The sequence below is a fragment of the Nitrospirales bacterium genome (assembly GCA_031315865.1).
In the GTDB taxonomy this organism is placed as follows: domain Bacteria; phylum Nitrospirota; class Nitrospiria; order Nitrospirales; family UBA8639; genus JAGQKC01.
The window spans coordinates 1-57,671 of sequence record JALDRJ010000002.1; the positions used below are offsets into that span (position 1 = coordinate 1).

The 57,671-nt window shown below is 49.6% G+C and carries 56 protein-coding genes and 2 tRNA genes (1 of these 58 running past the window's edge); 23 read left to right on the forward strand and 35 right to left on the reverse strand.

The window, feature by feature from the left end; all coding sequences use genetic code 11:
• The 3 genes from MRJ96_00015 to MRJ96_00025 all read left to right on the forward strand — a co-directional run.
• Positions 1–607: CDP-alcohol phosphatidyltransferase family protein (locus MRJ96_00015; GenBank protein ID MDR4499825.1), on the forward strand; the 607-nt coding region annotated here is incomplete at its 5' end.
• 65 nt (positions 608–672) lie between these two features.
• On the forward strand, positions 673–1,650 hold the full coding sequence (locus MRJ96_00020; protein MDR4499826.1) for an acylglycerol kinase family protein: 978 nt from the start codon (positions 673–675) through the stop codon (positions 1,648–1,650).
• Positions 1,651–1,661: 11 nt separating this feature from the next.
• Positions 1,662–2,615: a hypothetical protein gene (locus MRJ96_00025; protein MDR4499827.1), complete on the forward strand. Its 954-nt coding sequence runs from the start codon at positions 1,662–1,664 to the stop codon at positions 2,613–2,615.
• Between the two features lie 92 nt (positions 2,616–2,707).
• Here the strand turns inward: MRJ96_00025 and glnA are convergent, their stop codons facing one another.
• The 5 genes from glnA to MRJ96_00050 form a co-directional block, all read right to left on the reverse strand.
• Complete coding sequence (gene glnA / locus MRJ96_00030) at positions 2,708–4,117, reverse strand: type I glutamate--ammonia ligase (GenBank protein ID MDR4499828.1); 1,410 nt, start codon at positions 4,115–4,117, stop codon at positions 2,708–2,710.
• A gap of 155 nt (positions 4,118–4,272) precedes the next feature.
• Entirely contained in the window at positions 4,273–5,577 is a 1,305-nt protein-coding gene (locus MRJ96_00035) for an ammonium transporter (GenBank protein ID MDR4499829.1), read from the reverse strand.
• 60 nt (positions 5,578–5,637) lie between these two features.
• On the reverse strand, positions 5,638–5,976 hold the full coding sequence (locus MRJ96_00040; GenBank protein ID MDR4499830.1) for a P-II family nitrogen regulator: 339 nt from the start codon (positions 5,974–5,976) through the stop codon (positions 5,638–5,640).
• A gap of 32 nt (positions 5,977–6,008) precedes the next feature.
• Positions 6,009–7,208: an ammonium transporter gene (locus MRJ96_00045; GenBank protein MDR4499831.1), complete on the reverse strand. Its 1,200-nt coding sequence runs from the start codon at positions 7,206–7,208 to the stop codon at positions 6,009–6,011.
• 133 nt (positions 7,209–7,341) lie between these two features.
• Complete coding sequence (locus MRJ96_00050; GenBank protein ID MDR4499832.1) at positions 7,342–8,592, reverse strand: porin; 1,251 nt, start codon at positions 8,590–8,592, stop codon at positions 7,342–7,344.
• 629 nt (positions 8,593–9,221) lie between these two features.
• Between MRJ96_00050 and MRJ96_00055 the strand changes: the two genes are divergently transcribed.
• On the forward strand, positions 9,222–10,091 hold the full coding sequence (locus MRJ96_00055) for a right-handed parallel beta-helix repeat-containing protein (GenBank protein ID MDR4499833.1): 870 nt from the start codon (positions 9,222–9,224) through the stop codon (positions 10,089–10,091).
• Between the two features lie 26 nt (positions 10,092–10,117).
• Here the strand turns inward: MRJ96_00055 and MRJ96_00060 are convergent, their stop codons facing one another.
• The 4 genes from MRJ96_00060 to MRJ96_00075 all read right to left on the reverse strand — a co-directional run bounded on the left by MRJ96_00060 (position 10,118) and on the right by MRJ96_00075 (position 13,254).
• Positions 10,118–10,498, reverse strand: coding sequence for a DUF423 domain-containing protein (locus MRJ96_00060; GenBank protein ID MDR4499834.1), 381 nt, complete (start codon positions 10,496–10,498; stop codon positions 10,118–10,120).
• Positions 10,499–10,525: 27 nt separating this feature from the next.
• Entirely contained in the window at positions 10,526–10,753 is a 228-nt protein-coding gene (locus tag MRJ96_00065) for a DUF2061 domain-containing protein (protein ID MDR4499835.1), read from the reverse strand.
• A 12-nt stretch (positions 10,754–10,765) separates the two neighbouring features.
• Entirely contained in the window at positions 10,766–11,269 is a 504-nt protein-coding gene (locus MRJ96_00070) for an Rrf2 family transcriptional regulator (protein ID MDR4499836.1), read from the reverse strand.
• A gap of 116 nt (positions 11,270–11,385) precedes the next feature.
• Positions 11,386–13,254, reverse strand: coding sequence for a sigma 54-interacting transcriptional regulator (locus MRJ96_00075; protein MDR4499837.1), 1,869 nt, complete (start codon positions 13,252–13,254; stop codon positions 11,386–11,388).
• A gap of 371 nt (positions 13,255–13,625) precedes the next feature.
• On the opposite strand from MRJ96_00075, the gene MRJ96_00080 reads away from it, so the two are divergent.
• Together MRJ96_00080 and MRJ96_00085 are read left to right on the forward strand one after the other, a co-directional pair.
• Complete coding sequence (locus tag MRJ96_00080) at positions 13,626–14,609, forward strand: multicopper oxidase domain-containing protein (protein MDR4499838.1); 984 nt, start codon at positions 13,626–13,628, stop codon at positions 14,607–14,609.
• A gap of 368 nt (positions 14,610–14,977) precedes the next feature.
• Positions 14,978–15,235: a hypothetical protein gene (locus tag MRJ96_00085; GenBank protein ID MDR4499839.1), complete on the forward strand. Its 258-nt coding sequence runs from the start codon at positions 14,978–14,980 to the stop codon at positions 15,233–15,235.
• 69 nt (positions 15,236–15,304) lie between these two features.
• On the opposite strand, the gene MRJ96_00090 is transcribed toward MRJ96_00085, so the two are convergent.
• The 5 genes from MRJ96_00090 to MRJ96_00110 form a co-directional block, all read right to left on the reverse strand.
• Positions 15,305–16,744 carry a response regulator gene (locus tag MRJ96_00090; GenBank protein ID MDR4499840.1) on the reverse strand — a complete coding sequence of 480 codons (1,440 nt, stop codon included), beginning with the start codon at positions 16,742–16,744 and terminating at the stop codon, positions 15,305–15,307.
• Positions 16,741–17,622, reverse strand: a complete 882-nt coding sequence (locus MRJ96_00095) for an ATP-binding protein (GenBank protein ID MDR4499841.1) — start codon at positions 17,620–17,622, stop codon at positions 16,741–16,743. The genes MRJ96_00090 and MRJ96_00095 overlap by 4 nt, the downstream gene beginning before the upstream one ends.
• The gene (locus tag MRJ96_00100) at positions 17,622–19,472 is read right to left on the reverse strand and encodes an AAA family ATPase (protein MDR4499842.1); all 1,851 of its coding nucleotides are present in this window, start codon (positions 19,470–19,472) and stop codon (positions 17,622–17,624) included. Before MRJ96_00100 ends, MRJ96_00095 begins: the two co-directional genes overlap by 1 nt.
• Positions 19,473–19,858: 386 nt before the next feature.
• The gene (locus MRJ96_00105; protein ID MDR4499843.1) at positions 19,859–20,110 is read right to left on the reverse strand and encodes a hypothetical protein; all 252 of its coding nucleotides are present in this window, start codon (positions 20,108–20,110) and stop codon (positions 19,859–19,861) included.
• The gene (locus MRJ96_00110; GenBank protein MDR4499844.1) at positions 20,076–20,396 is read right to left on the reverse strand and encodes a BrnT family toxin; all 321 of its coding nucleotides are present in this window, start codon (positions 20,394–20,396) and stop codon (positions 20,076–20,078) included. Before MRJ96_00110 ends, MRJ96_00105 begins: the two co-directional genes overlap by 35 nt.
• 919 nt (positions 20,397–21,315) lie before the next feature.
• On the opposite strand from MRJ96_00110, the gene MRJ96_00115 reads away from it, so the two are divergent.
• Positions 21,316–22,020 (forward strand): hypothetical protein, encoded by a 705-nt coding sequence (locus tag MRJ96_00115; GenBank protein MDR4499845.1) that lies wholly within the window; start codon positions 21,316–21,318, stop codon positions 22,018–22,020.
• Positions 22,021–22,179: 159 nt separating this feature from the next.
• On the opposite strand, the gene MRJ96_00120 is transcribed toward MRJ96_00115, so the two are convergent.
• Positions 22,180–22,902, reverse strand: a complete 723-nt coding sequence (locus MRJ96_00120; protein MDR4499846.1) for an IS3 family transposase — start codon at positions 22,900–22,902, stop codon at positions 22,180–22,182.
• A 603-nt stretch (positions 22,903–23,505) separates the two neighbouring features.
• On the opposite strand from MRJ96_00120, the gene MRJ96_00125 reads away from it, so the two are divergent.
• A complete protein-coding gene (locus MRJ96_00125) occupies positions 23,506–23,709 on the forward strand; it encodes a type II toxin-antitoxin system VapB family antitoxin (GenBank protein ID MDR4499847.1) in 204 nt (67 codons plus the stop codon).
• Positions 23,706–24,104, forward strand: a complete 399-nt coding sequence (locus MRJ96_00130; GenBank protein ID MDR4499848.1) for a PIN domain-containing protein — start codon at positions 23,706–23,708, stop codon at positions 24,102–24,104. The genes MRJ96_00125 and MRJ96_00130 overlap by 4 nt, the downstream gene beginning before the upstream one ends.
• A gap of 475 nt (positions 24,105–24,579) precedes the next feature.
• Here MRJ96_00130 and MRJ96_00135 read toward each other — a convergent pair whose 3' ends face one another.
• The 8 genes from MRJ96_00135 to MRJ96_00170 all read right to left on the reverse strand — a co-directional run bounded on the left by MRJ96_00135 (position 24,580) and on the right by MRJ96_00170 (position 32,963).
• Positions 24,580–25,026 carry a hypothetical protein gene (locus MRJ96_00135; GenBank protein ID MDR4499849.1) on the reverse strand — a complete coding sequence of 149 codons (447 nt, stop codon included), beginning with the start codon at positions 25,024–25,026 and terminating at the stop codon, positions 24,580–24,582.
• A gap of 163 nt (positions 25,027–25,189) precedes the next feature.
• Positions 25,190–25,265: transfer RNA gene (locus MRJ96_00140), tRNA-Ala, on the reverse strand.
• 93 nt (positions 25,266–25,358) lie between these two features.
• Positions 25,359–26,000 carry a phosphoribosylglycinamide formyltransferase gene (purN, locus tag MRJ96_00145; GenBank protein ID MDR4499850.1) on the reverse strand — a complete coding sequence of 214 codons (642 nt, stop codon included), beginning with the start codon at positions 25,998–26,000 and terminating at the stop codon, positions 25,359–25,361.
• An 11-nt stretch (positions 26,001–26,011) separates the two neighbouring features.
• Positions 26,012–27,049: a phosphoribosylformylglycinamidine cyclo-ligase gene (gene purM, locus MRJ96_00150; protein MDR4499851.1), complete on the reverse strand. Its 1,038-nt coding sequence runs from the start codon at positions 27,047–27,049 to the stop codon at positions 26,012–26,014.
• 89 nt (positions 27,050–27,138) lie between these two features.
• The gene (rlmD, locus tag MRJ96_00155; protein ID MDR4499852.1) at positions 27,139–28,476 is read right to left on the reverse strand and encodes a 23S rRNA (uracil(1939)-C(5))-methyltransferase RlmD; all 1,338 of its coding nucleotides are present in this window, start codon (positions 28,474–28,476) and stop codon (positions 27,139–27,141) included.
• A gap of 31 nt (positions 28,477–28,507) precedes the next feature.
• Positions 28,508–29,884 carry a sigma-54 dependent transcriptional regulator gene (locus MRJ96_00160; GenBank protein MDR4499853.1) on the reverse strand — a complete coding sequence of 459 codons (1,377 nt, stop codon included), beginning with the start codon at positions 29,882–29,884 and terminating at the stop codon, positions 28,508–28,510.
• A gap of 89 nt (positions 29,885–29,973) precedes the next feature.
• A complete protein-coding gene (locus MRJ96_00165; GenBank protein ID MDR4499854.1) occupies positions 29,974–32,286 on the reverse strand; it encodes an ATP-binding protein in 2,313 nt (770 codons plus the stop codon).
• A gap of 254 nt (positions 32,287–32,540) precedes the next feature.
• Positions 32,541–32,963, reverse strand: coding sequence for a DUF1844 domain-containing protein (locus MRJ96_00170; protein MDR4499855.1), 423 nt, complete (start codon positions 32,961–32,963; stop codon positions 32,541–32,543).
• 244 nt (positions 32,964–33,207) lie between these two features.
• On the opposite strand from MRJ96_00170, the gene mazG reads away from it, so the two are divergent.
• Positions 33,208–34,056, forward strand: coding sequence for a nucleoside triphosphate pyrophosphohydrolase (gene mazG / locus MRJ96_00175; GenBank protein MDR4499856.1), 849 nt, complete (start codon positions 33,208–33,210; stop codon positions 34,054–34,056).
• A 61-nt stretch (positions 34,057–34,117) separates the two neighbouring features.
• A complete protein-coding gene (locus MRJ96_00180; GenBank protein MDR4499857.1) occupies positions 34,118–34,753 on the forward strand; it encodes a hypothetical protein in 636 nt (211 codons plus the stop codon).
• A gap of 113 nt (positions 34,754–34,866) precedes the next feature.
• On the opposite strand, the gene MRJ96_00185 is transcribed toward MRJ96_00180, so the two are convergent.
• The 4 genes from MRJ96_00185 to ald form a co-directional block, all read right to left on the reverse strand.
• Positions 34,867–36,105 (reverse strand): formylglycine-generating enzyme family protein, encoded by a 1,239-nt coding sequence (locus MRJ96_00185; GenBank protein MDR4499858.1) that lies wholly within the window; start codon positions 36,103–36,105, stop codon positions 34,867–34,869.
• A 200-nt stretch (positions 36,106–36,305) separates the two neighbouring features.
• Positions 36,306–36,728: a hypothetical protein gene (locus MRJ96_00190; protein MDR4499859.1), complete on the reverse strand. Its 423-nt coding sequence runs from the start codon at positions 36,726–36,728 to the stop codon at positions 36,306–36,308.
• A 131-nt stretch (positions 36,729–36,859) separates the two neighbouring features.
• Positions 36,860–36,936, reverse strand: a tRNA-Pro gene (locus tag MRJ96_00195).
• 24 nt (positions 36,937–36,960) lie between these two features.
• On the reverse strand, positions 36,961–38,070 hold the full coding sequence (gene ald / locus MRJ96_00200) for an alanine dehydrogenase (protein MDR4499860.1): 1,110 nt from the start codon (positions 38,068–38,070) through the stop codon (positions 36,961–36,963).
• A gap of 130 nt (positions 38,071–38,200) precedes the next feature.
• Here ald and MRJ96_00205 point away from each other — a divergent pair, with 130 nt between their 5' ends.
• From MRJ96_00205 to MRJ96_00215, 3 genes are all read left to right on the forward strand, one after another.
• The gene (locus MRJ96_00205; protein MDR4499861.1) at positions 38,201–38,545 is read left to right on the forward strand and encodes a (2Fe-2S) ferredoxin domain-containing protein; all 345 of its coding nucleotides are present in this window, start codon (positions 38,201–38,203) and stop codon (positions 38,543–38,545) included.
• A gap of 79 nt (positions 38,546–38,624) precedes the next feature.
• Positions 38,625–39,041 (forward strand): hypothetical protein, encoded by a 417-nt coding sequence (locus MRJ96_00210; protein MDR4499862.1) that lies wholly within the window; start codon positions 38,625–38,627, stop codon positions 39,039–39,041.
• A gap of 62 nt (positions 39,042–39,103) precedes the next feature.
• Positions 39,104–39,331, forward strand: coding sequence for a hypothetical protein (locus MRJ96_00215; GenBank protein ID MDR4499863.1), 228 nt, complete (start codon positions 39,104–39,106; stop codon positions 39,329–39,331).
• 95 nt (positions 39,332–39,426) lie between these two features.
• On the opposite strand, the gene MRJ96_00220 is transcribed toward MRJ96_00215, so the two are convergent.
• Together MRJ96_00220 and MRJ96_00225 are read right to left on the reverse strand one after the other, a co-directional pair.
• Entirely contained in the window at positions 39,427–40,467 is a 1,041-nt protein-coding gene (locus MRJ96_00220) for a squalene/phytoene synthase family protein (GenBank protein MDR4499864.1), read from the reverse strand.
• A gap of 11 nt (positions 40,468–40,478) precedes the next feature.
• The gene (locus tag MRJ96_00225) at positions 40,479–40,904 is read right to left on the reverse strand and encodes a cupredoxin domain-containing protein (protein ID MDR4499865.1); all 426 of its coding nucleotides are present in this window, start codon (positions 40,902–40,904) and stop codon (positions 40,479–40,481) included.
• 248 nt (positions 40,905–41,152) lie between these two features.
• On the opposite strand from MRJ96_00225, the gene htpX reads away from it, so the two are divergent.
• Together htpX and MRJ96_00235 are read left to right on the forward strand one after the other, a co-directional pair.
• The gene (htpX, locus tag MRJ96_00230; GenBank protein ID MDR4499866.1) at positions 41,153–42,037 is read left to right on the forward strand and encodes a protease HtpX; all 885 of its coding nucleotides are present in this window, start codon (positions 41,153–41,155) and stop codon (positions 42,035–42,037) included.
• Between the two features lie 122 nt (positions 42,038–42,159).
• Positions 42,160–42,849, forward strand: a complete 690-nt coding sequence (locus MRJ96_00235) for a methyltransferase domain-containing protein (protein MDR4499867.1) — start codon at positions 42,160–42,162, stop codon at positions 42,847–42,849.
• Positions 42,850–42,969: 120 nt separating this feature from the next.
• Here the strand turns inward: MRJ96_00235 and pal are convergent, their stop codons facing one another.
• Positions 42,970–43,599, reverse strand: a complete 630-nt coding sequence (gene pal, locus MRJ96_00240) for a peptidoglycan-associated lipoprotein Pal (protein ID MDR4499868.1) — start codon at positions 43,597–43,599, stop codon at positions 42,970–42,972.
• Positions 43,600–44,026: 427 nt separating this feature from the next.
• Here pal and MRJ96_00245 point away from each other — a divergent pair, with 427 nt between their 5' ends.
• The 5 genes from MRJ96_00245 to MRJ96_00265 all read left to right on the forward strand — a co-directional run bounded on the left by MRJ96_00245 (position 44,027) and on the right by MRJ96_00265 (position 49,595).
• A complete protein-coding gene (locus tag MRJ96_00245) occupies positions 44,027–44,974 on the forward strand; it encodes an ATP-binding cassette domain-containing protein (protein MDR4499869.1) in 948 nt (315 codons plus the stop codon).
• Positions 44,971–45,750 carry an ABC transporter permease gene (locus MRJ96_00250; GenBank protein ID MDR4499870.1) on the forward strand — a complete coding sequence of 260 codons (780 nt, stop codon included), beginning with the start codon at positions 44,971–44,973 and terminating at the stop codon, positions 45,748–45,750. The genes MRJ96_00245 and MRJ96_00250 overlap by 4 nt, the downstream gene beginning before the upstream one ends.
• Positions 45,741–47,267 carry a GldG family protein gene (locus MRJ96_00255; GenBank protein MDR4499871.1) on the forward strand — a complete coding sequence of 509 codons (1,527 nt, stop codon included), beginning with the start codon at positions 45,741–45,743 and terminating at the stop codon, positions 47,265–47,267. The genes MRJ96_00250 and MRJ96_00255 overlap by 10 nt, the downstream gene beginning before the upstream one ends.
• A 5-nt stretch (positions 47,268–47,272) precedes the next feature.
• A complete protein-coding gene (locus MRJ96_00260) occupies positions 47,273–48,637 on the forward strand; it encodes a DUF4340 domain-containing protein (protein ID MDR4499872.1) in 1,365 nt (454 codons plus the stop codon).
• 115 nt (positions 48,638–48,752) lie between these two features.
• Positions 48,753–49,595: a YihY/virulence factor BrkB family protein gene (locus tag MRJ96_00265; GenBank protein MDR4499873.1), complete on the forward strand. Its 843-nt coding sequence runs from the start codon at positions 48,753–48,755 to the stop codon at positions 49,593–49,595.
• A 2,071-nt stretch (positions 49,596–51,666) separates the two neighbouring features.
• Here the strand turns inward: MRJ96_00265 and MRJ96_00270 are convergent.
• From MRJ96_00270 to MRJ96_00280, 3 genes are all read right to left on the reverse strand, one after another.
• The gene (locus MRJ96_00270) at positions 51,667–52,707 is read right to left on the reverse strand and encodes a hypothetical protein (protein MDR4499874.1); all 1,041 of its coding nucleotides are present in this window, start codon (positions 52,705–52,707) and stop codon (positions 51,667–51,669) included.
• 262 nt (positions 52,708–52,969) lie between these two features.
• Positions 52,970–53,413: an IS200/IS605 family transposase gene (gene tnpA / locus MRJ96_00275; GenBank protein ID MDR4499875.1), complete on the reverse strand. Its 444-nt coding sequence runs from the start codon at positions 53,411–53,413 to the stop codon at positions 52,970–52,972.
• Positions 53,414–53,525: 112 nt separating this feature from the next.
• Positions 53,526–53,927, reverse strand: a complete 402-nt coding sequence (locus MRJ96_00280) for a Uma2 family endonuclease (GenBank protein MDR4499876.1) — start codon at positions 53,925–53,927, stop codon at positions 53,526–53,528.
• Positions 53,928–54,387: 460 nt separating this feature from the next.
• Here MRJ96_00280 and MRJ96_00285 point away from each other — a divergent pair, with 460 nt between their 5' ends.
• The gene (locus MRJ96_00285; protein MDR4499877.1) at positions 54,388–54,774 is read left to right on the forward strand and encodes a DUF433 domain-containing protein; all 387 of its coding nucleotides are present in this window, start codon (positions 54,388–54,390) and stop codon (positions 54,772–54,774) included.
• Between the two features lie 521 nt (positions 54,775–55,295).
• Here the strand turns inward: MRJ96_00285 and metF are convergent.
• Complete coding sequence (gene metF / locus MRJ96_00290; GenBank protein ID MDR4499878.1) at positions 55,296–56,201, reverse strand: methylenetetrahydrofolate reductase [NAD(P)H]; 906 nt, start codon at positions 56,199–56,201, stop codon at positions 55,296–55,298.
• Between the two features lie 64 nt (positions 56,202–56,265).
• Positions 56,266–57,339, reverse strand: a complete 1,074-nt coding sequence (locus tag MRJ96_00295; protein MDR4499879.1) for a hypothetical protein — start codon at positions 57,337–57,339, stop codon at positions 56,266–56,268.
• Positions 57,340–57,517: 178 nt separating this feature from the next.
• Between MRJ96_00295 and MRJ96_00300 the strand changes: the two genes are divergently transcribed.
• On the forward strand, positions 57,518–57,671 hold the beginning of the coding sequence (locus MRJ96_00300; GenBank protein MDR4499880.1) for a Na+:solute symporter. Its footprint extends 1,781 nt past the window's final position; the window shows 154 of its 1,935 coding nt (coding positions 1–154); its start codon is at positions 57,518–57,520; the stop codon falls past the right edge of the window.

The following is a 57,671-nucleotide window of genomic DNA, read 5'->3' on the forward strand; positions in this document are numbered from 1 at the left end:
GGCGTTCGGGAGCGGGCTGGTGGCGGGCTGGATCATGACCTTTCTCGACACCGTGGACGGGAAGTTGGCACGGGTCACGGTCACGTCGAGTAAAATCGGCCATATCCTCGATCATGGACTCGACATCATTCATCCGCCACTCTGGTATATTGCCTGGGGCATGGGACTCGCTGCGTTTACGCCGCCAACCCCCTGGCTCTCCCTCGATACTCTGTTCGGAATCATTCTGGCTGGCTACATCGCAGGGAGACTCTGTGAAGGTCTGTTTCAACTCTGCCTGGGACAATTCGGTTTGTTTTGCTGGCGTCCCATCGATTCGTTTAACCGGTTGATTACGGCGCGCCGTAATCCGAACTTGATTCTGTTGACAGGTTCTCTGTGCATAGGCCGTCCTGATCTGGGATTTCTCGCCGTCGCCGCTTGGACGGTCGCCTCAACGATCATTTTACTCATTCGACTCGGACTCGCCTTTGGAGTTCGAATGTTCTCGGGTACGCCACTTCGTCCCTGGTTAGCCGATATCGGAATCGCGATAGACCATGATTCCCTCGCCGCGAAAACATTCACCCGCCCCCCGCTCACCAAAACCATTCAATCCACCGATTGACTCTGTTATCATTTGGCAACATCAGACGGTTCCTCGATCTATTCCGTTTAATCTGAGAGACACTGTTGTCACAAACTGACGCGAAACATCGCCTGGGAATTTTCTCCAACCCCTTAAGCGGGCGCAACAAAAAAAACGTTACACTCATCAACGACATTCGCAAGACGCATCCCGCCATTCTCCAACACGAGGGCCACACGCTCAAGGATATTCAAACGGCGATGGCCGAGTTCGCACGGCGCCGGGTCACAGTCATCGTCATAAATGGCGGTGATGGGACCGTTCAAGCTGTGCTCTCGACGCTCTTTCATCATAGACCTTTCGAGAGCCTTCCGTTGTTAGCCATACTTCCTTCAGGCACATCGAACCTGAATGCAGGCGATGTCGGGCTTAAGGGCAACCGGTCTGTGGCATTACACACATTGCTTCGCTGGGCGAACGGACATGACGTTAAACCCACTATCCTCACTCGACATATCTTACGGGTCCATCGCGTACCGCAGGAAGATCCGATCTACGGCATGTTCTTTGGGACAGGAGCGATCTATCAGGGGGCACAAGTCGGATGGCGGACCAAACATTCCGTCGGTCGTCTTGGCGAAGTGGGCGCGACGTTGATCATGGCCCGATTCTTTCTCTCTCTCCTGTCCGGACGGAATAGTCCGGTCAAAGCCATTGACGTCAAACTCTTCCTTGACGAACAACCTCCAATAGTCGATACATTCCTCACTATTCTTGTGACCACCTTAGATCGACTGTTTCTCGGATTGCGGCCCTATTGGGGGACGGAACAGCGTCCGCTCCATTACACCGCCGTTAAAACCAACCCTCGCCATTTGCCTCGCACATTGCCATCCTTATTGTTTGGCAGGCCTCATCGCCATGGGACCCAGGAGCATGGCTATTTCAGCCAAAATATCGAGAAACTTGAACTGCATATGCATGATGGCTTTACCGTTGATGGAGAAGGATACCTTCCCGACCCTCAACAGGGCCCCGTTCAACTCGCTGACGGAGGCATCGCCTCGTTTATCCGGTTTTAGCGATCACGACCGTGATTATTCCATCGGACTTACGCACACTTGTTCACGGGCTAGATGCCGTCGACGTTCCAGATGAGGTTCACGCTGTCTGCGAGGAACTCCTCAAGCGTTCTTCTCAACGCATTCAAGCCATCCTCTTCTACGGCTCTTGCCTACGATCAGGGTATAACGACGAGGGAATCCTCGACCTCTATCTCATCGTAGATCACTACCGACCATTCTTTCACCGTCCATTACTCGCCTTAGCGAATCAGGTGCTTCCACCGAATGTCTTCTACATCGAAGTGGCGTTTAGAGACCGGATCGTGCGGGCAAAATACGCCATCCTTTCACTGCAACAGTTTCAACGCAGCACGTCGACGCAGTGGTTTCATTCGTATTTTTGGGCACGCTTTGCTCAACCCACAAAAGTTCTCTATACCGCAAACCCCGATATCGCCGCACACGTGTATGATGCCCTTGCCCGGTCCATCATGACATTTTTCACGAGGGTTGTCCCTCAATTACCAGAAAGATTCAACGCATTCGACCTTTGGGAGCAAGGACTGTCTCTAACCTATCAGTGTGAGCTTCGCACCGAACGGTCTGGACGCGTGGCACACATCCTGGAGGCTGACCGTGAGTATTATCAACAAACCGCACACGTTGCACTGGGTCACTTGCCGTTTCCCATAGCGACCGCCAAGACAGCGCAACCCGCGCTGTATCAAACTGAACTGCCCCCATTCCAGCGCATGATGAATTCATCTTCCTGGGCGTTGAGACGTTATCAGGGCAAGCTCTTATCCATACTCCGATTGATCAAAGGACTGTTTACGTTCCAGGGAGGAGTCGACTACATTCTCTGGAAAATCGAACGTCATTCGGGCGTCAGCATCGAACTCACACCAAGACAACGCCAACATCCCCTCCTGTCGAGCCCGGGAGTCTTTTGGAAACTGTACCGCAAAGGCGCGTTTCGATAGATGTGCGAGGAAAAAGAAAGGAGCGCCTACCTCCACTGAAGATAAGCGCTCCTTGAACGAGGGAAAAAACTTTGACGTGAAAGCCCTATGAGCTACACATCGTAGTACATGAAGAATTCATAGGGATGCGGCCGAATACGCACCGGAGCGATCTCATGATCTCGTTTGTACCCAACCCAGGCTTCGATCAGGTCTTCACTAAAGACACCGCCCTTGAGCAAGAACTGATGGTCCTCTTCAAGGCTATTGATCGCTTCTTCCAGGCTCACCGGAAGCGTGGGAATATTGCTGGCTTCTTCCGGTTCCAAATCGTAGAGATTTTTATCCATCGGCTCACCGGGGTGGATCTTATTTTGGATCCCATCAAGTCCCGCCATGAGCATGGCGCTGAAGGCCAGGTACATATTACTGGAAGGATCAGGGAATCGAACTTCAATACGTTTGGCCTTGGGATTCGGCGAATACATTGGAATTCGTATGCCGGCCGACCGATTCCGACTGGAATAGGCCAATAATGTCGGCGCCTCGAACCCAGGAGTCAATCGCTTATACGAATTCGTCGAAGGATTCGTGAATGCGGCAAGCGCCTTAGCGTGCTTCAAGATCCCACCAATATAGTACAAACATTGTTGCGACACTCCAGCATAATCTTTCCCCGCGAAAGTCGGCTTCTTATCCTTCCAAATACTTTGATGGGTATGCATCCCCGTCCCGTTATCACCAAACAGGGGCTTGGGCATGAACGTTGCCGTCTTTCCATGCCGCCGCGCCACGTTTTTCACGATGTACTTATACATCATCATTTTGTCGGCCATGCTCACGAGGGTGTCAAAGCGAAGGTCGATTTCCCCCTGTCCTCCGGTGGCCACTTCGTGATGGTGTTTTTCGACGTGGATGCCAGCTTTCTCCATCTCCCGAACCATTTCCGATCGGATATCCTGTTGCGAATCAGTCGGCGAGACCGGAAAATAGCCTTCTTTGTGACGAGGTCGTGACCCCAGATTATTCCCTTCATCGCCAGAATTCCACACCCCTTCGTCCGAATCGATGAAATAGAAACCGGAATGCGCATTTTGATCGTAACTGACATGATCAAAAATAAAAAATTCCGCCTCGGGGCCCCAATACGAGGTATCGCCAATCTTCGTGCTTTGGAGGTATTTTTCAGCTTTTTGAGCGATAAACCTTGGATCACGCTCATACCCCTGCCGTGTGATCGGATCTTCCACATTCCCGATCATGGAGAGAGTTGGAATTTCAGTAAATGGATCCAAGCTGGCGGTTGATGGGTCCGGGACCAACAACATATCGCTATTTTGAATCGCCCTCCATCCCCTTATGGAGGATCCGTCAAACCCCGATCCTTCTTTAAACAGATCCAGAGAAAGTTCGGATGTCGGGATGGAAAAATGCTGCCAGGTACCCATTAAGTCTACGAACTTCAAATCTACCATCTCGACCTTGTTCTTCTTGGCAAAATCCAGTACCTCACGCGGGGTCATGTGCTACCTCCTTCAGGGGAATTGTTTATAAAAACTTGAAAAGACTTGCGCCCACTGACGAACAGAAACATCCTCCTTCCCTCCACGTCAAAATCTGAAAGAGAGAGGAAAGATCGACACGAACATACGTACAAAAAACGAACGGTATCTACTCTTTAGGAATAGGCCCGTTCACTATGTTGACTCAGGTCCAGCCCCATTTCTTCGTCGTGCGACGATACTCGGAGACCGATGGTCAGATCAAGAATTTTCAAAATTATGTAGGTTCCCACCAGGGCAAAAACGGCGGTAACGAATGCTAGAAGAAGTTGAATTCCGAATTGTCCGGCATTGCCAAAAAAGAGACCCTGCGCGCCAATGGAAGCAAAGAGGCCGGTTGCCAGGATACCCGTCAAGCCACCCACTCCATGGATCCCGACCACGTCAAGAGAGTCATCGTACCCCAGTTTCATCTTCCAGACAACCGCGAGATAGCAGAGTGTTCCCGCGACAAGCCCGATACACAGAGCCGACAACGGCCCAATAAACCCAGCTCCTGGCGTGATCGTCGCTAACCCGGCGATAATTCCACTCGCCACCCCAAGGACCGTAGGTTTTCCCCGATGTACCCATTCAGCCACCATCCAACTGATTCCACCCGCAGCGGCAGCGGTATGCGTCGCAATAAAGGCGGCAATCGCGACTTCATTGGCCCCGAGTGCACTACCCGCATTGAAGCCGAACCAGCCAAACCATAACAAGCCGGTCCCCAAAACCGTCATGGGTAAATTATGAGGTGGCATCGGTTCTGTCCCAAATCCTTTGCGCGGTCCCAGCATGAAGGCGAATACCAACGCGGCCACACCTGAACTGATGTGCACGACCGCCCCACCGGCAAAATCCAACGCTCCCATCTGGCCCAGCCAACCGCCCCCCCACACCCAATGGGCCAGCGGGGAATAGACAAACAAGGACCATAAGACCGCGAACCAGAGTAAAGCGGTGAATTTCATTCGCTCAGCAATACTCCCCGTAATCAAGGCGACCGTGATGGCCGCAAACATCAGTTGAAACACCATGAATAATTGATGCGGAATCGTGGAAGCATAGACAGGACTCGGCTCAAGTCCGACACCATGAAGCCCCACCCAATCCAGCCCTCCGATCAGCCCTCCGAGATCGGGGCCAAACGCCAGACTATATCCGCAAAGAATCCATACGAGGGTAATCATGCAAAGGATGATCGCGGTATGCATGATCGTGGCGAGCACATTTCGACTACGGACCAATCCACCATAGAACAAGGCAAGTCCCGGCAACGTCATACACAAAACCAGGGCCGAGGAAACTAAGATCCATGCCGTGTCTCCCGTATCGATCGTGAGCGAAGCCGTTTCTCCGGCCCACGCCACGGAGCCGTGCAAACAGCCCCATACGAGCACTCCCAGGATACCGATGCCTGTGGTTCGCCGATTCTTCACAACCCCACCTCACCATCAATAGTTGATACGTGTGATTTCACGTTCCAGTGCATATCCCCGCTATACGGCAGACTCATCAGCCTCTCCCGTCCTGATCCGAATAACACGCTCCAAATCCGAGATGAAGATTTTCCCATCGCCGATGCTCCCGGTCTTCGCCGCTCGCCCGATCGTTTCGATTACTTGCGGAACCATCTCATCAGCCACGGCAATCTCCAACTTAATCTTGGGGACAAACTCAATCTGGTATTCCGTCCCTCGATAGGTTTCTTTGTGACCTTTTTGGCGACCAAAACCTTTGACCTCTATCACCGTCATCCCTTGCACACCGATCTCGATCAACGCATCCTTCACTTCATCCAACTTAAATGGCTTGATGATCGCCTCAACGAGTTTCATCTCATACACCCTCCTGTGGCTCTAGACGGTTATTACGCATACGCTCGTTCTCGATGTTGACTGAGATCCAACCCTAACACTTCTTCTTCCCGGGACACGCGTAACCCCACGGTCGCATCGATCAGTTTTAAAATCACAAAAGTCCCGGCAAACGCAAACACCCAAGTGGCGATCACGCCGACGGCTTGAATCGCGACCTGTTCAGGGTTACCAAAAAAGAGCCCGGTGCCTCCACCGACGCTGGCGAACAACCCTGTCGCCATCGCCCCCCAGGTTCCTCCAATACCGTGAATCCCAAGAACGTCGAGCGCATCATCATAACCTAATTTATTCTTCAAAAAGACCCCCAGGTAGCAGACAATCCCACCGCCTAGTCCCACAATGATGGCTGAAACAGGCCCCACATAGCCAGCAGCCGGCGTTATAGCGACAAGCCCGGCCACGGCTCCGCTTGCCGCCCCTAGCACAGTCGGTTTCCCCCGATAGGCCCACTCTACCGTGAGCCAGGCAAGCGCACCAGAGGCTGTCGCTACATGCGTCGCCACAAACGCACTCGCTGCAATCCCATTTGCAGCAAGCGCGCTACCAGCGTTAAAGCCAAACCACCCGACCCACAACATGCTGGCTCCCACTACCGTGAGAGGAAGATTGTGGGGAGCCATGTTTTCTTGGCCATAGCCATGTCGCTTTCCAAGCACCAGCGCACAGGCCAAGGCCGCCACTCCTGAACTGATATGTACGACCGTTCCACCGGCAAAGTCCAACTCGCCGAAACCGGCCAGCCAGCCTCCACCCCACACCCAATGGGCCAATGGCGCGTAGATGAAGGTCACCCACACGATGGAAAACAGGATAAAGGCGCTGAACTTCATCCGTTCGGCGACGGCTCCACTGATCAACGCAACCGTGATCCCGGCAAACATGAGCTGAAAGATCATGAACGCCAGGTGTGGAATTGTCGCGCCATCAAGTGGCTGAGGGCCCACCCCATCCAGGCCCGCCCATTGCAGATTTCCGATCAATCCGTAGACGTCTGGAGCAAACGCCAGACTATATCCCCACAAGACCCACACCACACTGACCGTACAGACCGCGATGAAACTATGCATCATCGTGCTCAGGATATTTTTGCTTCTGACCATCCCTCCATAGAATAACGCCAAGCCTGGAATCGTCATGGCCAAGACCAACGCAGAGGAAACCAACACCCATCCAGTATCTCCAGAATTGATCGCGGGTTCGCCTTCGGCGAGCGCGAAAGTCGTTGATAACAAAAACATTCCGACAACACTGAGCAGTGATACACCAATCTTATTTCGTGTCTGACTCAACATGATTTTCTCCTTATTCCGTCCCTCTTCTCAACTAGAAGAGATAGGCGACTTCCGCAGCAAGCGTTTCCTGATGGTTTGCCGCACGACTCCCGAATTGAAACGTGTTTCGATTCGATTTGTCATAGCGAAACTCGACTCGTGTCAACAGTGAAGGAACGGGTTTGTATTGAAGGGTCACGGTTCCTTCCCATAAGGTTTGGGAAGCCGGAGCTATGCCGTCAAAACAGGTATTGGCATTTCCAGCACTCCCGACTGTCCCGCCACAACCCAAAAACCCATCGGCATCCTCAAAGAGTTCACCTCGAATACGAATCCCCCATTCATCGGTGAAATTATGGATGACGTACCCCGCCACACCATTCCACCGCGCATTGGTTCCAGGCGTTGCATTCGCTTGATTGGCATAGTAGGCCTCGATAACGAACTCCGTCTGATCGGTTGCTTGTATGTCGATAATCGCTCCGCCCAAGACTCGATCAGAATTATCCGTACCTAATGCCCCTTCAGGTCCCCAAAATCCGAACAATGAAACGCTCAACCAATCGGTCGGCGTCACGCCGAGCAAAGCCTCCACGGACTTACTCCGGTTGAGGTCTGCCTGAGTTCCGGTAAACGAGTTGATGCCACCGATGGAAAACGTAACGCTTTCACTCACTTGATAGGTGCCTCGTATCCCTGTCGTCGTGAAGGGTTCACCCAACCCAAATAACCAAGAGCGAGAAAAGTTGGGGTTCAATGGACTTTCGATGACTTCATACCCAATCAAAGTGTTCATTCGACCGATTCGAAGGTCGAGACCGTTTCCTATGGGTGCGACATACTGGGCGTAGGCTTCCTGAAAATCAACCTCATCGGCTCCGGTATTGCCGCCCGTAAATTTCGCATCTTCACCAAAATCCAACTTCACGCGAAACCCCGCACGCTCTTTCATCGAACCACCGGATTGACCTACTTTCTCGACCACCAATTGCGCCATGTTGGGTCGAAACGAATTCGCGTCACCATCAAAAATCCTCAGCGCATTAGCCTGAGAATTCGGGTTGTTAAAATTCTGGGTATACGAAGCGGATACATACCCGTAGAAGGATATCCCGAGCTTCTGCGCCAGCGAATTTTCGCCTGCCGTTTGCTCGATCTTTTCTAATCGTTCCAAAATGTCAGCAGAGGTATCATCAGCCAATCCTGGGCTGGTGCTTCCAATCACCATCAAGAACGCACTAAATGTGGCGAAGAAACACACCTTGTTCCTTAGCCCACCGATAAAGTGAAATATTCCGTCCATTACGTCTCCTTCAATCAAGGGTTTAATGAGCATGCTTGTCTTCTCTTGTGACAGAGTGCAGTGACAAGGCCGTTCGGCGCGGGCACAAGATAAAGCTTCATTACTCATTCGGCATACACGCTCATAAACACAACTGAATGTACTGACTTTAGTAGTCAGCAGGCACTGAATAAGCAAAAAAAAAGCCCTCAGCCCCTTCATTGGGGTGAGGACTCCATCGTCCCAACCTTATTCAGTTGTCTTTCGCGCACATCTTGAAGAGACAACGTTGTCTCTCAAGTTAGCTAAGTATGTAGCACTCTCCTCTCAACCTGTCAAGTCAAAGATTGTCATGGACAAAAATGTGAGCAACGTTTCATCACCGATAAAAAAGGACGCACAATGTACAGCAAAACGGCCTATTGGGAAAACATGATCTGAAAAGACTACAAACATTCATGCATGTCTATTATTTCGAAAATTTCTAGAATTAGAATGTTCAAGATAAAACCGACCAGTCAATCACCAGGCGTTCAGAACGCGTCTTCACATAAGACATAAGGACATAAGGACATAAGATCATAATGCGACTTTCCGGACAAACTAAACCTTGACACGATAGAACTTTCCTCAAATAATAGTCCACGCTCATGAACTCTCTCCCCCATCAAGACGATGATGCCACGCCTCAAGACCCTTGCCCATCACATGCACCCTCCATTCCTGAGGTACAGGAAGCACGGAACCAGGAAACGTGCCAGGGCGGCCGCACGCTCATTGTCGACGCCAAGGATGTCCGCTGTTACGCCAAACCCAGCGCTGCGCTGAAGGAGGCGGGGCCAGAGGATCAAGTCTTCGTCCGGACAGGGATTTATGAAGATCGAGTCTTTGTCGCCGATCGAAGGATTCGGCTCATTGGTGAAGACCGAGATCGAGTACAGATTTTCAGTCGCCGAAGCAGTCCGTTGTATTTGCAACGAGTCCCAGGCGGACGGATCGAGGGAATCACGTTTCGGTACGTGGGCAGTGATCAACACTCGGCCATGAACATCCTTGACTCGACCTGCACGATTACCAGGTGTCGCGCGACGGAAGGCATTCTTTCCGGGGTCGTCCTGTATGGACCAGCCTGTCGCCCAACCTTGTCGGAGAATGAAGTGTGCTATAACCGCGAATCAGGGATCTTTTCATTCGCCGGCGCTCATCCCTACATTAGTCACAATGCCTGTTTCGGCAATCATCACTTCGGACTCGCCGTGCGGGATGATGGCACGTCTCCGGACATCGTCCACAATACCTGTCGGGACAATATGCTAAGCGGCATCCTGCTTTTTCATTCGGCCAAAGCTCTTCTCCTGAACAACCATTGCCATCAGAATCAACATTGGGGCATGGTCATGACTCCGGATTGTCAAACCTCACCAGAACACGACCAATTAATCCAAGCCAATCGATTCAACGAGAACCCACGCGGAAATCTCATCGTCACCCATGAACCCCTTGCAGAAATCGGTCGATGAGAACAGGGCAGTCTCGTTGGCTTTCATCAAGACCGCTTGGCCATCCGCCAAAATCCGATCGTTAAGTATAACCATCCGGCAAGAAAACAGAGTCCTCCAAGTGGGGTAATCGCCCCCAGCCACCGTACACCGCTCAACGACAGGATATAGAGACTTCCGGAGAACAAGACGATGCCGGCGAGAAACGCCCATGTGGCCCATCGAAAGAGTGGAAGCTGATAATGGGTGAACGCGCCGCCTGCAATGATAAGCCCGAACGCATGGTACATCTGGTATCGTATGCCAGTATGAAAAACCTCCAGCATATGTTCGGACAGAATCGAACGTAACCCATGCGCGCCGAAGGCTCCCCCGGCGACTCCCAATAGCGCGATCAATGCTCCCGCGGCCATCCATCGAAATCCCATTTTACATCCTTCCCTATTGACGACGATTCAAGGCGAAGCGGTCGGCGGCGGCGGCATTCTCCCCCACTGAATATGCTGCCATCCACGTTCATGCGCCCAATACAGGCCAATTTTGGCGAGTGAGTCGCTGGCGCCGGCAAATAGGGCCATGCCGACTTCTCCCGAAATCAACCAGACCACGAGCGTCGTCACGAGAGTCGCGATCACGCGCCAGCTAATGCCTTTCACCAGACTCCGTATATGCGTTTCCATCATCGCAGCTCCCGTCTATTTCGAAGGTAATAATCGTTTCTTGGCTGGATTTTTCTTGGCGTGGGATGCTTTCGCCTGTGTTCGCGGGACATCAACATGCTTCACAAAATCCTCAAGCGTATAATGATCGAGAACCGAGGAAATCGCATTTCTCACTTCCAACATAATGCTTTGAATCGCACAGGCTGACTTCTCGGCATACGGACAATCCTCACACTTCTGGTACGCGGTCTGGCTCACGCATCCGATCGGAGCGAGTGGGCCATCAAGCGTCCGGATGACCTGACCAAGCGTGATTTCAGAAGGAGACGATCGAAGCCGATAGCCGCCATCCACTCCCCGCCGACTGGATAAGATTCCCGCATTTTTGAGCGTCAGAAGAATGCCTTCCAAGAACCCCAATGGAATTCTTTGCTCTCGAGCTAACTGCGTCCGCTGCACAGGCACGGCCTGCTCATAATTCGCCGTGAGCTCGATCAATGCTCGTAACGCATACTCGCTTTTCTTCGAAAATTTCATATTCTGATAAATGTTAGCTAAATTTATTAAGAATTGTAAAACTTTTTCAATTTGCCATGGAGCACAGCGTCAGACAGAGCACCATGGGAAGACCTCGCCTACGGCTCACGGAGAGTTCAGGAGCCGTTGTCCTGAGGTTCGGACCCGGACTGATGACTCGGAAGCACATGCTGCTTATCCAGCTGCATTTTTTTCATACGCGCGACCAAGGTAGTCGGCTTGATCCCAAGAAGTTCGGCGGCCCCTCCCGACCCGTAGACCTTCCAACGCGTCTGCTTTAACGCGGTCAGGGTGTTACGCCGAATGAGCCGTTGCAGCTCTTTCTCCGACAGAATCTCAACCGTTTCAGGACGGGGATAGCCTTGGGTAGAACCACGCCGCTTCGATTTGATCGGTAATTCAAAATACAGCTCTCCAGATCGGGAGGTAATCAGCGCTCGCTCGATGATATTTTGCAGTTCTCTCACGTTGCCCGGCCAGTGGTATCCTTGCAAGATACTCACATGTTGAGGAGTGAGCAGGGGCCTCGCACAATGTAATTTTTTCGACTCGATGTCCAGAAAATGATCGGCCAGCAGAGGAATATCTTCCTGTCGATATCGCAATGGCGTGATTTCGATGGGGAAGACATTCAAGCGGTAGTAGAGGTCCTGTCGAAATCGGCCAATGTCCACTTCTTTTTTGAGGTCACGATTGGTAGCGGCGATCACTCGAACATCGACCGTCCGCGTCCGTTCATCCCCGACCCGTTCATATTGCTGCTCTTGCAGAACCCTGAGGAATTTACTTTGAACATCAAGCGGAATTTCTCCCACTTCGTCAAGGAACAGCGTCCCGCCGTCTGCGGCTTCGAACCGACCGGCACGCCCTTTGACCGCCCCGGTAAAGGCCCCTTTGACATGCCCGAAAAACTCACTCTCATACAATTCTTTGGGAATGGACGCGCAATTCACGCGGATGAGTGGACGCGCATGCCGACGGCTCCGTTTGTGGATTTCTCGAGCCACCAGCTCCTTTCCAGTTCCAGACTCACCCAGAATCAGGACCGTTGCATCAGTCCGCGCCACCAGATCCACCTGGCGAATGACGTTTTCCAACGCAGGACTGTGGCCGATCAGATCGCCAAACGCACAGGCTTCGATGACCTCTTCCTGCAAGTATAAATTCTCCGCTTCCAGGCGGTTTTTAGTTTCCAGTAATTCTTCAGCCTGTTTGCGGGCACTGATATCAACAGCCGATCCCTCGTACCACTGCGTGACACCCTGAGCATCGCGAACCACTCGAGCATTCTCAGAGATCCAGATCACTGTGCCATCACGCCGGTAGACCTGTGACTCAAATTCGGTCACGATATCCATCTGTTCTACGAGTTGGCAAAATTGCTGTCGACGTTCAGGATGAACGTAGAGCTGCACGCCAATCCGTGAAACCGATTTGATGAGATCGGAGGATGAGCCGTACCCCAACAAATGACTCAAGGCCGGGTTCGCGTTTAAAAAGATTCCGTCAAGGCTCGTTTGATAAATACCTTCGATGGCTTGATTGAAGATCGCCCGATACTTTTCCTCGGATTGCCGAAGGGCGTCTTCCGCGGCCCTTCGCTTTGAGATGTCACGGATGATCCCACTGAAGAATTGCTGATGATGCTCCTTCCAGCTCGATAGTGTCAGTTCCAGCGGAAATTCCTCGCCGCTTTTCCTGAGGCCATAGAGCTCAGACGTCGTTCCAATCAGATGCATCTTGCCCGTTTGACAATATCTGGCGATCCCTTGCTGATGTGAAAGACGATACCGCTCCGGCATGAGCATCGTGAGCGACTGGCCCACCACTTCATCGCTCTGGTAGCCGAACACTCTCTCTGCGCCACTGTTCCAATACAGAATGGTCCCACGGCCATCTCCTATAATGATGGCATCACTGGATGATTGCGCCACGGCCCGAAACCGTAATTCTGCATCGTATAAAGAGCTGCTATCATTTAACATCGCGGCTCGTCACTCCTTCTCAAACAGGTAAAAACAGGGCGAAAAAGGTCAAAACAGGTCAAAACAAGATCGATAAACATTTCAGGTAAGTTCTCTCTGGTCATTCAGTATGGGGAATAACGCTTCTCTCTCACCTTGTTGCTACTCACTGCACATCACTGCTACACATCGACTGCATGAACAAAATAGTAACAAGATGGCAGCATTTTTTCATTTTTCAACGAAATTTTGTTTTCCTCAATATTGAAATATAAAATTTTTAATAATAAAATCAATAGCTTGGACAAGTTTTCTCTTGGCATGTTTACTGCTATAGATACTACAGTACAGACAACTAACTCATACACCAATCATAATCAGGAGGAAGAAGAATGAATGAGGCGTCGCATTACTCAACCCTGCCCTTTGGCCTACCCTTTGGATGGTATTTTTGGGGCCTAACCATCGCCGTACTCCTCACGGTTAGCCCGGCTGCCGCCAAAACGGTCAACGTCGAAATGACCGCCGTGGAAACAGAAGTGGTCGTTGACGGTAAGGGAACGAAATACAAAGCCTGGACCTTTAACGGACAATTTCCCGGCCCTGTCGTTCGAGTCACCGAGGGCGATACCGTACACTTCACACTCAAAAACTTGCCGACGAATAGCCGTCCGCATTCCATGGACTTTCACTCCGCAGAGACTAACTTTCTCGAAAATTATTCAGAAATCAATCCGGGTGAGACCAAGAAATTTACTTGGGTCGCCAAACGGCCAGGGATTTTTGCCTATCATTGCGGAGCTTTTCCGATGATTCAACACGTGGCCCGAGGCATGTTCGGAGCCGTGATCGTCGACCCCAAAGACCCTTCGGTAATGCCGAAAGCCGATAGAGAGTACGTCTTAATCCAATCCGAACTCTACAACGACCCGGATGATGTGCAGGGCATGTTCGCGGAAAAATACGATCACGTCGTCTTTAATGGCGGAATCTTCAAGTATGATCCTGTCCATGCTACGCAAGGCGGAGATTTTTTGCAGGCCAAACCCGGAGAGCGCGTACGGTTCTACTTCGTCAACATCGGGCCAAACCGATTTTCCGCCCTTCATCCCATCGCCGAAATTTGGGACGACGTTTGGCCCACCGGAACTCCGGCGAACCGCATGCAAAGCATTCAAACCCAAGTGGTGGGTCCAGCCGATGGCGCGATCATGGATTTGGTCGTTGAGACGGAAAACATCATTCCGATCGTAACGCACTCTCTCACTGACGCGCTTCGAGGAGCGATTGCTCTCCTGGAAGTCAAGAAAGATGCCGAAGATTTGCCACTCATGCCCTACGTGGCTCCTTCCGACAGCGCACCTTCTTCAAAATAGACACAAACTATCGAAGTCTGCAGAATCACTCCTTCCGAGCAGATATGCACTCCCGGAATGTCGGCAACGCCGTCTTCCGGGAGTCTCTTTCCGGCAATTTCGGCTTCCACTGCTTATGCCAGTAACTGTCTGGCATCGTCCCTGAGTATCGCTGTAATTGGATTCTCTACCATTCGTTCTTCTGTCTTCGTTTGCCAAGCTGTTGCCTCGTGACGTCTCCCTTCCTGGCCAAGTAGTGGATGTTGGACAACATCCAGTTCAACCCGAGATTCCGCGTCCGTTCAACTCACTCCTGACACTACTTTCAAATATAACTCGCGCGCCGGACGGGAAAATATCAAAAGATCAGGGCGCAAAATGAGCGAGAGGTGAAAATCTGTGATATTCGTGACAAGGACGAAAAGCAGGCCTTGATAGACCGACAACTAAGACAACGGCAGGATTTGCAGGATCAAGTCCAGCCCATCCTTCGAAAACATCAAAACATCATCGTTCAACTTAAAAAAGATGTTGCAAAATACATGGAAATGGGTGTTTTGGACCACGAAGCTTTACAGGAAAATGAAAGTCAACTGGATAAGAAAAAAGAACCTAACAGGGATCAGGGGAATGTCCCAGAGATGTAAATGTGAAAATTAACATCGATTAAACGTGGAACTTGTGAGGTCACCCTCTTATTGAACAACGGATATGCTTTAAGTTGTCGCATAAAGATTTCTTGTACCCTCTAGTAATGCAATGGCTAAACCTTTATCAGTATCTGTATATTTTAATTGTCTAAGTAAATAGCTATATGCAGATGCCGCTCTTTCCCGTCTTCCCGCTTCAACTGATCTGGTCCATTCTCGTACAAATTTGATCACCTGAGGGATGGGACAATCCTTGATATATTCCTCTAGATCAAACCATTTCCTTGCTTGTTCTATACTTGGCCAATTACTAATGCTTGCAGCGTCAGGATGAAAGAAAAGACTAAACTCAAGCGTTACTGGATCTATCGTTGCAGGCCCTTCTTTAATATCACCATAGTCTATAAGAGTAGCTGTACTTTGTTCGCGATTAACAAGAATGTTCTTGCCATTCAAATCACCATGAATATAACACCATTTGGCTTGAAGAGGCTGATCCTCAAACCCTGTTGCCCAATCTAAATCATATTCTTTAATAAGAGCTTCCGCACACTCATTGTTTAATAAAAGGCATCGAACATCTTTTATTGTTTTACTTTCTTCCGTGGAAGCTTCCAGCCATTTATCCGTCAAATCACGTATGTTCTTTGATAAATTCGTTTCTATGGTGTCTCCTGTGGCCACTCCAAAGAAATCAGTATCGTGGCCCACAGCTAAGCCATAGAATACGGCCGCAGTATCTTTAGCACCAAAAACTGTTGTTTCAATTCGCCTGGGAGTGATCTCAGGTCTAAGACGACTAATATAAGCAGCATAATTCTCATCTTCGGTACTGATTGTTGTGTGATCTGCAATTTTAGCGACCACATTATGTATTACATTACCGGAGTTGTTATATACACAGATTCTATATACTCTTGCCCCAGATAATCCTCCTGAAATTATTGAAATATCACAACGTGTTCCATTATTGCGCCGTGCAAAAATTCTTATAAGTCTATCGTCTTGAAGTGGAATAGCTATGCCATCGGAAGTTTTATTTACTTCTACCTGATGAAGATTCCTAATAGCTTGGACGATATCTTTGATTTTACTTTCATAATCATCTAGCCTTCTTTTTAGAGCATGGCCTACTGTTGATCTTTTTTGGCCTTCTCCCCATATATCTGTCTTTTCCGAAGATTCCAAAAAGTCTGATACTAGGTCGTCAGTACTCGACGCCGTCAAAATTAATATAGGCAACCCGGGAGCGACATCGTTACAGTAATGCAAAATCTCGTTGCCGTATTCGATTTTTTTCTCTGAAGATCCACTAAACGCTGGAATAGTAAGGTCTAAGCTTAGTAGATCATAAAAATTCTTATCCTCTAATAGCTGGCGCGCTTCATCACGATTGGTAACAACTGTTATTTGAGCATTAGCATCTAACTCTTGGATAATCCTTAAGATATACTCAGAAATATCGTCATCGTCTTCTACGACAAGTATATGGGGTGAATGACTCATACCTGAAGTCTCCACCTTAACTCTAACTTAGCGCCTCCATCCTTTGCAGTTGCAAGAGAGGTACGCCCATCTAGATTTTCTAAGGCATGCTTAACAATAGCTAACCCAAAACCACCATGTTTTTTTTTGGAACTGTTACCTACTTCAAAAAAAGAACTTTTTCCATCACATATTCCTGGTCCGTTGTCTAATATACTTACGGAGTACTCAACGTCTGTTTTGCTCCAAGAAACAATAACCCTTTTTTCATCTGTATTTTCTTGTACCGCCTCAACAGCATTTCTAATACCATTTGATATAGCCATATGAAGCAAGTTGATGTCACCTTTAATTATAAAAGGTTTTTGTCCACTCAATGAGACGTCAGTTCCCTCTTTGCATTCTTGTTGAGATATTTCCTTGATAAGCTCAGCTAGATCAAGCTCATCAGCTTTAGGAGTTGCAATAGATCTTCTTAGATCTGAAAAACCAGACAAAACCATATCTAAACTTTCCAGATATCTCTTGGTTTCACTATTTTCAAAATCAGAAATTTCTTGTTGCGCAGAAACCCTTATTAGGCCGACCTTAGGTTCAATTTCATGTAATATAATTCCCGCCCATTTATCTGCTTCTTGTTTCGTAGCAACAATTCCTTCATCTTCATCTATTTGATTTTCGTCTGTACTTTTTGGATCTTCTGGAGTATTTGACCTAGAGTTTCTCTTAATTGCTAACTCTAAGGCTGCCCTTACGTGTGAAACCCGCTCTTTTTGGAGGAAACTTTTTAGTTTTGGAAGTAGATCAGGAAGGCTTGTTCGAGAAAAATGTCTAGCTCCACGGAGCCTTTGATGAGGAGAAGATGATTCTAAAAGCTTAATGGCGTCAGAACTTTCCATCACATAAGCTCTAGCAATCTATAAAACTCAGCCCTACGTTTAAATGCTTCTGCACCTCCTTCCATAACTGTAGAGATTGCTTCAACCACGTCTACATCTTCCAAAGAGCCACTTACTGCCTCATACCCTCTATTACCATCAGATTCCATCTGAATAACTAAATCAGCATCGCCCAAAACAGGGATGTTGGCATTGTGAGTCGTCAATATCATTTGGCCTTTATCTGCTCGCCGCAAAATTGCCTTTATAAGAGTGCTAGTTATGAAAGCGTTATCAATATGGTCTTCAGGCTGATCAATGACTATTATTCTTTCAGTGTGTTCTAAGATGAGAGGCAATACAACAGTACAACGTTGACCGGTTGATAAATCTATAAAATCTTTGTAGTCCCCCCCATCTAGTAAAGAAAAGGATACTGTATCCTCAACTTCTACCGTGGTAATTTCTCCTAAGTCGGCTTCATTCAAGGCAGCAATTATTTTGGCAGCTCTGTCTGAATTTATTCCTGCTATGTCGGACAAGCCATCCACGTTGAAATCATCAACAAGTTCTAAAAGTTCTCTGGGACTTATGTTGTTGGCTATTTTAGGAACCAGAGTTTTATATTGAAGACCACTACCTTTCAACGCATCAGTCAATGCTGCACTATAATTTCCTACTTGCCCCGATTGAAAAACTTCGATTTTTATCTGAGGCCCTAAAGTTTTATTGAGACTTTTTTCAATTTTTGAACGCTCTTCGAATTGTTGAACACGAAATTTCTCCAAAAGATCTAGCTGCACATCTCTTTTTGAAATAAGATCGGCAAGAGCCTTTTTTTCTTTTTTCAAAACAGCTTCTAGCGCTCCTAGTTGTGCCAAGCGCTCTCTAAGCTTTTGACCCTCTCGAACAATAGCTCCTGCACCTTTTTGCAACTCCTCTATCGACTGACGCAACGTACGTGCTTTCTCGTCTAACTTTTTTCTTTCACTTTCAGACTTCTCAAGCAGTTCTTCTATCTCTGAATCTATTTCTTCGAATCCTGCAAAAGCTTGTTGAAGTTTCCTATCTATAGGTCCTAGTTTTTTTACTATGCTCTCAAACTTACCTTGCACAACTTCATCGTCCGAAATCTCGTAATTAGGTATACTTGAAATAGCTTTCTCAACAAGCCCCTCGACTTCCTCTAAATCCTCCTGGAAGCGACTAATGGTATCTGCCTCAACAGTGAGCGTTGCTAGTTTCTTAGAAAGCTTTTCGAGTTCATTTGCCTTTTTCTTAGCATCTGTAGATATACCGGAAACTTTTTTCTCTTTGGGGGCTAACTCTTTTAGCTTTTCTTGAAGTTCTGGAATTTGTGTTAGTTGAGTATCTAGTTCGTCAATGCCCTCTTTCAGGCTGTCGATATCCGAAGTTAAAGACCGGATAACCGCTATAGCTCGATCTTCTGAATTTTTTAATTTTTCCTTGTCCCGAGTAAACCCATCAATAATTTTTAAACGACCACCAGTTTGCAGTCCTACTGTTTCCACTTCAGACTGGGAAAATATTAATGGCTTTGTATAACGAGCGCTTGCATCTGGCTTGCTATGTTCAGCTGTTCTGGATACAGAAATAATATGCTCATCGTCTCTTAAGGTGACCGTTATTTGGCCACTTCCTAATACAGACAAGGCATGATCATAAGAACGTCTTTTTGTTTCTTCTGAATAATTCTTAGCTGAAAGGCAGAAACGAATTAACTCAAGCAAAGAACTCTTTCCCGTCCCCCTCGCTCCAATTATGACATTTAGGCCAGGAGAAAAAGTTATGTCTAAGCCATCCAAAAACCCTTCTTCTATTTGCACGCGCTCAATATACAATTTTTTCACCTGCCAAATTCTTAGGAAACATAAATATTTTCTGTCTTGCCATACATCAAATTCGTACGAGAAAGAACACCTACTTCAGTATTTTTATAGGGAGGTTTACCGATAAACACTAGCATATTATCTTCAGGTTATGTAGTACGCCTGAATGCCAAAGGTCTATCAGCAGAACTCTACAGCTAGAGGGATGCAACGGGAGAGCGCAGCGTCTCCCTTGCCAAGTATTTGCGCACATCTTGCGGTAAACCTTACCGATCAGGTCTTAACGCAAATGTCATACAGTTGGCGTCCTGAAAATGAGCCAACATGAACCGCAGCCGAACTCCCTTCAAGTATCATTGCCTTGTAATTCAGGTGTTAGTGGAATAGCAAAACGAACACAGAAGTTCCTAATGCGAGGTCAAGGATTCTTCAACGGCCTTGCGGATATATTTCTGGTAGGAAATGCCTTCCTGTTCCGCTTTCTGCCGAACTGCAGCCAGCAATTGCTCTGAAAACCGAAGATTGACCTGCTTGTCTTTCGGGAGCATCTCAAAATTGACCGCGGTGAAATTCTTCAGATTGGTGTAATCCGTCAAATCCTGGTCTAGGAACTTTTCAGCGTCTTTATCGCTCTTTAATTTTGGCACTTTCTTCTTCATATCGTTTCGCCTCTTTCTCATGCATATAACGGGCACTAATGGGTCGGATTAGCCTCTCTCCATTCACATCTCGCAGGGTAAACACCACAAACATCGGTTTGTGCTTTTTCGAGTGTCCAATCGCCAGAAAACGCTCCTCTTCATCGGAGTGTTTGGGATCGGGGGTAACATAGACTTCTGTTTGCTGAAAGAAATGCTCAATCTCCTTCTGGGACAGGCCATATTTTTGGCATTTTTCCCGATTTCCCTTATCCCAATCAAAACCGTTTACTTGGATATTCATCATAGCATGAATTTATACATTCGTATATACAAATGACAATCCTTTCATTCTTCCATTTTTGACTCCGCAAATTAGGAACAAATCATGTCCATTTGTTTCGTATTCACCACAGCCCTGTAGACCGTTTGTAGTTACGAAAATACCTGGGCAATTAACCCTAGGAACAGAAAGCTGTTTTACGAGTAAAAATCAAAAACTTCGGCAGGATGCTCTAGAGCTTTGATGAACGATTTGGAACCGCCCAAACCGCACTCCCGTTCAGGGCCTTAAGCAATTTCAGAGAGCGATGAGTGTGAAATGGTGGACGCCAATAGAGAAACTTTGGCTGGAGCGAATTGCTGGGCTCGTCCATTGCTCAACTGATGCTCTTCGCGTAATAACCGACTTCATGCGCTAAAAGACCAGCGAATCAGCAACAGGGTATTCCGGACTTTGGAAGAATGGAACCTTATTCTTCAGAGTGCTTCAAGTAATCTTGCTGTATCTGGCCAAATAATGCCCCTCCTATTTTTTCTGCGTGTCATCTTCCAGCCAGAAGCGGACATTTCATCTTCTGCAGCCAATATGAGGAAACAGGCTCATTCTCGAATCAACCAAGTGCCACACTAGGTGAGAAAAATGTATTTTAAAAATGGACAATGCCCTCCTTTTTTCATTGTTTTTGGAATTAGCCCCGAGAGTAGCTTGATAATCGGTTGTTTTATCTCTCTTGACTTTCAAGAAATTTTAAAGGGTGCAGTTCTCATATTTCCTTCTTATGCACTTGTCATTCGAATGCAATGTCAAAAGTCTTAGGCAGATTGCCTTAGGATGTTATTTAGTTACAATTTTTGATAATCGCATGTTCCGTAAAAATGTAAACATTCAACCACGAATGATGATTTCGATATTAGTTTGACTTAGTTACCAAGTGAGAAACTGTATGCGACAAACGCTTGCAATTGTCTTGGCATTCCTGTGCCTTTTAAAAATGGGATGTGCTGTGGAGAAACTCACCATGGAGCAACGAGAATGGCTGAAACTATCTTCCATCACCTTTTCCCACCAAGAACCGCACATCTTCGAAGTGATCACAATAGCAAATTCGTCACCTCCCAAGATGGAAAAGTTTTCGTGGGGAGAGGTATTGGAAGAAGCTTTGCCAGGCGGTGCTCCCGATCCTCTGACTCCTCGCGAACTTGGAGAGATGGTTCGAACCCAGACTGGCCTCGAGGATCCGGTTCCTCGAATCCAAAGGGCCCTTATGGAAGAATTCCAAAAGCAGTTGGGGCAGATCAAAATGCAGGAAATGAAAGAGTTGCATCCAATGAGTGATTTGGAAGGTCTTCGTGAACAAGCAAAAACCGACATGCTCTTTACGATGAAAACAACGCGCTGGATGCTCAGGTTTTACCTAACGAGCATGAATGCGTATTATTTAGACTATAGAGCGTCTGCTCAACTCATTGATTTAAAGAAATTGAATGTCATCTGGAGTGGTAGCTGTGCATATCAAGAAGATGCTCGAAAAGGGGCTCAACGGCCCTGGCTCCGTGAATTTTTGGTTGATGATGGAGCTCTGATGAGAACCGAAATCAACCGAGCGGAAGAAAAATGCATCAAGCAATTGACGGAGCAATTATTTTAACAAGAGAAGTTCGTGCCTTCAGTGTAGTAAAGTGGCCCCCATTGTCAAGACAGCAAATTGCTGAAAATAAGATAGTATAGACCTCGGTGTTTTCATAAATGTCTTTGGTGATAGATTTCTGCTGGTGTTTGATAGTCATGAGCCTGATGCGGGCGTTGTTCATTGTAAAAGACAAAATAAGCGGTCAAGCCTCTCACCAATTCTGAGCCTGTCGTATAGTCCCGCAAATAGATATCTTCGATATTGGACAGAACGCCATAAGCGTTCAATGAAGATAGTGTCAAACACCCGACCACGCCCATCCATACTGACTCGACTCCCAGCCTGCTCTACCCGGGTTATCCACGCCTGGGACGTAAATTGAACACCTTGATCACTATTAAAAATGTCGGGCACCCCATGGGCGAACGCCTCATCCAAGGCCTCCAAGCAAAAATCGGCGTCCAACGAATTGGAGACGGCCCACCCTACGATATAGCGACTAAACCAATCCATAATGGCGACCAAATACATAAAGCCGACGGTCATGGGCACATAGGTGATGTCGACACACCAGGCCTGATTGGGCCGCATCACTGAGACATCTCGGAGTAAATAGGGATAGCGTGGATGAGCCGGATGCGCAATGGAGGTCTGAGGCCCAGGAGCGACCCCTTCCAACCCCATCAGACGCATCAAGCGTTGAATGCGTTTCCGATTCATCGGATGCCCTTGCTCCTGCAACCACACCGTCATGCGCCGACTGCCATAAAAGGGAGTGATCAGATACTGTGCGTCGAGCAGACGCATGAGCTGTAAGTTCTCAGGCGTTTCTGTGGCTGGCGTGTAATAGTAGACCGAACGCGACAACCCCATGAGGTTACATTGTTGTTGAATGCTCATGTTCGGATCCTCCGCATCAATCAGCTGACGTTTCTGATCAGGAGACAGGCCCCACTTTTTTCAGCCAATCCAGTTCCACATTGAGCCGACCAATCATCTCATAGGCTTGCCGTCATTCTTCGTCTGCAACGCCTGACGTTCCCTCGGCACTCCGTTTAAAGAGCTCGGCCACGTGGTTGCTTACCTGTTTCTTCCAGATCATAATCTGTGTCGGATGGACCTGGAACTCGTTAGCGAGTTGCTGGCAGGTTTTGACTCCCTTGATCGCTTCCAACGCAACCTTCGCCTTGAATGTTACACTGTGTCGTGTCCGCTTTTTGGACAGACCTCGGACCACTCCCTCATGAATGGAACAAGTCGATGTTCCACCATCTTAACGCACTGTCCCAATATTGGGGGCCTCTTTACCCCACCTCATCCTAGGCACGTCTTGAGTCCTGAGTTGATCGAAGGATCGAACGGCTCGTCCTGCGTGTATCGAAGGGTTCATCCTGAGCTCTGAGCTAGCCGAAGAGTCGAAGATTCACCTCACCCCGTACAAGATTGTCGATTGAGCAAATGCTGTGTAAAATAATGTGTAATACTTTGTGTGAAAGGAGACCAATGATGCCAACAAACCTGGCTTTAGACGATAAACTGGTTCAAGAGGTCAAACGTCTAGGAGGTCATTCAACCAAACGCGCTGCTGTCAATGAAGCACTTCGTGAATATGTCACGCGCCGGAAACAGAAAAAAATCCTTGAGATATTCGGTACTCTTGAGTGGGATACTCAATACGATTACAAAGCGGCGAGAAAACGCAAATGACCATCTTGGTGGATACATCGGTCTGGTCACTTGCGCTTCGAAAAGATGGACCTGCCGACCACTTGGCGGTCAAGAAGCTACAGAGTCTGTTGTTAGAGATGCAAGATATTGTCCTCATTGGAATCATTTTGCAAGAAATTCTCCAGGGCTTTCGACAAGAAAACACTTTCACAAAAGTCAGCTCCTATTTGAACGCGTTTCCCCTATTGCCTTTGAACCGAAGTGATTATGTCGCAGCAGCCAAACTTCGGCGTCAGGCAACAGCCAAAGGGCTAACCTTATCGACCCCTGACTGTCAAATCGCTTCAGTGGCCATCAATCACCAATGCCGCCTCCTCACAACTGACAAAGACTTCTCAAATATTGCCAAATGGGCTCTCCTTCAGCTTCTTTAATCCCAATTCAATACCTTCATTCAGAGTATGCCATGAGCTCTGAGCTTATCGAAGGATCGAAGGATGAATCACTTCCTCCTCTAAACTCTTCAAGTCACTAAAGAATCCAATCCAGTTTCCTTCTCCAAAATTCATTCGATTGAATCATCTGAAACGAATAGAAAGGAAGGGGGAGCTAGGTAGGAAATAGATTGGAAAATGCTTAAACCAGCAGGTCCGGGAGAAAACGATTAAAAAATGACTTTGCTTCTACCTGAGTGTTATCGCTTAAAATGTTTTTCTCCTTCGTTCTTTTATGAATTACCCTTGAATAGGTATAATTACGTAAAATAGTGGAGGCCGATGGAGAAATTTCGAACCAACTATTCCAGATATTAGAAGAGTGGAACCTCATTCTCCAAAGCGCTTCAGTCAGCTTAAGCTCTACTTTTTAACATTTACAGCTTACGGAATTTTTTTGGAAAAAATGGAGATGTTACATTCCATCCTTCAAAGTCACTCGGAATCCTTTTCTTGCAAGTAAATTAACCACGTCGCTGCGTACGTCTGTGAAGGCCTGCTTCTCGGAAAGTTCAGGGAATTGGTGAAATACAGCTACAAAATTTCGAGAAGAAAGTTCTTGAAGTATAGTGAAATACATCCAAGAACCTCGAGGTGTCTCAAGATCGGAATTGGTATCGTACCAGGCAAGGATTCGGAGTCCTTTATTAAAGTAATCTAGGAGAATTTCCTTGGGTACTTCAATACGTTCAAAACCGTATTTCTTTGCCAAGGGATCCACTTCATTTAAAGCTTCCTTAATCTGACCAAACCTATCCCCTTCTGCTGCCATAGGTTCGATGATTACTACTTTTTGGATATACCTATCACATCCAAAAAGAGTGAAAACAATGAATAGTGCAGTCAATGCAATTTTCATCATGGATTATTGCTAGGTCAGAATAGCGCAACAGAGGAAGTATAAACGAAAAGCTACAAATTGTAGTGATGAGGAGGGTAAAAGAGAGTCTGGAAGAATCGTTAATATGAATGGGAACGACGAAGAGTTAAGAAGTATTCGTAAAATTTACGTAGAATTATGTAAATGGTGGAGGGCACGGGAGTCGAACCCGCGACCTCAACGTTGCGAACGTTGCGCTCTCCCAACTGAGCTAGCCCCCCACAGTATCGATTTGTCTATGTCGGTAGGTTCGTACGCGGTGATTATACAACAGTCTTTGGTGACATGCCACTCAACATGATTCTTGAAACATATCACGCTCGATGGTTTACGCATTCCGAGATTCGTGTTCGACGGCCTTCGATCCGTACTCGTCCTTCGGCAAAGAGTTGAATGGCCTTTGGGTAGATTCGATGTTCCTGTTCGAGAATCCTTGCCGCCAGAGTTTCTTCTGTATCGTCCTCCTCGATCGGAACCGCTGCCTGTAAGACGATCGGGCCTTCATCCATGCCTTCCGTTACCACATGCACGGTACATCCGCTAACTTTCGTCCCCCAGTCCAACGCTTGCTTCTGCGCATGTAAGCCTGGAAATGCCGGCAATAAAGACGGATGGATATTCATCATCTGGCCTTCGTACGCATCAATTAACACCGGACTCACAATCTTCATGTATCCCGCCAGGATGACAAGCTCGACCCCGTGGGCTTTCAACACGTCGAGTAGAGCTCGATCATAGGCTTCCCGGGGGTTCGCCTGGCCTTTGAATGGTCTGGGGTCGACGAATAGAGATTTGATGCCATGTTTTTGCGCGCGCTGGAGACCAAACGCGTCCGCCTTGTTACTCACGACGACTGCGATACGGGCATCGAGTGTGCCTGCCTCAATCGCATCGATAATAGATTGCAGATTGGAACCACGGCCGGATATCAAGACGCCCAAGACGACCTTCGCCATCGCCGTCCCTCTTAATCCCCGTACCGAACCGGCATATCTGGAGCCGTTCGTTCACGGATCTCACCGATAATCTGTGCTGGTTGACCGAGTTGCTTCATCCGTTCCAACGCATGATCGACATCGCTGGACGGGACAATGACGACCATTCCAATCCCCATGTTAAACACACGAAACATTTCCTCTTGATCGATTTGTCCGGCTTGTTGGATGACTGAAAAAATTTCCGGAACAGACCAGGATTCACGTTGAATGAATATCTCACAATCCTCCGGAAGGACTCGCGGAAGATTTCCTGTCAACCCGCCTCCTGTGATATGCGCCAATCCATGGATCGCGCAATCAGTCAGGAGCCTCCGCACCGGGTTCACGTAAATCCTGGTGGGCTCCAATAACACATCTCCCAATGGACGATTGAGTTCAGGAACGAGCGTTTCACAAGTCCATCCCCTGTTTTCGAACAGCACTCGTCGAGCCAAGGTGAATCCATTGCTGTGGAGTCCCGTGGAACTCAAGCCGATCGCGATATCCCCTCTCGCGATCTTCGAGCCATCGATGATGCATTCACGATCCACGACCCCTACGACGAACCCAGCCAGATCATATTCATGATCGGGATAACAGGACGGCATCTCCGCTGTCTCACCGCCAATGAGCGCACATCCGGCTTCCTGGCATCCTTCGACAATCCCTCGCACGATAGCTTCGGCTTTCGGCACGTCAAGCTTGCCCGTCGCCAAATAGTCCAGAAAAAACAGCGGTTCGGCTCCGCTCACCAACACATCGTTGACGCACATCGCGACGAGATCGATACCAATCGTGTCATGACGATCCATGAGTGCGGCAATTTTGAGTTTGGTCCCGACCCCATCGGTCCCAGAAACCAGAATCGGGTCTCGGTACTGACTCGAAGGAAACCGGAACAAGCCACCAAACCCACCCAATCCACCCACCACTTCCGGTCGGGAAGTTTTTTTCACGAGCGACTTAATACGTCGCACGAACTCGTCGCCCGCCTCAATATCGACTCCAGCTTCACGATAAGTGGTCATGATGAATGCTCAATCGGTTAGATATAAAATGTCCAGGGCTTCATGCTTGTCGAAAACTTGACCGGCAGACGGGTACAGCCATGATTCACTCATTGATGAGGTGGCTGCATTCGCAGCTCTACCAACGTTTCAAGGTGGGCAGTTTGTGGAAACATGTCGAACGGTTGAATGCGAACGATGCCATACCCACTATCTACGAGACGAGAAAGATCCCGCGCTAACGTGGCCATGTCACACGAGATATAAAAAATTCGGTCAGGCTTGATCCTTCCCAGTTCCTGCGTGACGGTCGCGCTAAGCCCGGTCCGTGGAGGATCAAGCAACACGATTTCGTATGCACCTTGTTTGACAGACGTAAGAAACTTCTCCCCTGCTTGCCGCTTAAACGTGCAGCGAGCGACCCGGCTTAAGGCCATGGACTGTTTGGCATCGGCGAGGGCGCAGGGATTGGATTCTACCAGAGTGACAAAAGCCCCATGACGTGCCAGGCTCATCCCAAGCGCACCGGTTCTCGCATAGAGTTCCAGGACGTGCCGGCCTTGTGGATCGCCCAACCAATCCTTGAGCGTTTTTCCGATCGCCTCGTAGACCGGCCAATTTGTCTGCATGAATGATTGAAAACCCACATGCAGGGTCAACTCACCAAACCGCTCCGTTACGTAATCCTGTCCTACGACCAACGGCTCAGTTCGACGCTGCTCAGACTTTGGCCCAGACCGTTGCACCATACAACCGACCACATCGGGAAATCGTCGAAATGGTTCGAGAAAGGCCTGGACTTTCTCCACTTTTTTATACGTCCCATGAAACACGATCAGGACCTCATTCGTGGTGATCGACGAACGAAGCTCGATGTGCTCTACATACATGGGAAGCGCAGAACACGAAACCAGAACGTTCGCAAGCTTTGCCGCAATCTGTTGCAAATGCTCGGGGATCAGCAAACAGGCATGCGCGTCTATGCCCCGGTGCGTGCCAGCCTGGTAGAAACCGAGGTGAAACCCGCTCGCGCCTTTGAAGACCGCAAAGCGAATCGTGCGGCGATAGCCAAATGGCTGAGGAGAAGGCCATACGGATTCAATTTCTGGAATGGCCATCTTCCCGATACGGCCGAGCGCATCACCCAGCATCAATTTTTTCTGCATAAGTTGCGCGTCATACCGGATGTGTTGGAGTTGGCAACCACCACACTGTCCATAGATCGAACAGGGCGCCTCCACACGATCCGGGGACGAAGCGAGAATTTGACGAATTTTTCCATGGTGGACCCCATGCACCTTCGGACCCACGCTGATTCGAAGACGTTCGCCGGGCACACCTCCAGGTACGAAGACGACTTGAGGCCCGATGCGTCCCAAGGCATAACCGCCGGGCACCAGTTTCTCAACAAGCACTTCTGAAGAAGGAGAACGCGACGTGTCAGACACAGACAGGCTCCTCTCCCGAAGAACGTTAGGTTTATGAATTCTCGGAGCGGAGCTCAACATTCAGTAATTTGATTTTTCGGTGAAGATGACTACGTTCAATCTTTAAATCATCGGCAGTTTTGGAGACATTCCAGTTATTCTCGCGTAATTTATTGGCGATTAACTCGCGCTCAAACGCATTCCTGGCCTCTCGCAGCGAGGAGAAGTCTTTCCCAGAGGTCAATGATTGATTGGCCGCACCGGCACGAACTTGCAGGAACAACTCGACATCCGCGGCATCGATCACGGGCCGTGGAACCATGATCAAGAGCCGCTCGATCAGGTTACGGAGCTCGCGAATATTGCCTGGCCAGTCATGCTGACGCAACATCTCTATCGCTTCTTTCGTCAATTCTTTAAATTTCAACCCTTGCTCTTCGGCATGAAGCCTGAGGAAATGTTGCGCGAGCTCGGGAATATCGTTTCTTCGTTCTCGCAGAGTAGGCACCATGATCGGCAGCACATTCAAGCGATAGTACAAGTCTTCCCGGAACGTGCCCTTTTCAATTTCCTCTGCGAGATCTTTATTGGACGCCGCAATCACACGCACCTGCACGTTCAAGAGCTTCGTTCCGCCAACACGCGTGAATTGTTGTTCTTGCAACACTCGCAGGACTTTGGCTTGAGTGGCCATGCTCATATCGCCGATTTCATCCAAAAAAAGCGTTCCCCCATCCGCAAGCTCGAATTTTCCCCGCTTCATCGAGGTCGCGCCACTAAATGCCCCTCGCTCATGACCAAACAACTCGCTTTCGATCAATGTCTCCGGGATTGCGGCACAGTTCACTTCCACAAACGGACGGCTATGGCGGGGGCTATGCAGATGAATCGCACGAGCGACGAGTTCCTTGCCCGTACCGTTGGCTCCCGAGATCAGGACCCGGCTGTTCGTCGGGGCTGCCATCTCGATCAACTCGCGAAGCCGGCTCATGGAGACGGATGACCCAACGAGCTCAAACCGGCGTTCGACTTGTATGCGAAGGTTAAGGTTTTCTTCTTCAAGTTTTCGCTGGTGCAGGGCGTTGCGGACGAGAATCGTGACTTTTTCCAAATCCAGAGGTTTTTCAAGATAATCGTAGGCCCCCAATTTTGTCGCCTTAATCGCCGTCTCGATCGATCCATGCCCGGACATCATGATGACAAGAAGCGCTGGATGCTGTTGGCGTAATCGCTTCAACGTCTCAAGCCCGTCCAGCTCTGGCATCCAAATATCCAAAATGATCAAGTCAGGAGGATCGCTTCGCACAAACTTTAAGACTTCTGTCCCACTCTTGGCGACAGAAATCTGGTACCCTTCATCCTCCAGGATGCTGCTCAGTGTGTTCAGAATGGCTGGCTCGTCATCGACAATACAGATACTTTCGGCCACGACATCCTCTCCTTAGAATATGGATCTATCTGTTCTTTCACACGCATGAGCCATCGCAACGACCACGCTCGTCTTTAACTTTCACGTATTTAGATCGGTAAGTCAAAGGTGAAAATCGCACCCTGAGGTTCGTGATTTTCCGCCCGGATGGAACCGTTATGATCAGTGATGATGCGATGGACGATCGCCAGCCCCAATCCTGTCCCGGTTCGCTTTCTGGAAAAGTACGGAACGAACAGCCGTTCCTGATCTTCCGGTTGAATGCCAGTGCCTTCATCAGCCACCCGCACGATAACACGATGACGGCGGCGATCGCACTCGGTCGATACCCAGATCCTCCCATGACTGTTCATTGCTTGTACCGCATTATCGAATAAATTGACGAACACCCGGCGCAGTTGCTCGGCATCGCAACTGACCTCAGGAACCGAGTCATCCAGATTCACGATCATTTCAACCTTACGATGAGCCCCTGCGTACAGCGACACCACTTTCTGAATAATCTCGCCCAAGGACTCCCGGGTCATATGGGGAGCGGGCATACGGGCAAACTTGGAAAACTCGTCAACCATGCGCTTCAAACTCGTGACCTCGCCAACAATGACATTCGTCGATTGATCGAAGATTTCTTCGAAGTCAGACGATTTCTCGAAAAACTTTTTCCGTAACCGTTGCGCCGACAGTTGAATCGGCGTGAGAGGATTCTTGATCTCATGCGCGATCCGCTGCGCGACTTCCTGCCACGCTGCCGTCTTTTGCGCTTTGATCAGCTCCGTTCTATCCTCGAACACAAACACAAATCCCAGATCATTGCCCGCGTCATTGCGCATGCGTGACACGTTCAATCCAATGGTCAGCAAAAGCCCATGGGCTTCCATTTGACCTGCCGATGAGAGGCTTTCCCGGTCATCCAACAACATTTGATCGTAGGCCGTCTGAAAAAGCGTCAAGTTGAACTCTTTAAAGGCCTCGGTGACATGCCGGCCACGAAATTGCTCGCTGCTGATCCCTAAAATTCGTTCAGCCGAGTGATTAAAGGTCGTGATCGTCCCATCTGCTGCGATGGAGAGCACGCCGGAGGCGATGGTCTCGACCACGGTCTCGGTGTAGGCACGACGCTGATCTATCTCGGCATTCGATTGCACCAGAGAATAGTTGGCTTCTTCCAATCGGGATTTGCTCTGCCGTAAATCCGCGGTCATGCGATTGAACGATTCCACTAAGGTTCCGATTTCATCCGTGGCCTTGACGTCAATTCGTACATCCAGGTCCCCTTTGGCCACCGCTTCGGTACCTTCAGCCAATCGTTGAATGGGAACCGTAATGCCGCGCGCCACATAAAACCCAAACCACGTCGCGCCGAAAAGAATCAACACCGTGACCACCGCCACGAATAAATAGGCGCCGACTTTTATCGGCGCTTTCATCTCTTTAATCTGCCGATAATCATGAAATTGCTTTTCAATGACATCCATTTTGACCAGTAAGGACTCAGGCACATACACCGAGACCACGACCACTCCCTTCACTTTATCCGTATTGCCATACGACAAGATGGGAGTTGCCGCCCGCACCAACCGACCAATGGTCGCTTCCTGGACTGAATTCAACTCCTCACGGGTATCCAACACCTGTAATACCAGCTGTCCGACAGGCAGACTCAACACCGCGTCCGTAAGGTCAGGATGGACGACCCGCGCCAAGGTTTCCATCCTTGGAGAAAACACTTCGACACCGGCCAGGTTATATTCCGTTCGTTTTCGCCCCATGGCCGAAATAAGCAGCTCCCGATGTTCAGGACTGAGAATATCTTCGCGGAAGATTTCCTTGCTGATCGCCCGCGCGCTATTGACAGCCAGGGCGATGCGATCTTCATGGTAGAGCTTGGCAAGCTCCTCCGAATCGTTCAGGACCTGCATAATCTGGTCATTAAACCAGACTTCAATGACCTCGCTGATGACGCCGCTTGCGACCGTGGCCAACATAACCGTTGGAATCAGCGCAAAGCCAATGAATGCCGCGATCAACTTAGCACGAAACCCTGAGCCGAGGAGCCGGTGCCGTTTTTCAAAATAGGCCCGAATCAAATTCCTGGACAACAACAAGGTCAGAACCACGAGGCCGACGCTATCCAGGTACACCAGAAACATCACGACCGCATAGCTTGGATTCGGGAGGATCGAATCAGGTTTCGTGACAACGGTAATCCCGTATCTGGCGTAATAGGCGGTGAGGGCCAAGCAGGGAATCAGAAGGAGCAGGACGATCCAGACAGGCCGGAAATGACGAGCTTTTTGTTGACTGTCCATCTCGGCATCGGCTTCACGCCGATGAGGCGCAGACGCGAGCGAACGACGGGGAAATTTTCGTTGTGAAGACGGATTGTCGAAGATGAGATTCATAGTCTGTTGTTCATCATAACTATGGGATGGTTATGCACGAGGGCTTGGGGGCCGAATCTCGGCATGGGCCAACAATGCGTTTCGTTGATACTCTCGGTCTGTAGACACCATAACAGACTTTCAGTGCCCACAAAACAGTCATCAGGCGAGGTGGAATCACGGCCATGCTCCAACGCACGAGTGATGGCCCTCCGCTCCGTTCACGCGAACGAACGGACACCGAGGCACAAAACAGGAGTATCTGTCACACGACTCTAGGAAGATGAAGACTGTGGCGTTGAAGATGTGAGCGCAACGTATTTCATTCGAAGGGTATAGAGCATGTCTCCGATAACCGACGATTCATCGGAGGACAGATTCCCCTTGGTCTTCTCTTGCAGCATGGAGAGAATATCGATTATTTCCTTGGCTTGCGGAAGGTTGATAGGAATAGATGGCTGCTGAGGGTCCAGCGATTCCCCCATGAGCATCAACGAGGATGTGCCCAGGGAAAAGACGAAGGAAGAAAACGTGACGGGAAGACTGTGCTCGGCAGGATCAGACTCCTGGCCTGACATGGATGGTTGAGCGGCCGTCTCTGACGGAGGAGGTTCAGGTGTCGGAGTGGGGTCCGGTTCCGGTTCTGTTCGGCCACGACGATCCCGTACGACAAAACCCTGTCCTTCTTCTTCGCTCATACTTGTCCCTCCTTTGATTAACCTCGCAAACCGTAACATTTCTGGATGTCCTGTCGCAAGAAACGGCGTGATTGCGCGCCGCCAAGAAACCGGTATAATACCCGTCCGATACAAGCCTTGATAAGGGGATAGCGGATATGATGAGGGTTCACGGTCAAGACTCAACAGACACCATCAGGAACTATGATGTTGTTGTGATGGTGACTTCTTCTTCCGGGCACAGAGCAAGGCCCTGTGTATTCCAATGAGCGCGGCCATCTCGGAGCTGATCGCGATTATGGCTCGCTTGCGGTCCCCTGACGGCTGCCCGTGGGACCGCCAGCAAACCCATGAAAGCCTGAAACCCTATTTATTGGAAGAAACCTATGAAACGTTAGAGGCGATCGATAACCATGACGCCTCTGCCTTAAAGGAAGAACTCGGTGATGTGCTCTTACAAGTCCTCTTCCATGCACAAATCGCGGAAGAACGCTCGGCATTCACCTTCGAAGATATCGCCATGGCCTTAAGCCAGAAGCTTATTCGCCGGCACCCTCACGTGTTCAATCCTGAACAGGATACCGACATCAAAACCGCTCATGATGTGTCACAAAAATGGGAAACGATTAAACGCAAGGAACGACCGAAAAACTCAATCCCTACTTCGGCCTTGGACGGCATCCCGAAGACCGCCCCCGCCCTCCAACGGGCCTATCAGGTACAGAAACGCGCATCCAAAAACGGCTTTGACTGGACAAGCGCCCAACCAGTCTTGAACAAATTATCCGAAGAATGTAAAGAATTACAGCAGGCCGTCGCTCAACTGATTCCGCAGCCAAACGATTCCGGCTCACATGAAGCGCTGACACACAGATCCGCCCGGGTCGAAGACGAGTTTGGCGATGTCTTGTTTTCATTCGTGAACATGGCTCGCTTTTTAAAAGTGAATCCGGAGGAATCATTGCGAAAAGCGACGAATCGGTTTATGACACGATTTCAGCATGTTGAACATCAAGTTCGAGCCTCGCATCGGACGATCGGGCAGTGCACAGAAGAAGAACTCGATCACTATTGGGAAGAAGCCAAATCGATCGAAAAACAACACACGCCGTGAATGAGCGCACCGTGCCATCATACATGGGACGCCAAACGGGGACGTCTGGGAAACTCTCATAATGGACGATCAGGACAAGAACTCCCAACAAGGAAAACGTGTCGGACTGCATCCGGCCCTCGTCTTATTCGGAGTCATCGTCGGACTCTGGCTCTTTATCACGTTGATCATTCCAAAGGACAAAAACACGAAGCAACACCAGGCAGGCATGCCCTCTCAGCCTGTTCAACCACTTCCAGGCAATGCTTTCACAAATGATGTCGTTCCAGTGTTTACGACCAGCGCGACGATCCCGGACCTCAATGTCGTCAATCTAGTCGTCCCATCAGCGACGACAGACAGTCAAATTGGTGCCCTTCTCCACCATCTCAAGGCTGCCCGCCAGAACAATACCTTGATCGATTTGATTCCAGCGACCACCCCGGGAGATGACCTCGGGAATTTTGCCATTGCCGACATATATGTCTTTTCTGAAGAAAAACACGGCATCGCCCAAACCACGCAAGTGCTGAGCCGTGGAGCCCATGCACCCAGTACAATTTATGGAGAGAGCATTCCCTATGAAGTCGCGATGGAGCAGGTACGCGGACACTATTCCATCAACCTTCACGACCGCACGAATCCAGACACGGGTACGCTTGGATTTGGGGAAGAAGAAACCGGGGTTTATTCGAAGCGGTACCAGAAGATTTTTTAAGATCTTCTGGGTATCACATCGCAGGCAGGCCAGAAGTTCGGTTGTTGCGCTCTTTGATTGACCAAGCCAAAGCGAGAGTTAGCCTAGGCGCCCGGACGGCATTCTTCTGATGTTCACCGTGCACACTTGGTCTCCGACTGTGGACAAACGTCTTGAACACAGCGAAACCCGACAGTGCCGGCCCGATCCATTGGGCGAAGCCTGTAGCGATTAGCGGACCGAGCGTTGATTGGTTCATTGTCCCAGGACCCGCCTCGGATCACCAGGTTCCTGTGTGCCGCCGGCTCCCCGGGATTGGCTTGTGGACTCTTCACATCATGCTCATTATCGTACCAATCGACGGTCCACTCCCAAACATTTCCGATCATGTCATACAGCCCCCAGGGATTCGCGGCCGTCACGCCCACCGGAGCCGTTCGTTCAAACCCATCGTTATAATTCGCTAGACTATTCTTAAAAAGACCTCTGGCTGATTGATCCGCAATATTGGCCACCCGTCTTGCTCCGGCATACCCATTGCCCCACCAATTCCGCGTCTCTGTCCCGGCCCTCGCCGCATATTCCCATTCGGCTTCCGTCGGCAACCGCTGACCATAATGATCACAATAGGCTTTCGCGTCATCCCAGGACACTAAAACCACTGGGTGGTTTTCTCGATTCGAGGCAAAGACGCTTGCTTTTCCCTCAGGTTTTCTCCACGAAGCGCCTTTCACGGGTTTCCAGCCCTCACCCTCGACAAACGCGTACGACTCACCCTCCCGTTCCGCGGTCGTCGTGTATCCCTTTTCCGTGACGAATTGCTGAAAGAGACGATTAGTCACCTCATGGGTGTCGATGTAAAAGGTCTTGAGCGACACTCGATGACGTGGCATTTCACCTTTGAACCATCCCCGGCATCGCTCTTCGCTGAAATCATAGCCCATACATTCTTTCACCACTGACTCCACCTCTTCCGAGGTACTTCCCATCCAAAAAGCTCCCTCAGGAATCAACACTATTGGAGCCCCATCGTTGCCGGTGTATGTGAAAGCCCCATGCTGCCGTTTCCCAAGTTCCAACACTTCTTGACCGGCGCCACCGGCAGCCATCAGCCACTTCACCCCGTGACCGGGAAAATACACGACAACCCGATCGTGGACTTGGACTTTTGGGACGAGCTCACCTTGGATGAGTTCTAAGATGGCATCATGGGTAGCCACTTCATTGACGAGAGGAGGCAGCACCTGAAAGCTTCGGCTGGTCCCACCCGCAAAACTCGCCGTAGAGACCCAAAAGACACCAAGCACGACAGCCCACAATAGGCACAGCCATGGCGGAACCTGAATTGTTTTTGTCAGGAATCTCTGACTCATACTCTCCCCATAACCTCAAACTGTAAAATGTGGTCTATTGTACCGGCCGTGGCCTATTTGTCTAGAGCGTGGAGAGAGAAAAGGTAAGACTCTCGTGTGGTGTACACAGAGAGGATTTTTAACGAAGAGGGAACCGGGGGCGTTTCGAAGCGGGATCAGAAGACTTTCTAAGACATGAGGCCCATGACAAGGACGGGAGCTTACAGCCCAACTTTTTCATGTATCTCTCGCCGAATTCGCTCTTTGTGCTCTTGCATCCAGTTTTCAAGCTGTGGCGCGAGGTGCGCTAACTCGTCTCGAAATGGCCCGATCATCACATCACGACGATCGGAGAACAGGCCATCCCGGTTGCCAATCTCCAGCTTCTGATCGGCAATCTCTCGGGCAATGATCTGATTCACCCGCAACTGCTGTCCCACACTCCCGCCACTCACGGCCAGGACTTTGCCTTTACAGTATTCCAGTTCTTCTTCAATATAGACCTTGACCCGCACGCCTTGAGGAGTGGCCCAATGCGGACGTTCAACGGAATAGTCGAAGGAAAAGGCTGTCTCTCTGGGTTCGCGATAGGGGCCCATCACATTAAGCACGGTGTACGCTTCAGAAGTGGCTTCGTCACTCATCCTTTGACTCCATCTCGTCCGGACAGACGGTTTCAAGAGAACAATTCGTCTAGATTTTGCTCTGTAGTCTCAACACCAAGGATTGAATGGGTTCTGTCCTGCTGTACTACTGGGCATACTGGCGAGAATACTGGTCGGGGCGAGAGGATTTGAACCTCCGACCCCCGCGTCCCGAACGCGGTGCGCTACCGGTCTGCGCTACGCCCCGATATCTGCTATACACTCGAGTCAATTAGAGAGCGGAGAGAGGTTCAAACGGCATCCCATGGGATTCAGCGACAGCCTGACAGGTCACCTTCCCACGATACACGTTCACGCCACGAGCAAGCCCCTGATCGCTCTTTAGTGACTCCTTGATTCCATATTTGACCAGTCGGACTATAAAAGGAAGTGTCGCGTTGGTCAAGGCCACCGTGGAAGTCCGTGGAACAATCCCTGGAATATTTGGGACGGCATAATGCACGACGTGACCGACAACATAGACCGGATCTGAATGGGTCGTCGGATGAGTCGTTTCAGAGCACCCCCCTTGATCGACGGCCACATCGACGAACACGGCCCCTCGCTTCATATTCTCAACGAGGTCACGAGTAATAAGCCGGGGCGCGCGAGCGCCGGGAATCATCACGGCTCCAATAACGAGATCAGCTTCTTCGATAGACTCCTCCACCACATGGGGCCTTGAAACTAATGTTGTGACTCGACTTGCATACAGATCATCCAAATGGCGTAATTGTCCAACATCAATGCTCAACACCGTCACCCGGGCCCCCATCCCTACCGCAATCTTGGTCGCCGACGCTCCCACGACTCCGGACCCGAGTACGACGACATGCCCGGGCGTGACACCCGGGATACCACCAAGAAGGACCCCCCTCCCGCCTTGATGACGCTCGAGGAAATGGGCACCGATTTGAACCGACATTCTCCCCGCGATTTCGCTCATGGGCCTTAACATGGACAGTTCGCCGGGCGTGGTCTCGGTGGTTTCATAGGCAATAGCCGTGCAACCGGAGGCCATCAAGGCCTCGGTTAACGATTTGGAGGCGGCTAAATGCAGGTAGGTAAAGAGCGTATGATGCGCTTGGATGAAGGGATATTCTTGCGGCTGAGGCTCTTTGACTTTGAGGATAAGCTCCGCCTCCTGGAACACCTTCTGACTGGATTCTACGATGCGGGCTCCGGCTGATTCATACTCATGGTCCAAGAATCCGCTTCCTTGCCCCGCCTCTTGTTCTACGAGAACTTCCGCACCTAACTCGACGAGGTGGCGCACGGCACTTGGCGTCAGCGCCACTCGAAATTCATGGTCCTTTACTTCCTTGGGAACACCAATCACCATACCGCATCCTCCTCATTCACAAGGGCAAGCCATGACCCGGCTTGCTGGACACCTACTTGAATCCTCATGTAATATCGCTTCCTGTTCACGATCATGTTTCAGGTCTGTTCAGCATTTCCTCGTCGAAAACATGGGTGCGTTCAAACATCATATCTTCATCTGTATTAATCAACGTCCGAAGGGAGATCCCCGAGGTTGTTGCGCTGATACGGGTTCCGTTCAACTGCATGCCTTTTTTAAGAAAGAGGTTGAACGCATGGGGTTGAAGGGGATCGTTCGAGCGAATAAAGCCGGGTGTCTGGATCATTGTGAATATGGCCCGAGCGTGGTGATCTATCCCGAGGGCATCTGGTACTGGGTCGGGACCGAGGCCGATGTCACCGAAATCATGGAGCGCCATATCGGGAAGGGAGAAATCGTGGAACGCCTCCTCATGCCTGGACAGGATGCCCCCAAACAGCTCATCAATCCCTGATTGTCCATGTCTTGATTGTTCCTGTAACCCCGACACGCGATCTCCGGATACCACCCTTAGGATAAAAAGCGAGGCCCCTATGTCAATGGAAGCCAAATGGAAAGCCAATCAGGACCGAGCCGCTTTTCTCAAAACATTTCCAGGCCTTCTGCGTTCATGGGAACAAACGGTGGGGCAGACGGTTGAATCTGCCAACTCCCTGTCATCCGAGAAAGGACTTTCCGTCTTGATCTTTTCTAATGCATCGTTCGCTTTGGCTCCACCCGTTTCTCTTGAACCCCGCGCCATTAAAGCCGGACTGACAAGCGAACGTCAATTGTTGGAATCTCGGCATCCCCAGGCGTTCGCTGAATTCGACCGCCTCTCGCACCTGGACCAGCAAGCCGGTCGACAAGCGCGACTGGAGAATATTCTCGGAGCGATTCGCAACAATCTCGAGGATATTCCTGAACTCAAAAGTCATATTCGATCACTCGTGCAGACCTGGGACTCGTAGGGACAATATATATGAACATGCTCGAACTCTTCTCCCAGGGTTTATTCGAAGGAGTCAATCCCATGATGGTAACCAGAGACCACCTTGTTCGTCACCCCGACCGTTGCACTCACAATGCCGTCTGTATTCCCGTCTGCCCGACTGGTGCATGGCTTTCGACTCCACCATTCAAGTTTGATTCGTCTCGTTGTTTGGAATCCTGCCGGCTGTGTCTCGATGCCTGCCCGACACAGGCGATCTATGCGGTCTTTAAAAAAGGCGAAAAAGTGATTTACCCGCCAGAAAAGTAGAAGAGCACTCGCAGAAGTCACTCACATAAACGTCTCACACTCCAGGCCCGATAAAATGAGTAATGATCGCCGAATGACGAAATTTGGTGCGCCTTTCACATGACCCGCTTTCGTAAATACCCCCAATAGGCCGTCCCAACGGTACCGCATCCACCGGTAAATGTCGTCGCGGCCATCATGCGGTAGACTTCTCCCCGGGACACTTTCACGGAGACGTGAGGATCAAGAAGTTTGTCCGACACCGATAACTGTTGAAGCGTGCGCAATCCGATCAAAATAGGCCACATGCACGCCAGCCGTAACCGAACCTCAGAACGAGGGATCGCCATCGTGTACTGCCAGCCATGGTCCAGATGATCAAGCGCCTTGGCGATCAGTTGCCGGAGGACAGGACGAAATCGTGTGAAATTGTCCGGATGAAAGAGGTCTTGAGCCTGTAACCCTGCCTGACTCAAGAGTGATTCAGGAATATAACACCGTCCGATGCGCAGGTCCTTCGAGATATCCTTGAGGATGTTCACAAGCTGAAGACCTTTTCCGTATCGAATACCGATTGGGACCATCACCGAGACATCCCACCTTGCCATGGCCGGAAGATGGACACACATCATCTTCGTCCAAAATTCTCCCACACAACCAGCCACTGCATAGGTATAGTCATCCAATTCTTTTTCGGACGGCAGTGCCGTCGCAGTCAGACCATCATGATGCGGAAATTGAACCAGGTCGAACTCCATTCCCTCGATAATCGTGGGAAGTAACTGTGCAATCAGATGTTGGTCTTCGTTCGAGAGACGTTCGTAGAACGTAAAACACCTTGAGAGCTCCTCAAGTAATTGACGCTCTGCCGGATTGTTCTGAGCGGGAACGATCTGAGCTTGGAGATACTGAATCTCCGCCCCATGTACTCGTTCACTCGTAAATTGCGCTTTCAGCTGTTGAAGACTGTGTACCCTCGTTTGCTCATCAAGGTCCCCGGTATCTGCGATCGTATCGGCAGCCCTTGCGAATAAATACGCCAATCCCACTTGAGAGCGGACCGCTTCAGGTAACACAGCTAACGTCAGGTAAAATGAGCGGGAAACGCGTTGCAGAACGGTTTGGAGAAGATAAGGGTCCTTGGGTGGGTAATCCATCGTGGTGACGGTCAACGGACGATGAGCACGCCTTCCATCCCCTCCTCACGATGGTTTGGGAAAAAGAGAAGCTGCTTATCGCAATAGAAAATGTAACGACCCGGTTGAGTGGGTCTAAAAAAAACGTTCTCCTGCTCTCCACTATCTACATTGACGGCGAGCAGACGTTCGCCATCGGGTGAATCCAGGAGGAAATTATGGGGCACCAGGAACGATTCATTCTTGAGAAGAAATTGAACAGACTGACCGAGATCAATCTGTACGACTTGAGGCGTGAACGTATAGCTTTCCATTTGCAAAGTGATCGTGCGGGAGATTTCCGTCTCTTGCATATTTTCCTTCGATTCCTGAGCGGCGGCACAGGGATGATCCATCATGGAAAGAATGATGACGAAACTGTACAGCGAACGTAGGACGTGGAGACGAAGAACACGCATGGTTCTCATTCAAAATGTGACGATTTTCTAGGGATATCCAACGCTTACGAAACACGATATAATACCTGTATTAAACAGGAAGATTCATCTTTTTTTCCTGGAACTTCCCTTGACTCGATGAAAAAAAGTATTATCTTTCATGCAGATAGCATGTCATTCCCTAAAAAGGTTTAGGGTCGAGCATGCGCGGCGGCTAAAAAGAATCACCAAGAATTTGTCGTCATGCCAGTTATAAAGGGGGAGATGTAATGAAAAGTTTAAAAGGTATCGGGTTGTTGCTACTCGCAAACATTCTGATCTTTGTCACGCTTTCGATCACATTTACAGTCTTGTCGGAATTCGTCTTACCGGCCTTTGGGATCGATCTTCGCGGAGCGATTGCTCAACAGGATTTACTCTGGGCCTTCGTGTTTGGGTTTGGTGGAGCGTTCATCAGTTTGGCGTTTTCGAAACAAATGGCCAAGAGTATGCTGAACTGTCAGCAAATTACGCACCCGCGAACTCAGGCTGAAATGCTCCTGTTTGAGACGGTTCAAAAAATTTCCGCACGCTTACACATCAAGATGCCGGAAGTGTACATCTACGAGGGAGAAGACCCGAATGCGTTTGCCACAGGACCGACAAAGAATAATTCAATGGTAGCCGTCTCGACCGGCCTGCTGAACAATTTAAATGAAGGGGAAGTTCGGGCAGTGCTGGCCCATGAAATGGGGCACGTGTATAACGGAGACATGTTCACCACCACCATTCTGGCGGGCCTCATGAACACCTTCGTGTACTTTATCAGCCGCTGGGTCTACCGGCATGTGGCCGAACGAAACCCGATGTTGGGCTTTGGTGTCTATATCTTCTTACAAATTGTCCTCTCAGTCTTAGCTATGATCCCGATCAGTTGGTGGTCACGTCACCGAGAGTTTTCCGCCGATCGATTCGCCGCCAATACCGTCGGGAAAGAACATATGATTTCGGCCTTGCAGAGCATTGACCGTTGGGTCAAGGGCGTGCAGTACCATTACCACACCGAAGACGCCCTCGCTACGATGAAGATTTCTGGGCAAAGCAAGAGCTTCATGCAAATGTTTTCGACTCACCCGCCAATCGAAGCGCGGGTCGCGGCCCTGCAACGCTTGTAATGCTTGCCTGAATTGAATGACTTTTTCCGAAAAAGAGGCCTGAACACATCAGGCCTCTTTTCTGTTTCCAGCCTTGAAGTTTTTACAGAGAACAGATTGAAAGGAATGATACAGGATCGATCATGATAACACCCACGCAACGCCTAAAACGGGGCGAGACCTATTGGCAACTTCTTCTCATCATTGTCCTACTCCCCCTCTTACAATCGTGCGCCCACGGTTCACGGAACATCGACTCCTATATTCAAGCCCTTGAACGGGGCGAACGCGATGAATACCAAAAACCCGAGGAAGTCATCGCAGCCCTCCATATTCAACCAGGGATGACCATTGCCGATATCGGTTCCGGGTCAGGCTACTTCACACGGCGATTGGCCAAAGAGGTAGGAGCGACTGGAAAAGTTTTGGCCACGGATGTCGAACAAAAGATGCTGGATTACAATCAAAAGGCAATAGACCAGCAAGGCCTTTCAGGCAGAGTCACATTTCTTCGGACCAATCCCGAAGACCCGGCACTGCCTCCCCATTCGATAGACTTGATCTTCATCTGCAACGTCTATCACCATTTGAAAAACCCCTCATCCTTCCTCGAAAAAGCCAAGTCTGCCCTCAGTGTGAACGGCCGGGTCGTCATAATCGACTTTTATCATGATGAGCGGTCAGGCAAGCTCGGCTTTTCCAAACACCACCTCGTTCCCGAAGAGACGGTCATCAAGCAAATGCAAGAAGCCGGCTTCACACTCTCAAGACGGGAGACCTTCCTTCCCCGTCAATACTTCCTCGAATTCGTGCCACATCCGTCAAAATCATAAAGCATGGATAAACGAGTTAGTAATGAAGAGGAAATAAAAGAAGGGCGACAGGACAAAATCCCCATGACCATAGGCAACGTGTGATACGTCGCTAAATCAGGGACGCTCGATCCTCCCGGATCACTGAAACACAAAATGACTGCGGCGGTTGTGTTTCCAGCAGTTCCAAGAATGTTGAGTGCAGAAGGGTCTTTCTTTGCCGTAACTCAGGACTTGCATTTTTTCGGCTGGAACCCCGAGATCAACGAGATATTCTTTCACGGCTTGTGCCCGGCGAATTCCAAGCGCCAGATTATATTCCTCGGTGCCTCGCTCATCACAATGTCCTTCGATGAGCACCTTCTTCTTCGGATAACGCGCCAAAAGCACCTGCGCATTGGTTGCCAGCGCATTAAGATCATTTTCTTGGAGTGAATATTGGTCATAATCAAAAAAGACGTCAGAGAGTGTAAATGGAAGTTTCTTCGTGTCGTCAGGCAGAGCCAACGGAGAAATTGGCAAAATTTTCGCCATTGTTCCCGGTGACTGGGAGGCAGCCTTCCCAGACGACGCAAATACATCGCCGGTAAAAGAAGACGTATCAGGCGAGGAGATGACCTGCGGCTCTTCCACGGAAGAAACGTCAGGACGGTCTGTGGGCTTGGCATGTTGTTCGTCATCCATCGAAACCGTTGCGGGCAAAATCGTTAGGGGAATATCGACAGGGGTTTCCTCGAGTTCAACGACTACTGACTCAATCGGGGGGCCCATATGACTCACACGAGTATGTTGATGAGAACTGCAACCCACGATTACTCCAAACAGGAGAGCTGTCGCTACCCATCTGGGCCACCTAAGACGAAAATCTGTTCGGAAATAGGCACGGCATTGTACGCTCACCATCACACCCTCCTCAGGATAACTTACAGCATTCAATAAGTCGTTGCAGTACGAGATAGGGACAATACGGAAGATTCGCTTATCATTGGTGGATGATTCAAAAGACTCAGCTAACTCTAGAGTTCATCATACTAAATTGCCCCATCGTGTCAAATAGGCAAATCCATTGATGTTTGATGAAGACTTGACGCTATTTTAAGAACGTCGGTATGATTCCCCACGTTCTTCCTTCCAGACATATTCATAAGTAACTTTAGCTACTGCCGATTATTCGTACCCAAGCCAGTCACGTATCCTTATGATTGATGTGCAACATGTCACGAAACGGTATGGCTCTTTGACAGCCATTCAGGATATTACATTTTCGGTCGCCAAAGGAGAAATCGTGGCCTTTCTGGGTCCAAACGGCGCCGGAAAAACCACGACCATGCGCATTCTGACCGGCTATATGCCGCCGACCTCCGGGAGCGTTCACGTCGCGGGATATGATTGCCAGGAATCTCCGCTAGAAACGAAACAGCGCATGGGGTATTTTCCCGAACATCCCCCGTTGTACCTGGAATTGACCGTGAATGAATACCTCACATTTGTCGGCCGCCTCAAAGGAGTGACGCTCGAACAGCTCCCCCATCGCATGGATCAGGTCATTGAACAAACAGGGCTTGGCAACGTTCGACAGCGTGTAATTGGTCATCTCTCTCGCGGATACCGGCAGCGTGTGGGCTTAGCTCAAGCGCTGATTCACGACCCGCCGGTCCTCATCCTGGATGAACCGACCGTGGGCCTGGACCCCAACCAGATTATTGAGATTCGTGAACTCATTAAGAGCTTGGCAGGTTCTCATACGATTATTTTAAGCACCCACATCTTGCCGGAAGCGACGGCCTTGTGTGAACGCATGATCATCATTCACCAGGGGCACATCGTGGCGATCGATACCCAAGAACAGTTGGCGGCTCGACTCCGACGATCGGAACAACTCCGCATCACGGTCAAAACGCCCTTGCCCGACATGGAATCTCAACTCACAACAGTTCCGGGAGTCGTCAATGTGTCTACGAGTGATGTCGAAAACACCTATATTGTCGAAGCGGAACTGGGGCATGATATTCGTGAAGCCGTCACGAATTTTGTGATGAAACACGAACTTGGCCTGCTTGAGCTGTCCGTCATCTCCATGTCTTTAGAAGACGTATTTATTCGGCTCACAAATGAAGAGGAACCAGTGGAGGAGACCGCCCCTTGACCACGCTGAGACCGGCAACGACCTTACTGCTCAAAGAGTTGCGGTGCTATTTCGTCTCGCCTATCGTGTACGTTATCGCGGCCGTGTTTTTAGGACTCGTGGGCTTGCTCAGTTATTGGGCTGTGGTCAATGCCAGCGGCCAAGCCTTACGGATGATGCAAATCTCGAACACCTATGCACAAATCAATTTAAACGATCTGGTCTTCCGCCCAGTATTTTACAGTCTGAACCTCGTACTCATGTTTGTCTTGCCACTGCTGACGATGCGGACCTTTGCGGAAGAACGAAAGCTCCGAACCTTCGAGCTTCTTCTCACCTCCCCCATCGGCATCAATGAAATCGTGTCGGCCAAATTTCTGAGCGTCTTCGTCATTTACCTGATTCTCCTGGTTTTGACCGGACTGATCCCTCTCGTGCTGTCAGCCTACGTCAGCTTTAACTGGGACCCGATCTGGACCGGGTTTTTAGCCCTCCTCTTACAAGGGGCGTTCATGCTCGCGATCGGAGTGATGGCATCGGCCATGACCGAAAACCAAATCATTGCCGCATTCCTCAGTTTTGGCATTATTCTCGTCATATGGCTACTCGGCTTGTTCGCCACCATTCTCGGAGACACCACCTTAGGCCATCTTTTCTCCTATGTATCCTTTACCGAACACTATGATCGCCTGGTACGGGGACTGGTGAACCTCAAGGATGTCGTGTATTACCTCACCGGTATGGGATTTATGTGGTTTACCGCTCATCAAGTGATCGACGCACACCGATGGAAATAGCTCGAACCGTCCCCATTCTAGGATTTTCAGGAATCCTTCTTGCCCTGGCAGGCCTGATCCTTCCATCCTTTGTTCCCGATGCAAACTGGGTGACGACGGTTTGTGAGAGCCTGGCCCTGGTGTGTTTCGCCGCGCTCTTCTTCTTCCACTTTCAGACGATTAAGCATTTTTCCAGACAACGGTCGACGCGGCTAGGCATGAATAGTGTCCTCATGGTGATCCTCGTGGGAGCCATCATCGTTCTTCTGAACTTTTTAGCCGCCCGCCATGCCCCGGAATGGGATTTCTCAGAAACTCAGAACTTCACGCTTTCACGACAGACGTATCAAGTTCTGCGTACGTTAGAGGAACCGATTTCCATTAAAGTCTTCGCCCACGAACGCAGTCCTCACTTTGCGTCGTTTCGAGATTTACTGAATACCTATCGCAAGGAAACTCCCAAATTAACGGTGGAGTTTATCGATCCAGAACGGCAGCCTGATCTCGCCAAGCAGTACGCCATCACGCAGATCGACACAGTCGTTGTCGAAGGCTCGAAACACAACGTGTATCTCAACGAGGCCTCAGAGAATGAGGTGACGAATGGGCTTCTCCGGGCCACGCAATCGGCGAAAAAACGTTTGGTCTTTCTCACCGGACACGGCGAGAAAGGGTTACAAGATCAACAATCCTCCGGTCTTTCCCGTGCCCAAGACGCCCTGACGAAACAAGGGTACGAGGTCAAAGCTTTTCCAAAGATGACGGCTGACGTGTCGCGAGGGACGGATGTTGTCGTCATCGTCTCTCCTCAAGAATCCTTGACTGATGATGAAGAACGCCTCCTTCAGGAATATCTACAGCAAGGCGGTCATCTTCTTTTGCTCGTGGATCCTCGTCAGGACTCTGTCGACCGATTACTCCGGAAATGGGGGGTGACATTGGGAAAAGGCATCGTGGTGGACGAGGAACACCGGCTGGGCCGGGGCAGCCCTACCGCCTTGCAGATTCGAACATTTACGGGACATGACATCACGGATGAATTTACCGTTCCGATCCTCTTGCCCGTCTCGCGTCATATTGACTTTGACCCTGAACAAGCCGGACAGGACTGGGACTTTGTGTCCCTGGCCCAAACATCGGGCAAGAGTTGGGCCGAAATGAACCCGACCGATACGCCACCGCAACTCGATCCTCAAAATGACATCGAAGGGCCTCTGACGATCGCCGCAGCTTTGACGGCTCAATCTTCAACTCTACCCGAAGATCAAGCAGCCAGGATTGTGATTGTCGGAAATTCCGCATTTGCCACGAATGGATATCTCACGTATCCTGGCAATACCGATTTTTTCTTGAAAACAGTGGCATGGCTGGCGGGTGAAAGTCACTTGGTTTCTATCGCCCCCAAGGAACCGGCCTTTCATCCGTTTGTCCCCAACCCTTCACAAGAGCAAGTGTTACTTTTTTTTCAAGTCTTGTTCCTCCCCCTGTTCACGTTGTTCTTGGGATTTTCTGTCTGGAAGAAACGCCAAAATCTCTAACGCAGATGTCACACTCTTATCGCCTCACGATCATTCTCGCGATTGTCTTAGCCGGCATTGGCGCGTACATCTATTATGTTGATGTCCCAGCATCAGAACAAGCGATCGAAGTCAAAGAAGCCGCACGAGAACTGCTCCCGCTTGATGACCGACGCATTACGCACTTCACGATGAAAACCGCTCAAGATTCCCTGGTCTTTTCCCGGGATGAGCAGGGCCGCTGGCTGATCACCGAACCGCTCGTTGCCCCGGCAGACGGACGGGAAGTCAGGAAGATTTTGCGCGCATTGACACTCGGCACGATCGAACGGGTCATTCAAGAACAAGCCGCCGATCTCGAACAATACGGCTTAGACCCTCCACACATGACCGTGACCCTCACCGACGGCCAGCAGACTATGACGCTCGACCTTGGTAATCCCGGACCGTTTTCGTCTTCACTCTACGTCCGGAAAGTGTCAGACAATAGCGTCGTCCTCACGACGCTCAATGTTCTAAGCTTCGCCAAAAAAAATCTCTACACATTTCGACTGAAAGACGTCCTCTTTTTCAATCACGCAAGCGTCGAACATTTGGAAATCCATTCACCAGACCAAGACATGGTTCTCCACCGCGTGCCCGGCGTTCACGGCATGAGCCCGAATTGGAGATTTGAACGACCCATAGTCGGGCCAGCGGACAAAACGACGGTTGGAGTTTTATTAATGGCGCTTGAAGATCTCAACGCGCAAGCCTTTATCGACAGTCCCGAAGACAAGCAGGAACTCCTGGCGACCCTGGGAGCCCCCAAGGCAACGGCCATCATAAAAACCGCCAATCGAACGCATCCCGTTTCCTTCTATCAGCAGGACGATACAACCTACGCGAAAACGAGCGATGACAAGCCGTTGTACCGCATTCCCGCAAAGATCGTCACAGACCTGACACAGGGACTGTTCAGTATGCGGGACAAACGGCTCTTAGGAATAGCCCCTGAGGATGTCGCAATCGTTCGCATTCAGACTTCCACAGAATCATATGGCTTGATTCATCAAAACGACGTATGGCTGTGGGAAGAAGACCCGGCAACACCCATAGATCAAAAGGCCGTCAATCTCTTGGTCAGCCGCCTCGCCGGTCTTCCGGCTGAGCATCGCGTCTCCGAACAGGAGTCGCAACTCACCCGCTATGGTCTCGATCACCCTAAGTTTCTGGTTGTCGCCACGGATACACGTGGGAAAGAACGCGGGCGCTTGCTGCTCGGAGAGGCTAAAAGAGGGCTCGTGTACGCAACCGGAGCAGGACTTCCAGGCATTTCTCAAGCACGTTCGACCATTTTGACTCAGATTCCATCCATCAAGGAGCTCGTCGAACAGCCAGCCTCCCACTAATATATGTACAGCACGTCCACATAAAAAAAGGGAAACAGGAGACACGATTTATAAGCAGCACACAAACTGCTACTATCCAGTCAGAAAGTGCTCTCGGCTTTTCTCGTCATCCGTCGTGACTACCATTTCTCAATTTTGGAAAAGTCTGAAGCAAATCGGACTCAAGTTTTTTACTGACAATGGTCCGTTCTTGGCTTCAGGACTCTCGTTTGACCTGATTCTGTACTGCCTTCCCCTTCCAGTCCTCTTTGTCTCCGGCTTAGGGTACACCCTGATCGGATCAGAGCGTGCCTTAGCCTGGGTCCAGGATATAATCGTCCGTTTGCTTCCCGAGTTTCAGGAACCTTTTCTGTCAATGCTCTCGTCATTAATCGACAATCGCGGAATCTTGGGATTCACGGGATTTTTTCTGTTTTTTCTGTTTAGCAGTGCCGTCTTTTCCTCGGCTCGCCATGCCTTAAGCAATGTTTTTCACGTTGAAAAAAGACGTGGTTTTTTCAAGGGGAAAGGGAACGACTTTCTCCTCATGCTCGTGCTGTCATTGCTGATCATCGTCCTCGTCCTGCTGAACTCTGTCCTCAGTCTCATTCAATCGTACGGTGAACGGATTCCCGCATTCCAAGACCTCTTCAGTCCCATTTGGTTCGTTGTCGGAAAAGCCTTTGGGTTTACGGGTCTTGGAGCGCTCTTTTACCTGTTTTATGGGTTTTCGACTCCAACGCGCTTGAGCCAACCTGCCTTGCTCATCGGCTCGCTCACAGCCGCCGGCCTCTTCGAAGCATCGAAATCGATCTTCTCCTGGTATGTCCACCTGGCGCAAATCCTGACTGCATTCTACGGCGTCCTGAGTGGATTTATCTTCTTCTTCCTGTGGGTCTACTCCGCCTCTGTCGTGTTCATCCTGGGAGCTGAAGTCTGCTGGGAATACGAACGGCATAGAAACACCAAACAGCCGTAGAAACAGCATGCCAAAGGGGACATTCCAGCTTCTTTGTCAGGAGATAGAACTCATCTTCGTTGAAAAGGTTGACGTAGCCTCATGGCCTGCTTGTGGGTGACGCCGAATTTGCTACGGGGGTTACGGTGTTTGAGTCATTCGAGAGACGCAAAAAGAGTTCTTTGATGAGGGGAACTTGGCCGTGAGCGTGCCACGGAGGTTGGGAAAGGAGAGGATGAAAGACATGTCGGAAGGCCGATGTGGGATAACCCATTATGTTATTCATTTATCAGTGTCCCCTATTCTAATGGCTATATTTTATTCGCCGAATGCCACCACCGTATAATGGGCTATTCCCTGGCACAATTTGCGTTGAATCAGATTCCCGCGAAGAAACTTATGAACAACGCGAGTCATTCACTGTTGTACAGCGGCTCTTCACACAATGCTTGTTCAAACGACTGGCAGAAGCAAAGCAGATGCGAGAGGATCCTTGCCTCTCATTGCATGGGGCCTGAGGCGCTTCGCTGGCGAGTGAGGGATGGTGTGCGGAGAAGTCGAGCAAACCTTTCTCAACAATGGGCCCTAGGCACCACAGTGTGTGAGATTTCGTCAATGAGATCTTGACTTTGTTCGTGCAGCCGGTAGGATGGCACGTAGGCTTCGTTAATATTGTCTTATTCGTTTCTCTTTCCTCGTTCCGTTCATTCCGTCTATATCCATAGTTTATTATTTCAATTCATGTGTCGGGGAGAGGTGTGGGCTGTTCGTGTCTGACCGCCACGCGGATACGTGAATGATGAGCCGGTGTTTGATTGGATTGACGTCGGACTCGTGGCCGGGTGTCTGCCTATCGGAACAGTAACGACGGCCCATCATGCACCGATCGTCGCGTCTTGAGTCGATCTAGACACCGCTCTTCGAAATACGCGAAGGACGGTGAAGAGGGCCAGGCGTGCGAAGCCATGCTGCGGTGAATATGTATTATTAAAGAAAGAAGCCGGTCTGATGGATATTTATATTATGGAGAGAGCGACGTGACCCCTTTCCCAACTGTCGGGGAAGAACACACTAACAAAAGACTTGACCCCTCTACGACCCCGCTACCAGAGCAGGACCAACCGGGGCCGAAGAAGTTGGACAGTCGAGAGTAGAAGATGGTCCTTAAGGTGCTATGCAACTTTTTACCCTTTTGTTGGGTTAGACCCGGGATGGCATTGACGATACCCAGGATGCGTGTCCCAACTCGAATCTTGACGGAACCGTCGTCATTGATGGCTGTAATACCGGGGCTGTGAATGATCTCTTGTCGAATGGCTGTACACTCTCAGATGAAATAGCCCAGTGTGCGGCCAGCGTGACGACCCATGGTGACTTTGTGAGCTGTGTGTGTGCACTGACCAATCAATGGAGGAATCTCGATATTATTACCGGGAAGGAGAAAGGGAAGATTGAAAGCTGTGCGGCGCGGGCGAATATTCCGTAGAATACAGATACCCAGTGTAATCATATGATGCAAAGGACAATTACTCGACTGGAGAAAAATACAATCTTGAGAGGTTTCGTGTGAGATATGCCAAGATGGTATAGAACAAAAAATACGTGATCAGAGGGCATCCAAGAAGTAGAACTGTGTCTTGTATCACCCAAAGAGGAACGAACCTATCAGGCAAGAGGTTAAATTGTACCAGTAAAAATGGAAGACCCAATAACAGGCATGCCCAAAGAACTTTTGGATATCTGTCCTTCCAGGACTGGGGAAAGTAGTTTTGTGGGAAGACAAGCCAAGCGACACAAGCTCCAATCAGTCCTCCTCCGTCAATAACAATTGTCACAGTTATGAAGTCATCCATTCTCTCCATAAAATCCCAAGGATTGGGCAAACTCGATACATAACGAAAATAATAGTACATGTAAAAGATGCATTCTAACGCAATTAAGGTGTGAACAGCGCTTTGAACGATCAAGAAGTTTCGAGTTGTTCGGACTCTTGAATTCATGCGATCAAGCCTAGTGCTTTGAAAATGGGACCCCAATGCAATGCTATATTAAAGAACGTATCTAGGACCGCCTAATTACTTAATCTCTACCATTAAGAGGGAATGGGAAGAGCAGCAACAAGCCAAGGGAAAACCCCAAAATACACCAAAGGCCAAATGAATAGCATGACCATAGCCGCATAGAGCAGCACCATTCTATAAGCTGAGGTATCTTCCGGTATGGCATCTGGCGCTCTTGGTGAAGAGCGTGACGTCACATGTCCCGAAAGATTCCCAATGATCGCTCCTAACGTTCCACCCCAAATAATCCCATTGAAGACAAAAGCAAAGATCCATAGATGAATAATCGCAATAGCCATTATTCCGTAACCATCGTAGGGTGAAACATCTGGCTGATCAGAACCTCCAGCAAAGCCGACATCCATCATCACAGAAAGGAGATACAGGGACCCGATAAACATCCCATCCTTCCGACGAATATTTCCTTGATATCCAAAAATGACAAATCCAATGAGTATGAAAGATAAAAAACTTGAGAGAGATTCCTCGATCGAGGCTGGAAGGTGCTCTAACCCGTGAGGCATAGCTAACAAATGCTGCACCCAACCATAGCTAGCGACGTAAGCCCCAAGCAAGAACCCCCATTTCGTGTAATGATAAAGAGGGACATATAAGGAAGCCAAAGTGAATTTCGACTTCGCGAATTCCTGAAGAGGAGCCCATGGTGGTTGTTGGTGTCCCTCTGGATCCTGAATCTCCTCAAGGAAGTTTGGCAAAGAACGGGCAAGCATATCTTTTGTCACGGTCTCTTCGAGAATGGCGTTCCGCAACGCGGCATGGGAATGAAAGATTTGGATGTGACCGTCAGGCAATCTCACTTTGACCTTCTGATCAAAGAATCCTGGAAATTTCTTGCCCTTCGTTGGTGAATAAGCTAATTCCCCCCGCTCAGCTAAAATTCTTTGAACAGCCTCCATGACTTCAGGATGATAGGCCGTCGGTTGCTCTCTGGCTTCCGCCAGCATGGCTTTCAAGTTATCTGTAGATTTCAGTGACACCCATTCCAAATTCTTCTGGACAGATTTTTCTTCCAACGTTTTGGGATCTAAGGCAAGAGGTTTTAGGTCAGTCATTTGTGGCATGAGTCATAGTAAAGAGGTGCTTATGAAGTGCTTTAAAATTGTTGCGAAATCTTGCCGGAAGCGAACCGGCTTGTATTACTTATTTTCGGCCTTTACAAGGAACTCTTGACACAACGTTAGCAGCTCCTGGTTTTGTCGTTACTAAAAGGGGACATTCTAGGTTTCAAGATCTGAGAGCTGAAAGCCTCTTTTCTAAGGTAGCGAAATCTGACAGGAAGGAAATAAAGATCCCCGCCGCAAGCAGCGGGGTATTTTAGAAGAGAGCCAAGTGCCGATCTTCGTATAACTTCTCGTAGGCGGCCCCTTGTTGTTTGACGTACGCAGCAATCATTTTTTCATTGCCATGCTTCCCAACCGTACTGGCGTAATAGCCATCGGTCCAGAATTCTCCTCCCCAGAGCTGCTGCTTTACTGGAGGGGGGCGTCGGAATATCTCCTGCGCGGTGAGACTTTTTATAATCGTCACCACTTTCGTCACACTATAACTGGGCACGGCTTGCACCCCAAAATGCACGTGCTCCTTATCCGTACCAATTTCCAGGAACTTTATCTGATACCGTTTCTCCAGCTCCACGCACACGTCGCGCAAGACTTCGTCCACAGCCGAGTCAAAGACGGCTCGTCGGTATTTGGCGGGGAACACCAGGTGATACAGTAAGACGGGAACATTATGACTCTTGTGCAGAGACTTGCTCACGCAAGCATTCTACGCCGCAAGCGGCGGGGAATATACCCGCTAGGGATTCAAAAAAAATGGAATGTCTCTTTTCCTGAAAGAGACAAAATAGAAGCGGGGCAAAAGAGTCACTTCACCGAAACAAGTGACGAGGTAAGGTAAGAGTGATTCCGAATGTCGAAGCAGGCTGAATACCAGTAGCGTGATGGTACGTAAGAACGCCGTCGAGCCCCACGATAATGACTTCTTGAACACTGGAGGCAAGGTACGCTTGAATTTTATGATTGATTTCTATCTGTCGATTTCCTGGCGAAAGTACTTCTACGACCAATTCTGGAGCCTCCAGAAGATCTTGGTCGGTTCTCAGTATCTGCCACTTTTCTGCGGGCATCCAGACCACATCAGGAACGCGGACACCAGCCGAAACAGTCAACACTGCAGCTTCGACTACCGCTTCTCCTCCCAACTGTGCACGAAGCTGAAAGGCGATCTCAGCACACAGCCGTTGATGCCGATTGCTAGGCTTGGGACTCATGATAATTTCTCCATGTTCACTCAGCTCATACCAATCGGGCAGCTGTTCGTTCTTGGCTATTTCAGCCCACAGATGGGATAAAGCATCTGGAGAAAGAGTAGTGTCAATTGACATATGTTTATTTTAGAAAGCGCTCAAATCTCTGTCAATTGAGGGAGGAATGAAGTTGGGGCCTTCGCACCCAAGATGCCACCAGCACACGGTACGAGCACGCTCATTCGCGACTGCAACATGGTCTCAAGAGGGGACACAAGAGGAGACCCTGCTAAGTTCATAGGTTAATGGACATGAAGAACTGAGTATGCAAGAGTCCTGTCGATACCGAGACACAGACGGCTTCATATCTTCGATAGTTGTTACCACTCGACGCTACGCATGCGTGATAGGGACTAAACTGGCGAGGAAGAAAGCATTAACAAAAGGTTTGCACCTAAACGTAAACGACCACGATCGTCCTGCGGTGGACAGCAAAAAAGGCTATCTTGTGGTGCTTGTCTCTCAGTGGTCGGTACGGTATCCTCATTCAATGTCGAACGATGAATTGCTGACTCGGATTACGATTGATCCACAGGTTTGTCATGGGAAGCCCTGTATTCGGAGCTTACGCTATCCCGTGGAATGGATTCTAGAACTCATGAGCAGTGGGATGACAACTGAACAGATTTTAACTGACTACGAGGATTTAGAAGAGGCAGACCTCCGAGCCGCTTGTGCCTTTGCTGCACGACTTAGTCAAATCCAACGTATTGAGCCTGTTGTGGGGAAAAATTTCTGCTCGACGCCCAACTTCCCAGAAGACTCGCCGTCGCTCTTCAATCTGCTGGCCACGATAGTCGTCATGCTCTAGACCTTCCGCTTGGCAACGCGACTCCTGATGAAGAGATTATCAAGATTGCAATGAGCGAAGAACGAATCGTCATGACCAAAGATCGTGATTTCGTCACTTCCTTTTTGATCCATCAACGACCGTCCAATATTCTGTTGTTCTCTGCGGGAAGCATCAACAATGTCGATCTTCGGCAGCTTATTTTCCAAAACTTAGTTGCGTTGAAAAACGCTTTCCGACAGCATCACCTTTGAGCAAAGGATGTGCCTCGCGAGATTGAAGCTTTATTTCGGACTCCTACTAATTGTATCGCCAGTAATCGATCGGACACTCATTCAGAAAATTTTTTACGCGTCCGATTCCAGGCCTCGCGCACCTGCCGTCTCGTGCTATGCTTGAAGCTAGCTTAGGTCATTTGAGTTATAGCGAATCCAAATACGTTCCAATCGATACAGACGACACACCCCGCGCAGTACGACGTTGAACCAGACGGAAATTATTTCAAACGGCTATAGCGAACAGCCCTGTCACTGGTGAGCGGATTAGTCGTACCGAAAATGCTGTTGGAAGCAGTCGGAACTGCGGATGCCCAGGGATTGGTAAATTCGCAGCGTGGCTTTGGATTTGTTCAGCGTGTAGAAATGAATCCCGCGAACTTTCTGGTCGATGAGGTCATGCACCTGCTCGGTGGCCCAATGAATCCCGACATGTTCAGCTTGTTCATCGGTTTCAGCGCGTTCCATCGCCCGGAGCAGTTTTGCGGGAAACCTCGCGCCTAATGCGAGTTCTGCCATGCGGTTCATACCCTTTCGCGAGGTAATCGGCATGATCCCCGCGATGACCGGCACCTTAATCCCCGCCATTTCACATCGTTCGCAGTAATCGTAAAAATCGCGATTATCGAAAAACAACTGCGTGCAAATGTAGTCGGCTCCCGCATCGATTTTTTTCTTGAGATGCTCGATTTCTTGCAGACGATTGGGCGTCCCCGGATGGCCCTCAGGGAACCCGGCCACTCCGACGCCCATTTGTGGGTACTGGCCCTTGATGAACGCCACAAGCTCGGAAGCATACGCAAAGCCATCCGAAGGGGTTTCTGCCTGTGTCTGTCCCTTTGGCGGATCGCCCCGCAGGGCCATGATGTTCGTGATGCCGTTGTTGGCATACTTTGCCAGAATCTCATTGATTTCCGCCTTTCCCGACCCTACACAGGTTAAGTGCGAGACGATCGTCAGGTCTGTTTCTTTTCGAAGCTTGACCACCAAGTCATGCGTACGCCCGCGAGTCGTGCCTCCAGCCCCATACGTCACACTCACATAGGCTGGCTGCAATGGCATGAGCATCGAAATGGTCCGAAACAGCTCTTCCGATGCGGCTTCAGTCTTGGGAGGGAAAAATTCAAAGCTAATGGCGGGATTATGTTGAACGAGTACGTCTGAAATATGCATCACAATTCCTTCACACAAACGAGGAACGCTTGTCTTCTTAATAATCGGCAGAGGATGAAAAATATTAACGGGTCGCGACAGCCTTGTGGCTTAATGTGACACATCGACATCCGAGATACAACCCCGCGCCCGCGATGCCCAGCACCACGATCACGACCGGCCAAGAAAGCGGAGCCGCGTGAATCCGCTCTCCGAGAGAGAGCAACCACACGTTCCTGACTTCCTCCCGTATCAAAACCATCAAGACAGTCGTGAGAATCAAACTCCCCACCCCTCCCCAGACGAGCCCACGTTTCTGGGGAATCATCAACGAGGAATTTAGCAGGACCAAGGAGAGTAACGTCAGCGTCAAACTGAGGAAAAAAATCAACGACACCACGCTCGTGCCTTCGATCAAATGCACTCGAACCTGGGCTGGCAGCGCCAACATAAACCATGGGCCGACGACCACTTGCGGCACAGTGCCAGCCAGCGCCCATCCCACACCGAACCGGACCAATCGGATATCGTACGGCGCCGGATCTTTTTGGTGATCTTCACGAGACTGCGGCCTCAAACTCCCATAGATCGCCAGCGCTACGCCCGTGATCGCGAGCCCCGAACACACCGTATGAAGCAAACGTGGCCAAAACGTAGAAAGAAGAGCGGCCGATTCAACAAGTCTTTCGTCGTTCCCTGCGCTGTTTGACAGCATCGGCATATTGATATGCGATGATACAAAAAGACCGGCGATCAGGATCATGCAGATAATCACCAGACAAGCTATCATCCACTGAAGTCCGGGCGTTTCAGCATGAGCACGTCGTAACCACACCATCCCGCCAAAACCGATGACCAGCAACAACAGGAGTCCTAGCCAACTGATCAGGGAAGATCCCCAGATCGGCAACAATGTCCATTCATATTGCCAACGAACGACGGCCCAGTTCATGAGACCAAAGACCACTGCGAGTCCGAGGACCATCGGCATCAGACGGCCCATATCCTGAGCAAGTGTCCGATAATACGCCTGGGCATCTCCGTTCGCGCTTCGATAACGCATCATCATCAAAATGGGTATTCCACCGATCGCCAGATTTTTCAGGATTCCATGGAACAAAAAGCTTATGGCTTGAAGAATTTGTAACAATATATCCATGCGCTCTCACATGACCGATTCAATCACGACATCTGACGGCCCAAGACACCGTTTACGCTAGGACATGTTTTCGCATACCATTTCCCCAAAGTGCAAATGAGATCACTGCATCGCTCATCAAAAACGCCCGACTCGCCATTCGTCTGTCCCTTTTGAGCGCATTCGATTACAGAGCAACATGACGACACCCGATCTTCTTATTCTTCTTGTTTTCATCCTCTACACCCTGATTGTCGGCTTTCGCGCTCGCTCCATCGCGTCTCAAAACCTTGAAGAATACTTTCTGGCTGGGCGCTCGCTCAAAGGATGGCAGGCCGGAATCAGCATGGCCG

Bases quoted from the DNA above. Each gene is read 5' to 3' on its own strand.
- glnA (MDR4499828.1), bottom strand. From the start codon at position 4,117: ATGACCCCGCGTGAGGTACTGGATTTTGCCAAGAAGAACAAGGTCGAG.
- MRJ96_00040 (MDR4499830.1), bottom strand. From the start codon at position 5,976: ATGAAACTCGTTGAGGCGATCATCAAGCCATTTAAGTTGGATGAAGTG.
- MRJ96_00050 (MDR4499832.1), bottom strand. From the start codon at position 8,592: ATGGACGGAATATTTCACTTTATCGGTGGGCTAAGGAACAAGGTGTGT.
- MRJ96_00055 (MDR4499833.1), top strand. From the start codon at position 9,222: ATGAACTCTCTCCCCCATCAAGACGATGATGCCACGCCTCAAGACCCT.
- MRJ96_00060 (MDR4499834.1), bottom strand. From the start codon at position 10,498: ATGGGATTTCGATGGATGGCCGCGGGAGCATTGATCGCGCTATTGGGA.
- MRJ96_00065 (MDR4499835.1), bottom strand. From the start codon at position 10,753: ATGATGGAAACGCATATACGGAGTCTGGTGAAAGGCATTAGCTGGCGC.
- MRJ96_00070 (MDR4499836.1), bottom strand. From the start codon at position 11,269: ATGAAATTTTCGAAGAAAAGCGAGTATGCGTTACGAGCATTGATCGAG.
- MRJ96_00075 (MDR4499837.1), bottom strand. From the start codon at position 13,254: ATGTTAAATGATAGCAGCTCTTTATACGATGCAGAATTACGGTTTCGG.
- MRJ96_00080 (MDR4499838.1), top strand. From the start codon at position 13,626: ATGAATGAGGCGTCGCATTACTCAACCCTGCCCTTTGGCCTACCCTTT.
- MRJ96_00090 (MDR4499840.1), bottom strand. From the start codon at position 16,744: ATGAGTCATTCACCCCATATACTTGTCGTAGAAGACGATGACGATATT.
- MRJ96_00095 (MDR4499841.1), bottom strand. From the start codon at position 17,622: ATGGAAAGTTCTGACGCCATTAAGCTTTTAGAATCATCTTCTCCTCAT.
- MRJ96_00105 (MDR4499843.1), bottom strand. From the start codon at position 20,110: ATGAAGAAGAAAGTGCCAAAATTAAAGAGCGATAAAGACGCTGAAAAG.
- MRJ96_00110 (MDR4499844.1), bottom strand. From the start codon at position 20,396: ATGATGAATATCCAAGTAAACGGTTTTGATTGGGATAAGGGAAATCGG.
- MRJ96_00115 (MDR4499845.1), top strand. From the start codon at position 21,316: ATGCGACAAACGCTTGCAATTGTCTTGGCATTCCTGTGCCTTTTAAAA.
- MRJ96_00120 (MDR4499846.1), bottom strand. From the start codon at position 22,902: ATGAGCATTCAACAACAATGTAACCTCATGGGGTTGTCGCGTTCGGTC.
- MRJ96_00125 (MDR4499847.1), top strand. From the start codon at position 23,506: ATGATGCCAACAAACCTGGCTTTAGACGATAAACTGGTTCAAGAGGTC.
- MRJ96_00130 (MDR4499848.1), top strand. From the start codon at position 23,706: ATGACCATCTTGGTGGATACATCGGTCTGGTCACTTGCGCTTCGAAAA.
- MRJ96_00135 (MDR4499849.1), bottom strand. From the start codon at position 25,026: ATGATGAAAATTGCATTGACTGCACTATTCATTGTTTTCACTCTTTTT.
- purN (MDR4499850.1), bottom strand. From the start codon at position 26,000: ATGGCGAAGGTCGTCTTGGGCGTCTTGATATCCGGCCGTGGTTCCAAT.
- purM (MDR4499851.1), bottom strand. From the start codon at position 27,049: ATGACCACTTATCGTGAAGCTGGAGTCGATATTGAGGCGGGCGACGAG.
- MRJ96_00165 (MDR4499854.1), bottom strand. From the start codon at position 32,286: ATGAATCTCATCTTCGACAATCCGTCTTCACAACGAAAATTTCCCCGT.
- MRJ96_00170 (MDR4499855.1), bottom strand. From the start codon at position 32,963: ATGAGCGAAGAAGAAGGACAGGGTTTTGTCGTACGGGATCGTCGTGGC.
- mazG (MDR4499856.1), top strand. From the start codon at position 33,208: ATGAGCGCGGCCATCTCGGAGCTGATCGCGATTATGGCTCGCTTGCGG.
- MRJ96_00180 (MDR4499857.1), top strand. From the start codon at position 34,118: ATGGACGATCAGGACAAGAACTCCCAACAAGGAAAACGTGTCGGACTG.
- MRJ96_00185 (MDR4499858.1), bottom strand. From the start codon at position 36,105: ATGAGTCAGAGATTCCTGACAAAAACAATTCAGGTTCCGCCATGGCTG.
- MRJ96_00190 (MDR4499859.1), bottom strand. From the start codon at position 36,728: ATGAGTGACGAAGCCACTTCTGAAGCGTACACCGTGCTTAATGTGATG.
- ald (MDR4499860.1), bottom strand. From the start codon at position 38,070: ATGGTGATTGGTGTTCCCAAGGAAGTAAAGGACCATGAATTTCGAGTG.
- MRJ96_00205 (MDR4499861.1), top strand. From the start codon at position 38,201: ATGGGTGCGTTCAAACATCATATCTTCATCTGTATTAATCAACGTCCG.
- MRJ96_00210 (MDR4499862.1), top strand. From the start codon at position 38,625: ATGTCAATGGAAGCCAAATGGAAAGCCAATCAGGACCGAGCCGCTTTT.
- MRJ96_00215 (MDR4499863.1), top strand. From the start codon at position 39,104: ATGATGGTAACCAGAGACCACCTTGTTCGTCACCCCGACCGTTGCACT.
- MRJ96_00220 (MDR4499864.1), bottom strand. From the start codon at position 40,467: ATGGATTACCCACCCAAGGACCCTTATCTTCTCCAAACCGTTCTGCAA.
- MRJ96_00225 (MDR4499865.1), bottom strand. From the start codon at position 40,904: ATGCGTGTTCTTCGTCTCCACGTCCTACGTTCGCTGTACAGTTTCGTC.
- htpX (MDR4499866.1), top strand. From the start codon at position 41,153: ATGAAAAGTTTAAAAGGTATCGGGTTGTTGCTACTCGCAAACATTCTG.
- MRJ96_00235 (MDR4499867.1), top strand. From the start codon at position 42,160: ATGATAACACCCACGCAACGCCTAAAACGGGGCGAGACCTATTGGCAA.
- pal (MDR4499868.1), bottom strand. From the start codon at position 43,599: ATGGGCCCCCCGATTGAGTCAGTAGTCGTTGAACTCGAGGAAACCCCT.
- MRJ96_00245 (MDR4499869.1), top strand. From the start codon at position 44,027: ATGATTGATGTGCAACATGTCACGAAACGGTATGGCTCTTTGACAGCC.
- MRJ96_00255 (MDR4499871.1), top strand. From the start codon at position 45,741: ATGGAAATAGCTCGAACCGTCCCCATTCTAGGATTTTCAGGAATCCTT.
- MRJ96_00260 (MDR4499872.1), top strand. From the start codon at position 47,273: ATGTCACACTCTTATCGCCTCACGATCATTCTCGCGATTGTCTTAGCC.
- MRJ96_00270 (MDR4499874.1), bottom strand. From the start codon at position 52,707: ATGACTGACCTAAAACCTCTTGCCTTAGATCCCAAAACGTTGGAAGAA.
- MRJ96_00280 (MDR4499876.1), bottom strand. From the start codon at position 53,927: ATGAGTCCCAAGCCTAGCAATCGGCATCAACGGCTGTGTGCTGAGATC.
- metF (MDR4499878.1), bottom strand. From the start codon at position 56,201: ATGCATATTTCAGACGTACTCGTTCAACATAATCCCGCCATTAGCTTT.
- MRJ96_00295 (MDR4499879.1), bottom strand. From the start codon at position 57,339: ATGGATATATTGTTACAAATTCTTCAAGCCATAAGCTTTTTGTTCCAT.